This is a genomic window from Ramlibacter sp. MAHUQ-53, from assembly GCF_052600055.1.
The window spans coordinates 1-55,586 of record NZ_JBQWTS010000005.1 but is presented as its reverse complement, the minus strand read 5'-3'; the positions used below and the strand labels follow the sequence as shown (position 1 = coordinate 55,586).

The 55,586-nt window shown below is 72.2% G+C and carries 47 protein-coding genes (1 of these 47 running past the window's edge); 17 read left to right on the top strand and 30 right to left on the bottom strand.

Features of this window, described 5'->3' with window-relative positions:
• Positions 1–278 carry the 5' end (the start) of a tRNA (adenosine(37)-N6)-threonylcarbamoyltransferase complex dimerization subunit type 1 TsaB gene (tsaB, locus tag ACT80S_RS09105; RefSeq protein WP_377415313.1) on the bottom strand. 415 nt of this gene lie to the left of the window's left edge, so 278 of the gene's 693 nt are visible here — the first part of the coding sequence; the start codon lies at positions 276–278; its stop codon lies beyond the left edge, outside the window.
• A gap of 54 nt (positions 279–332) precedes the next feature.
• Between tsaB and dacB the strand changes: the two genes are divergently transcribed.
• Positions 333–1,757 (top strand): D-alanyl-D-alanine carboxypeptidase/D-alanyl-D-alanine endopeptidase, encoded by a 1,425-nt coding sequence (gene dacB / locus ACT80S_RS09100; RefSeq protein WP_377415312.1) that lies wholly within the window; start codon positions 333–335, stop codon positions 1,755–1,757.
• On the opposite strand, the gene ACT80S_RS09095 is transcribed toward dacB, so the two are convergent.
• Genes ACT80S_RS09095 through purE form a run of 4 tightly spaced genes read right to left on the bottom strand, consistent with a single transcriptional unit; the run spans position 1,741 to position 5,411 of the window.
• Positions 1,741–2,700: an SGNH/GDSL hydrolase family protein gene (locus tag ACT80S_RS09095; RefSeq protein WP_377415311.1), complete on the bottom strand. Its 960-nt coding sequence runs from the start codon at positions 2,698–2,700 to the stop codon at positions 1,741–1,743. The genes dacB and ACT80S_RS09095 overlap by 17 nt on opposite strands.
• Positions 2,701–2,744: 44 nt before the next feature.
• Complete coding sequence (locus ACT80S_RS09090) at positions 2,745–3,737, bottom strand: L-threonylcarbamoyladenylate synthase (RefSeq protein ID WP_377415310.1); 993 nt, start codon at positions 3,735–3,737, stop codon at positions 2,745–2,747.
• Between the two features lie 13 nt (positions 3,738–3,750).
• Positions 3,751–4,920, bottom strand: coding sequence for a 5-(carboxyamino)imidazole ribonucleotide synthase (locus ACT80S_RS09085; RefSeq protein WP_377415309.1), 1,170 nt, complete (start codon positions 4,918–4,920; stop codon positions 3,751–3,753).
• Positions 4,917–5,411: a 5-(carboxyamino)imidazole ribonucleotide mutase gene (gene purE, locus ACT80S_RS09080; protein ID WP_377415308.1), complete on the bottom strand. Its 495-nt coding sequence runs from the start codon at positions 5,409–5,411 to the stop codon at positions 4,917–4,919. The genes ACT80S_RS09085 and purE overlap by 4 nt, the downstream gene beginning before the upstream one ends.
• A 58-nt stretch (positions 5,412–5,469) precedes the next feature.
• Here purE and trxA point away from each other — a divergent pair, with 58 nt between their 5' ends.
• Positions 5,470–6,378, top strand: a complete 909-nt coding sequence (gene trxA / locus ACT80S_RS09075) for a thioredoxin (protein WP_377415307.1) — start codon at positions 5,470–5,472, stop codon at positions 6,376–6,378.
• A gap of 52 nt (positions 6,379–6,430) precedes the next feature.
• Here trxA and ACT80S_RS09070 read toward each other — a convergent pair whose 3' ends face one another.
• The 3 genes from ACT80S_RS09070 to fba form a co-directional block, all read right to left on the bottom strand.
• Positions 6,431–6,889, bottom strand: coding sequence for an SRPBCC family protein (locus ACT80S_RS09070; RefSeq protein WP_377415306.1), 459 nt, complete (start codon positions 6,887–6,889; stop codon positions 6,431–6,433).
• A gap of 84 nt (positions 6,890–6,973) precedes the next feature.
• The gene (locus ACT80S_RS09065; protein WP_377415305.1) at positions 6,974–7,882 is read right to left on the bottom strand and encodes a phosphoribosylaminoimidazolesuccinocarboxamide synthase; all 909 of its coding nucleotides are present in this window, start codon (positions 7,880–7,882) and stop codon (positions 6,974–6,976) included.
• Between the two features lie 72 nt (positions 7,883–7,954).
• Positions 7,955–9,019, bottom strand: a complete 1,065-nt coding sequence (fba, locus tag ACT80S_RS09060; protein ID WP_377415304.1) for a class II fructose-bisphosphate aldolase — start codon at positions 9,017–9,019, stop codon at positions 7,955–7,957.
• A gap of 125 nt (positions 9,020–9,144) precedes the next feature.
• On the opposite strand from fba, the gene ACT80S_RS09055 reads away from it, so the two are divergent.
• Positions 9,145–10,569, top strand: a complete 1,425-nt coding sequence (locus ACT80S_RS09055; protein WP_377415303.1) for an 8-oxoguanine deaminase — start codon at positions 9,145–9,147, stop codon at positions 10,567–10,569.
• A gap of 74 nt (positions 10,570–10,643) precedes the next feature.
• Here ACT80S_RS09055 and pyk read toward each other — a convergent pair whose 3' ends face one another.
• Positions 10,644–12,077, bottom strand: coding sequence for a pyruvate kinase (pyk, locus tag ACT80S_RS09050; protein ID WP_377415302.1), 1,434 nt, complete (start codon positions 12,075–12,077; stop codon positions 10,644–10,646).
• Positions 12,078–12,253: 176 nt separating this feature from the next.
• Here pyk and ACT80S_RS09045 point away from each other — a divergent pair, with 176 nt between their 5' ends.
• The gene (locus ACT80S_RS09045; RefSeq protein WP_377415301.1) at positions 12,254–13,339 is read left to right on the top strand and encodes a fatty acid desaturase; all 1,086 of its coding nucleotides are present in this window, start codon (positions 12,254–12,256) and stop codon (positions 13,337–13,339) included.
• Positions 13,340–13,400: 61 nt separating this feature from the next.
• On the opposite strand, the gene ACT80S_RS09040 is transcribed toward ACT80S_RS09045, so the two are convergent.
• From ACT80S_RS09040 to def, 5 genes are all read right to left on the bottom strand, one after another.
• Positions 13,401–14,594, bottom strand: coding sequence for a phosphoglycerate kinase (locus tag ACT80S_RS09040; RefSeq protein ID WP_377415300.1), 1,194 nt, complete (start codon positions 14,592–14,594; stop codon positions 13,401–13,403).
• A gap of 63 nt (positions 14,595–14,657) precedes the next feature.
• Entirely contained in the window at positions 14,658–14,993 is a 336-nt protein-coding gene (locus tag ACT80S_RS09035) for an AzlD domain-containing protein (RefSeq protein WP_377415299.1), read from the bottom strand.
• A complete protein-coding gene (locus tag ACT80S_RS09030; RefSeq protein WP_377415298.1) occupies positions 14,990–15,727 on the bottom strand; it encodes an AzlC family ABC transporter permease in 738 nt (245 codons plus the stop codon). The genes ACT80S_RS09035 and ACT80S_RS09030 overlap by 4 nt, the downstream gene beginning before the upstream one ends.
• A complete protein-coding gene (gene fmt, locus ACT80S_RS09025) occupies positions 15,727–16,683 on the bottom strand; it encodes a methionyl-tRNA formyltransferase (RefSeq protein WP_377415297.1) in 957 nt (318 codons plus the stop codon). Before fmt ends, ACT80S_RS09030 begins: the two co-directional genes overlap by 1 nt.
• A 5-nt stretch (positions 16,684–16,688) precedes the next feature.
• On the bottom strand, positions 16,689–17,201 hold the full coding sequence (gene def, locus ACT80S_RS09020; RefSeq protein WP_377415296.1) for a peptide deformylase: 513 nt from the start codon (positions 17,199–17,201) through the stop codon (positions 16,689–16,691).
• Between the two features lie 131 nt (positions 17,202–17,332).
• Between def and ACT80S_RS09015 the strand changes: the two genes are divergently transcribed.
• The 3 genes from ACT80S_RS09015 to ACT80S_RS09005 all read left to right on the top strand — a co-directional run bounded on the left by ACT80S_RS09015 (position 17,333) and on the right by ACT80S_RS09005 (position 20,232).
• Complete coding sequence (locus ACT80S_RS09015) at positions 17,333–18,535, top strand: LysM peptidoglycan-binding domain-containing protein (RefSeq protein ID WP_377415295.1); 1,203 nt, start codon at positions 17,333–17,335, stop codon at positions 18,533–18,535.
• 4 nt (positions 18,536–18,539) lie between these two features.
• The gene (gene dprA, locus ACT80S_RS09010; protein WP_377415294.1) at positions 18,540–19,655 is read left to right on the top strand and encodes a DNA-processing protein DprA; all 1,116 of its coding nucleotides are present in this window, start codon (positions 18,540–18,542) and stop codon (positions 19,653–19,655) included.
• A gap of 76 nt (positions 19,656–19,731) precedes the next feature.
• Positions 19,732–20,232 (top strand): DUF494 family protein, encoded by a 501-nt coding sequence (locus ACT80S_RS09005; RefSeq protein ID WP_377415293.1) that lies wholly within the window; start codon positions 19,732–19,734, stop codon positions 20,230–20,232.
• Between the two features lie 69 nt (positions 20,233–20,301).
• Here ACT80S_RS09005 and ACT80S_RS09000 read toward each other — a convergent pair whose 3' ends face one another.
• The 5 genes from ACT80S_RS09000 to ACT80S_RS08980 all read right to left on the bottom strand — a co-directional run bounded on the left by ACT80S_RS09000 (position 20,302) and on the right by ACT80S_RS08980 (position 29,602).
• Positions 20,302–22,665, bottom strand: a complete 2,364-nt coding sequence (locus tag ACT80S_RS09000) for a DUF1631 family protein (RefSeq protein ID WP_377415292.1) — start codon at positions 22,663–22,665, stop codon at positions 20,302–20,304.
• A 16-nt stretch (positions 22,666–22,681) separates the two neighbouring features.
• A complete protein-coding gene (gene secF, locus ACT80S_RS08995; RefSeq protein WP_377415291.1) occupies positions 22,682–23,635 on the bottom strand; it encodes a protein translocase subunit SecF in 954 nt (317 codons plus the stop codon).
• A gap of 4 nt (positions 23,636–23,639) precedes the next feature.
• On the bottom strand, positions 23,640–25,526 hold the full coding sequence (secD, locus tag ACT80S_RS08990; RefSeq protein ID WP_377415290.1) for a protein translocase subunit SecD: 1,887 nt from the start codon (positions 25,524–25,526) through the stop codon (positions 23,640–23,642).
• Positions 25,527–25,579: 53 nt separating this feature from the next.
• Positions 25,580–25,909, bottom strand: coding sequence for a preprotein translocase subunit YajC (gene yajC, locus ACT80S_RS08985; protein WP_377415289.1), 330 nt, complete (start codon positions 25,907–25,909; stop codon positions 25,580–25,582).
• A gap of 123 nt (positions 25,910–26,032) precedes the next feature.
• Positions 26,033–29,602 (bottom strand): indolepyruvate ferredoxin oxidoreductase family protein, encoded by a 3,570-nt coding sequence (locus tag ACT80S_RS08980; protein ID WP_377415288.1) that lies wholly within the window; start codon positions 29,600–29,602, stop codon positions 26,033–26,035.
• 114 nt (positions 29,603–29,716) lie between these two features.
• Here ACT80S_RS08980 and ACT80S_RS08975 point away from each other — a divergent pair, with 114 nt between their 5' ends.
• Positions 29,717–30,196: an Lrp/AsnC family transcriptional regulator gene (locus tag ACT80S_RS08975; protein WP_377415287.1), complete on the top strand. Its 480-nt coding sequence runs from the start codon at positions 29,717–29,719 to the stop codon at positions 30,194–30,196.
• 3 nt (positions 30,197–30,199) lie between these two features.
• Here the strand turns inward: ACT80S_RS08975 and ACT80S_RS08970 are convergent, their stop codons facing one another.
• A complete protein-coding gene (locus ACT80S_RS08970; RefSeq protein ID WP_377415286.1) occupies positions 30,200–32,167 on the bottom strand; it encodes a PhoX family protein in 1,968 nt (655 codons plus the stop codon).
• A 5-nt stretch (positions 32,168–32,172) separates the two neighbouring features.
• The gene (mltA, locus tag ACT80S_RS08965; RefSeq protein ID WP_377415285.1) at positions 32,173–33,336 is read right to left on the bottom strand and encodes a murein transglycosylase A; all 1,164 of its coding nucleotides are present in this window, start codon (positions 33,334–33,336) and stop codon (positions 32,173–32,175) included.
• On the opposite strand from mltA, the gene ACT80S_RS08960 reads away from it, so the two are divergent.
• Complete coding sequence (locus ACT80S_RS08960) at positions 33,335–33,457, top strand: hypothetical protein (RefSeq protein ID WP_377415284.1); 123 nt, start codon at positions 33,335–33,337, stop codon at positions 33,455–33,457. The genes mltA and ACT80S_RS08960 overlap by 2 nt on opposite strands.
• Positions 33,458–33,466: 9 nt before the next feature.
• Here ACT80S_RS08960 and ACT80S_RS08955 read toward each other — a convergent pair whose 3' ends face one another.
• The 4 genes from ACT80S_RS08955 to ACT80S_RS08940 are packed head-to-tail and all read right to left on the bottom strand — an operon-like array spanning position 33,467 to position 41,016.
• A complete protein-coding gene (locus ACT80S_RS08955; protein ID WP_377415283.1) occupies positions 33,467–34,096 on the bottom strand; it encodes a response regulator transcription factor in 630 nt (209 codons plus the stop codon).
• A gap of 3 nt (positions 34,097–34,099) precedes the next feature.
• Positions 34,100–36,139 carry a two-component system sensor histidine kinase NtrB gene (locus ACT80S_RS08950; RefSeq protein ID WP_377415282.1) on the bottom strand — a complete coding sequence of 680 codons (2,040 nt, stop codon included), beginning with the start codon at positions 36,137–36,139 and terminating at the stop codon, positions 34,100–34,102.
• A 4-nt stretch (positions 36,140–36,143) separates the two neighbouring features.
• Positions 36,144–36,968, bottom strand: coding sequence for a carbon-nitrogen hydrolase family protein (locus ACT80S_RS08945; protein ID WP_377415281.1), 825 nt, complete (start codon positions 36,966–36,968; stop codon positions 36,144–36,146).
• 10 nt (positions 36,969–36,978) lie between these two features.
• Entirely contained in the window at positions 36,979–41,016 is a 4,038-nt protein-coding gene (locus ACT80S_RS08940) for a YhdP family protein (protein WP_377415280.1), read from the bottom strand.
• Between the two features lie 24 nt (positions 41,017–41,040).
• Between ACT80S_RS08940 and glnE the strand changes: the two genes are divergently transcribed.
• From glnE to ACT80S_RS08920, 4 genes are all read left to right on the top strand, one after another.
• Positions 41,041–43,764, top strand: coding sequence for a bifunctional [glutamate--ammonia ligase]-adenylyl-L-tyrosine phosphorylase/[glutamate--ammonia-ligase] adenylyltransferase (gene glnE, locus ACT80S_RS08935; protein ID WP_377415279.1), 2,724 nt, complete (start codon positions 41,041–41,043; stop codon positions 43,762–43,764).
• A gap of 77 nt (positions 43,765–43,841) precedes the next feature.
• A complete protein-coding gene (locus ACT80S_RS08930) occupies positions 43,842–45,233 on the top strand; it encodes an efflux transporter outer membrane subunit (RefSeq protein ID WP_377415278.1) in 1,392 nt (463 codons plus the stop codon).
• 14 nt (positions 45,234–45,247) lie between these two features.
• Positions 45,248–46,411, top strand: coding sequence for an efflux RND transporter periplasmic adaptor subunit (locus ACT80S_RS08925; protein WP_377415277.1), 1,164 nt, complete (start codon positions 45,248–45,250; stop codon positions 46,409–46,411).
• A gap of 18 nt (positions 46,412–46,429) precedes the next feature.
• Positions 46,430–49,519 (top strand): efflux RND transporter permease subunit, encoded by a 3,090-nt coding sequence (locus tag ACT80S_RS08920; protein WP_377415275.1) that lies wholly within the window; start codon positions 46,430–46,432, stop codon positions 49,517–49,519.
• A gap of 21 nt (positions 49,520–49,540) precedes the next feature.
• Here the strand turns inward: ACT80S_RS08920 and rfaE2 are convergent, their stop codons facing one another.
• Positions 49,541–50,041, bottom strand: coding sequence for a D-glycero-beta-D-manno-heptose 1-phosphate adenylyltransferase (gene rfaE2, locus ACT80S_RS08915; RefSeq protein ID WP_377415273.1), 501 nt, complete (start codon positions 50,039–50,041; stop codon positions 49,541–49,543).
• A complete protein-coding gene (locus ACT80S_RS08910; RefSeq protein WP_377415271.1) occupies positions 50,041–50,889 on the bottom strand; it encodes a ferritin-like domain-containing protein in 849 nt (282 codons plus the stop codon). The genes rfaE2 and ACT80S_RS08910 overlap by 1 nt, the downstream gene beginning before the upstream one ends.
• 112 nt (positions 50,890–51,001) lie before the next feature.
• On the opposite strand from ACT80S_RS08910, the gene ACT80S_RS08905 reads away from it, so the two are divergent.
• A complete protein-coding gene (locus ACT80S_RS08905) occupies positions 51,002–51,592 on the top strand; it encodes a glutathione peroxidase (RefSeq protein WP_377415269.1) in 591 nt (196 codons plus the stop codon).
• 81 nt (positions 51,593–51,673) lie between these two features.
• Here ACT80S_RS08905 and ACT80S_RS08900 read toward each other — a convergent pair whose 3' ends face one another.
• Positions 51,674–52,288, bottom strand: coding sequence for a glutathione S-transferase N-terminal domain-containing protein (locus ACT80S_RS08900; protein ID WP_377415267.1), 615 nt, complete (start codon positions 52,286–52,288; stop codon positions 51,674–51,676).
• Between the two features lie 97 nt (positions 52,289–52,385).
• On the opposite strand from ACT80S_RS08900, the gene purB reads away from it, so the two are divergent.
• Complete coding sequence (gene purB, locus ACT80S_RS08895; RefSeq protein WP_377415265.1) at positions 52,386–53,765, top strand: adenylosuccinate lyase; 1,380 nt, start codon at positions 52,386–52,388, stop codon at positions 53,763–53,765.
• A 10-nt stretch (positions 53,766–53,775) separates the two neighbouring features.
• On the top strand, positions 53,776–54,336 hold the full coding sequence (locus ACT80S_RS08890) for a YaeQ family protein (protein ID WP_377415263.1): 561 nt from the start codon (positions 53,776–53,778) through the stop codon (positions 54,334–54,336).
• 19 nt (positions 54,337–54,355) lie between these two features.
• On the opposite strand, the gene ACT80S_RS08885 is transcribed toward ACT80S_RS08890, so the two are convergent.
• Entirely contained in the window at positions 54,356–54,814 is a 459-nt protein-coding gene (locus tag ACT80S_RS08885) for a DUF3717 domain-containing protein (protein WP_377415261.1), read from the bottom strand.
• Between the two features lie 70 nt (positions 54,815–54,884).
• Between ACT80S_RS08885 and ACT80S_RS08880 the strand changes: the two genes are divergently transcribed.
• Positions 54,885–55,238, top strand: a complete 354-nt coding sequence (locus tag ACT80S_RS08880; protein WP_377415259.1) for a phage holin family protein — start codon at positions 54,885–54,887, stop codon at positions 55,236–55,238.
• Here ACT80S_RS08880 and ACT80S_RS08875 read toward each other — a convergent pair.
• On the bottom strand, positions 55,206–55,586 hold a 381-nt coding region (locus ACT80S_RS08875; RefSeq protein ID WP_377415257.1), incomplete at its 5' end, for a tetratricopeptide repeat protein. The two genes, ACT80S_RS08880 and ACT80S_RS08875, sit on opposite strands and share 33 nt — an antisense overlap.

Sequence of the window (55,586 nt, the reverse complement as noted above, 5' to 3'; positions counted from 1 at the left end):
ACCGGCAACGCGGCCCCGAAGGCCAGGCCCTGGGCCACCGCGCAGGCGGTGCGCAGGCCGGTGAAGGAGCCGGGGCCGGCGCCGAAGGCGATGGCGTCCATCGCCGCCAGCGGCAGCCCCGCCTGCGCCAGCAGGCCACGGGCCACGGGGATCAGCGAGGCCGAGGCCTCGCGGCCGCCCTCGCCCTGGTGCGACAGGGTGCGCGGCCCGCCGCCGTCGCGCCATGACAGCGCCACGGACAGGTGCTCGGTGCTGGTGTCGAAGGCAAGCAGGTTCAAGGCAATGCGGAAATCGGGGGAAGCGGTGATTATCCGGCCACCGATAATGGCCGCATGGCCCTGCGCTCCCTCCTCGCCGCCGTGACCGCGCTGTGCGCCGCCCTGGCCGGCCCGCCCGCGCAGGCCCAGGGCCTGCCCACCGAGGTGGACGCCCACCTGGCCCGCGGCAAGCTGCCGCGCGAGGCGGTGGTGGTGGTCGTCGCCGACGCCGAGGGCCGCCTGCCCCCGCGCGTGTGGCACCGCGCCGATGCGCCGGTCAACCCCGCCTCCATCGCCAAGCTGGCCACCACCTATGCGGGCCTGGAGCTGCTCGGCCCGGCCTGGACCTGGACCACCCCCGTCTACCTCGACGGCCCGGTGCAGGACGGCACGCTCCAGGGCAACCTCTACCTGCAGGGGCGCGGCGACCCGCGCCTGGTGATGGAGCGCCTGTGGCAGCTGCTGCGGCGCGTGCAGGGCCTGGGCATCCGCCGCATCGCGGGCGACATCGTGCTCGATCGCAGCGCCTTCGAGCTGCCCCCGCAGGACCCGGCCGCCTTCGACGGCGAGCCCCTGCGGCCCTACAACGCCGGTCCCGACGCGCTGCTGGTGAATTACCGCGCCCTGCTGCTGCACTTCACCCCCAACGGCCAGGGCGCGGCGGTGCAGGTCGAGCCCGCCCAGGCCGGCGTGCAGCTGCCTGCCACCGTCCCCCTCGCCGGCGGCGAGTGCGGCGACTGGCGCGCCGCGCTGAAGGCGGATTTCCGCGACCCCGCTCGCATCCGCTTCGATGGCGCCTACCCCGCGGCCTGCGGCCCGCGCAGCTGGCCGGTGGGCGCCCCCGACCCGGCGGCCCATGCCGCGCGCGCCATCGCGGGCACGTGGCAGGAGCTGGGCGGCCAGCTCGCCGGCACGGTGCGCGAGGGCCGCGTGCCCGCCGGCCTGCGGCCGGTGCTGGAGACGCAGTCGCCCGCGCTGGCCGAAGTGGTACGCGACATCAACAAGTTCAGCAACAACGTGATGGCGCAGCAGCTGTTCCTGACGCTGAGCCTGCAGCAGCGGGGCCTGGGCACGCCCGCCGGCTCGCGCGAGGTGCTGCAGCAGTGGTGGCGGGAACGGGTGCGCACCGAGCCGCCGCAGTTCGACAACGGCTCGGGCCTGTCACGCCAGGAGCGCGCCACCGCGGCGCAACTGGCGCGCCTGCTGCAGGTGGCCTGGGCCTCGCCGCTGATGCCGGAGTTCGTGGCCTCGCTGCCGGTGGCGGGGCTGGATGGCACGGCGCGCCGCAGCGGCGCCCGCGCCGCCGGCCTGGCCCACCTCAAGACCGGCAGCCTGCGCGATGTGGCCGGCGTGGCCGGCTACGTGCATGCGCCGGGCGGGCGGCGCTGGGTGGTGGTGGCCATCGCCAACCACCCGAACGCCGGCGCGATGCGCCCGGCGATCGACGCGCTCGTGGACTGGGTGGCGCGCGACCCCGAGGCGCTTACCAGCGCGCGGTGACGCGCTGGTAGGCGTAGTCGCCGAAGGTGCGGTGGCCGAACGGCGTGGGGTAGACCAGGTCGGCGAACAGGTAGGTGTCCGGCGTGACGCCCGAGCCCAGGGTGCTGCTGGTGCACAGCGCGGAGTTCACCTGGCCGGTGCCGATGCCGATGCCGGCGCCCGCATCGACCGAGGCGCAGGCGGCGCCGGTCACGTTGGTCAGCGCGTAGGAGGTGGGGAAGCCGGTGAACTGGTTGAACTGCAGCGGCATGTCCACGTAGAGCACATGCTCGCCGAGGTCCGCCGCGGCCACCAGCAGGGCGTTGTTGAACGCCGTGCTCAGGGCCTCCAGCGTGGCCACCTGGCCGATCGCGATGGCCCAGGGCGAGCGGCCCAGGTTGTAGGGACCGGCGATGACGACGTGGCGCGCGCCGCCCTGGACCAGGCGGCGCACCTGCGCGGCGTAGTCACGCGCGGCCTGCTCGAGGTTGGCCCGGGCCTGGGCCACGGTCTGCTGGCCGGCGAAGGCCCGGGTGGCCTCGGCAATCATGTCGGCGGTGCCGGCGGACACCAGCAGCATGTCCTGCGTGGCGGGGCCGCCGGCGGCCAGGAAGCTGTCGACCTGGGCCTTCAGCGTGGGCGTGGCGGCGTTGCCGGCCGCATCCGGCGTGGCCAGGATGCGGGCGTTGCCGGTGGCGTAACTGGTGCCGCCGGCCGATCGGGTGGTGAGCACCAGGCCGAAGCGGCTGGCGACCTGCTGGGTCCAGACGTTCACCGAGCCGTCATTGATGGTGTAGCGCTTGCCGCCCACCTCGCCCAGGTCGGCGAGGCCGTCGCCGAAGGCCACCATGCGCGTGGGGCGGAACTGCGAGACGACGCCGGTGCCGCCGCCGCAGGCGGCCAGCAGGACGGGGGCGACGCAGGCCAGCGCGAGGACGGCGCGGCGCAGGCGGGGGAAGGCCATGAATCTCTCCAAGGGGGAATGCGTGGGTGGGGTCGGCCGCGAGTTTAAGCCGCGGCGCGGCGCAGCCGGTCCCGCACGCCGGCCCACTCGGGGGCCTCGGGCGGCTGCTCGATCCAGATCAGGCGCGCGCCCTGCGCGTCGAACTCGCGCAGCACGGCGAACAGCTCGCGCGCGGCCCGCGCCGCGTCGTCGGGCATGCGGCGCAGGGTGACGCCGCGCGAGGCGGCGGCCAGCGGTGTACGCGACCAGATGGCCAGGTGCGCGGCATCGGCGCCGAGCAGGTCCAGGCCGTCCTGAAGCGCCTTGGCGTCCATCAGCCGCACTTGGGCGTGCGGCGCGTAGTGCGACGCCAGGGTGCCCGAGGCGCGCGGCGCGGCCTGGGCGACCTCGTGCGGCAGCCACAGGCGCTCGCCGCAGGCGGCCTCGATCTGCGCGTGGGTCAGCGTGCCGGGACGCAGCAGCACCGGCTTGCCCCGGGTGCAGTCGACGATGGACGACTCGATGCCGACCTCGCAGGCGCCGCCATCGAGCACCAGCAGGTCGTCGCCGAACTCGCTGCGCACATGGGCGGCGGTGGTGGGGCTCACGCGGCCGAAGCGGTTGGCGCTGGGCGCGGCCAGGCCCGCCACCGGCGGCGCCAGCTGCGCGCAGGCGGCCAGCAGGGCGCGGGCCACGGGATGCGAGGGGCAGCGCAGGCCGATCGAGTCCTGGCCGCCGGCCGCCGCCTGGCCCATGCCCTCGCGGCGCGGGAGGATGACGGTGAGCGGGCCGGGCCAGAAGGCCTGCATCAGGCGGTGCGCCACGGGCGGGACCTCGCGGGCGAAGCGCCGCGCCATGTCCTCGCCGGTGACATGCACGATCAGCGGGTGGTCGCTCGGGCGGCCCTTGGCCGCGAAGATGCCGGCCACCGCGGCGTCGCTGCCGGCGTCGGCGCCGAGGCCGTAGACGGTCTCGGTCGGGAAGGCGACCAGCGCGCCTTCAGCCAGGCGGCGGGCCGCCTGGGCGATGGCATCAGGGGAGGAGCCGTCGAGGATCACGCGCGGCCGCCGCTCAGAACGGCTCGAGGCCGAGGAGGGCGCAGGCCTTGAGGGCCGACTCGCGCACCGCCACGGCGGTGGCGCCGGTGAAGGTGAGGTGGCCCATCTTGCGGCCGGCGCGGGCCTCGGTCTTGCCGTACAGGTGCAGGTGCGCGCCGGGCAGGGACAGCACGGCGGCCCACTCGGGCTCGCGGGCCGCGGTGTCGCCAGCGCGGAACCACAGGTCCCCCAGCAGGTTCAGCATGATCGCGGGGCTGTGCTGGCGCGGCTGCACCAGGGGCAGGCCGGCGAGCGTGCGTACCTGCAGCTCGAACTGAGAGCAGTCGCAGGCGTCCATGCTCCAGTGGCCGCTGTTGTGGGGGCGTGGGGCCATCTCGTTGACCACCAGCGAGCCGTCCTGCAGCACGAAGAACTCGACGCACAGCACGCCGACGTAGCCCAGGCCCTCGGCGATGGATTTCGTGGCGGCGATGGCCTGCTGCGCGCGCGCCGGCGGCAGGATGCCGTCGAACACCTCGGTCACGGCCAGGATGCCGCCGCGGTGCAGGTTGCGCTGGGGCGGCAGGTTCACCATGGCGCCATCGGCGCCGCGCGCCACCACCACCGAGCACTCGGCGGCCAGGGGCAGCATCTTCTCGAGCACGCAGGGCACGCGGCGCAGGCCCTCCCAGGCGGCGGCCAGCTCCTCGCGGGTGGACACGCGCACCTGGCCCTTGCCGTCGTAGCCGAGGCGGGCGGTCTTGAGGATGCCGGGCAGCAGGGCGTCGCCCACGGCAGCGAGCTGCTCGGGCGTCTCGATCACGGCATGCGGGGCCACCGGCACGCCGCACCTCGTGAAGTGGGCCTTCTCGGCGGCGCGGTCCTGGGCGATGGCCACCGCGTCGCCCGCGGGGGCGACGGGGCGGTGCGCCGCCAGCTGGCGCAGGGCCTGGGCCGGCACGTTCTCGAATTCGGTGGTGATGGCGTCGGCCACCCGGGCCAGCTCGGCCAGGCCCTTGTCGTCGAGGTAGTCGGCGTGCAGGTGGTGGTGGCTGACCCGGCCGGCCGGGCTCACCGCGTCGGGGTCGAGCACCGCGGTGAAGTACCCCATGCGCTGGGCGGCGTGGACGAACATGCGGCCCAGCTGGCCGCCGCCCATCACGCCGAGGGTGGCACCGGGCAGGAGGGTCGGGCGAGCGGTCATGCGCTGGGCGGCAGGGTGGTGTTGCGGGCGACGTCCGACTGCTTCTGGCGGTAGGCGTCGAGCCTGGCGCGCAGGGCCGGGTCGTCGGTGGCGAGCATCGCCACGGCGAACAGCGCGGCGTTGGCCGCGCCGGCCACGCCGATGGCGAAGGTGGCGACGGGGATGCCCTTGGGCATCTGCACGATGCTGTGGAGCGAATCCACGCCCTGCAGGTGCTTGCTGGCGACCGGCACGCCCAGCACCGGGACGGTGGTCTTGGCGGCGATCATGCCGGGCAGGTGGGCGGCGCCGCCGGCGCCGGCGATGATGGCCTTCAGGCCGCGGCCGGCCGCCGCCTCGGCGTAGGCAAACATGTCGTCGGGCATGCGGTGCGCCGAGACCACGCGGGCCTCATGCGCGACGCCGAATTCCTGGAGAATCGCGACTGCGTTCTGCATGGTGTCCCAGTCGCTGCCGGAACCCATGACGACGCCAACCTGTACCGTGCTCATGCCTGCCTTCAAGGGGAAAAGGCATGAATTTTAAGTTCCAACCCCCGAACAAGCCCGAATGATCGACGTCACCCTGGAAAACTTTGAGCAGGAGGTCATCGCCGCCTCCATGGAAGTGCCCGTGCTGGTGGACTTCTGGGCGCCCTGGTGCGGCCCCTGCAAGGTCATCGGGCCGCTGCTGGAAAAGCTGGAAGCCGACTACGGCGGCCGCTTCAAGCTGGTGAAGATCGACTCCGACCAGGAGCAGCAGCTCGCCGGCGCCTTCGGCATCCGCAGCATCCCGACCTGTATCCTCCTCATGGGCGGCCGCCCGGTCGACGGCTTCATGGGCGCGCTGCCCGAAGGCCAGGTGCGGGAGTTCCTGGACAAGCACCTGCCGCCCGGCGATGCCGTGGCCGACGAGGCCTTCGAGGAGGAGGCTGCGGCGCCCGCCGCCCCGGCCGGCAGCGAGGAGGCGATCGCCGCCCTGCGCCAGGCCGCCGAGGCCGCCCCGGACAACGACGACGCCCGCTTCGACTACGTGAAGGCCCTGCTCCTGGCCGGCCGCCTGGACGACGCCAAGGTCGCCTTCGCCCCGGTGATCGCCAAGGCCCCGGCCGTGCGCAAGCTCGACTCGCTGCAGCGCCAGATGGACGCCATGGACTTCGCCCTGTCGAAGGGCGCGCAGATGGAGGCCCTGGTCGACCTGGATTCGCGCATCGCGGCCAACCGCCGCGACTTCCCGGCCCGCTTCGACCGCGCCCGCCTGCTGATGGCGCACGGCAAGTGGACCGAGGCCATGGACGAACTGCTCGAGATCCTGATGCGGGACAAGTCCTGGAACGAGGAAGCCGCGCGCAAGGCCTACATCGCGGTACTGGACCTGATCGAGCCGCCCCGGCCCAAGGTGGCCGAGGGCCAGATCCCGCCGGACGACCCGACGGTGGCCACCTACCGGCGCCGCCTCTCCAGCGCGATCCTGAGCTGAGGGGACACGCCCCGGCCCGCCCCCGCCGGCCGGGCGGGCGGCCGAGGCGCGGCTACGCCGGGCCCGACTCCTCGACCAGCCGCCCCAGGAGGGCCAGCGAGTCCTGCCAGCCGAGGTAGCAGTCGTCGGCGGGGATGGCGGCCGGGATGCCCTCCTGCACGATGGACACCTCGGTCCCGCGCGCCACGGCGGTGAGCGTCACCGTGGTCTGCATCTCGCCGGGCAGCTGCGGGTCGTCGAAGCGCGCGGTGTAGCGCAGGCGCTCATGGGGCACCAGTTCGAGGTAGCTGCCGCCGAACGCATGGACATGACCCGAGGCGAAATGGGTGAACGACATCCGGTAGGAGCCGCCGGCCACCGCATCCTGCTGGTGCATGCGGGCGGTGAACCCGTCGGGCGGCAGCCATTTGACCAGCGCCTCGGCGTCGAGGAAGGCGCGGTAGACGCGCTCCGGGGGGCAGCGCAGGACGCGGTGGAAGCGGACGCTGGAGGTCGAGGTCGGTGAGGCCATGGCAAAGCTCCTGGGAGGGAAAAGCCTCGCCATTGTGCGCGGGCGCGGGCGCGCGGCGCACCCCCGCGCCGGGACCTGCCGGCGTTAACCCGTGAGCCGCTCCAGCGCCTCACGGTACTTGGCCGCCGTCTTCTCGATCACGTCCTGCGGCAGGCGCGGCGCCGGGGGCGTCTTGTCCCAGGGCTTGCCGTTCAGGCGGACCTGCTCCAGCCAGTCACGCACGAACTGCTTGTCGTAGCTGGGCGGGTTGGCGCCCTGCGCGGCGGCCTCTTCATAGCCCTCCACCGGCCAGTAGCGGGAGGAGTCGGGCGTGAGGACCTCGTCCATCAGCACCAGCTGGCCCTTTTCGTCGAGGCCGAACTCGAACTTGGTGTCCGCGATGATCAGGCCCTTCTTCAGGGCGATCTCGGCGGCCTCCTTGTAAAGCTGGATGCTGATGTCGCGGATGCGGGCGGCCAGGTCGGGGCCGATCATTTCCACGGTGCGCTCGAAGGTGATGTTCTCGTCGTGCTCGCCCACGGCGGCCTTGGCCGCGGGGGTGTAGATCGGCTCGGGCAGGCGGGCCGCGTTGGTCAGGCCGGCGGGCAGCTTCACGCCGCACACCGACTGCGACTCCTGGTACTCCTTCCAGCCGCTGCCGGCGAGGTAGCCGCGCACCACGGCCTCGACCGGGATCGGCTTCAGGCGCTTGACCAGCATGGAGCGGCCGATCACCTGGTTGCATTCGGCGGAAGTGACCACGCTCTCGGGCAGCTCGCCGGTGAGGTGGTTCGGGCAGACATGGGCCAGCTTGCCGAACCAGAACAGCGCCATGTGCGTCAGCAGCTCGCCCTTGCCGGGAATGGGCTCGCCCATGATCACGTCGAAGGCGGAGAGGCGGTCGGTGGCCACCATCAGGATGCGGTCGTCGCCGACGGCGTAGTTGTCACGCACCTTGCCGCGGGCCAGCAGCGGCAGGGAGGTCAGCGAGGAGGTATGCAGGGCGGAAGTCATGGCAGGGCCTTCTGGAAACGCAAACGGCCCGCGGTCAGCGGGCCGTTGATTATCGCAAGGGAGCGACCGGGATCAGTTCACCACCTGGGCCAGCTCGCCCTGGGCGTACTTGGCGGCCACGACCTGCAGGCTGTGGGCCTTGATCTTGCCGGCCTGGCCTTCGCAGCCGAATTCCAGGTAGCGGGCCTTGCACACCTGCTTGGCGGCCTCGCGGGCGGGCTTGAGCCACTCGCGGGCGTCGAACTTCTCGGGGTTCTCGTGCAGGAACTTGCGCACCGCGCCGGTCATGGCCAGGCGGATGTCGGTGTCGATGTTGATCTTGCGCACGCCGTACTTGATGGCTTCCTGGATTTCCTCGACGGGCACGCCGTAGGTTTCCTTCATGGCGCCGCCGTACTGGCGGATGATCGCCAGCAGCTCCTGCGGGACGCTGGAGGAGCCGTGCATCACCAGGTGGGTGTTGGGGATGCGGCGGTTGATTTCCTTGATGCGGTCGATCGCCAGGATGTCGCCGGTGGGCTTGCGGCTGAACTTGTAGGCGCCGTGGCTGGTGCCGATGGCGATGGCCAGGGCGTCGAGCTGGGTGCGCTTGACGAAGTCGGCGGCCTGCTCCGGGTCGGTGAGCAGCTGCTCGCGGGTCATCACGGCGTCGGTGCCATGGCCGTCTTCCTTGTCGCCCTGCATGGTCTCGAGCGAGCCCAGGCAGCCCAGCTCGCCTTCGACGGTGATGCCCAGGGGGTGGGCCATGTCCACCACCTTGCGGGTGACTTCCACGTTGTAGTCGTAGGAGGCGATGGTCTTGCCGTCGGCCTCGAGGCTGCCGTCCATCATGACCGAGGAGAAGCCCAGGTCGATGGCGCCCTTGCAGACGTCGGGGTTCTGGCCGTGGTCCTGGTGCATCACCAGCGGGATGGTGGGATAGGCCTCGATGGCGGCCTGGATCAGGTGCTTGATGAAGGCCTCGCCGGCGTACTTGCGGGCGCCGGCGCTGGCCTGCAGGATCACCGGCGCGCCGGTTTCCTTGGCGGCTTCCATCACGGCCTGGACCTGTTCGAGGTTGTTGACGTTGAAGGCCGGGATCCCGTAGCCGTTTTCGGCGGCGTGGTCCAGCAGTTCGCGCATGGAAACGAGAGGCATGGTGCAGTCCAGTGGAGAGTTTCGAAGGCGGCTTTCCGGGCCATGTAACCGCCCGGTAACTCACCCGATTTTAGCCGCCGACCCACCCGGCCGGGGTTCGTAACACCTGCGGACACAATCCGGGCATGACCGCCGAACGCACGCTCCTGATCAAGAATGCCCGTCATGTCTTCACCGCCGACGAGGCCGGCACCGAACTGAAGGACGCCTCCATCCGCGTGCGCGGCCACCGGATCGAGGCCATCGGCCCGGCCGCCGAGGTCGGCGACGGGGCCGACGAGGTGATCGACGCCCGCGCCCACCTGGTGGTGCCGGGCCTGGTCAACACCCACCACCACATGTACCAGAGCCTGACCCGCGCCATCCCCGCGGTGCAGGACGCCGAGCTGTTCTCCTGGCTGCAGGGTCTCTACCCGATCTGGGCCGGCCTGACGCCGGAGATGGTCGAGGTCTCGACCCAGGTCGCCATGGCCGAACTGCTGCTCTCGGGCTGCACCACCAGCAGCGACCACCTGTACATCTACCCCAATGGCGTGCGGCTGGACGACAGCATCCGCGCCGCGCAGGCCATCGGCATGCGCTTCACCGCCACCCGCGGCAGCATGAGCGTAGGCCGCAGCCAGGGCGGCCTGCCGCCGGACCGGGTGGTGGAGGACGAGGCCGCGATCCTGAAGGACAGCCAGCGCCTGATCGAGCAGTACCACGACGCCTCGCACGGCGCGATGGTGCAGGTGGCCCTGGCGCCGTGCTCGCCCTTCTCCGTGAGCCGCGACCTGATGCGCGAGACGGCGGCCCTGGCCCGCGCCCACGGCGTGCGCCTGCACACCCACCTGGCCGAGAACGACCACGACATCGCCTACAGCGCCGAGAAGTTCGGCTGCACGCCGGCGCAGTACGCCCAGGACCTGGGCTGGCTGGGCGACGACGTCTGGCATGCCCACTGCGTGAAGCTGGACGACGAGGGCATCTCGCTGTTCGCCGCCACCCGCACCGGCGTCGCCCACTGCCCCTGCAGCAACATGCGCCTGGCCAGCGGCATCGCGCCGGTGCGCCGCATGCTGGACGCCGGCGTGCCGGTGGGCCTGGGGGTGGATGGCAGCGCCAGCAACGACGCCGCGCACCTGGTCAACGAGGCGCGCCAGGCCATGCTGCTGGCGCGCGTCGGCCGGGCGCTGCAGCCGCCGGTGCAGCGCGAGGGCCGCACCTTCTTCGGCTGCGACCTCGGCCCCGCCGAGATGACGGCCCGCGATGCCCTGCGACTGGCCACGCGCGGCGGCGCGCAGGTGCTGGGGCGCACGGACATCGGCCGGCTCGCGCCGGGCCTGTGCGCCGACTTCGCCCTGTTCCGCCTGGACACGCTGGCCATGGCCGGCGGCGCAGTGCACGACCCGGTGGCCGCGCTGCTGCTCTGCGCCAGCCCGCAGGCCGACCACGTGGTGGTCCATGGCCGGCGGGTGGTGAAGGACGGGCGCCTGGCCACCGTGGACCTGGCGCCGCTGCTGGAGCGGCACAACCGGCTGGCCGTGGAACTGGCGCAGGCCGCGCGCTGAAGGCGGGCGGGCGGCCTCGCCCTCCGCGGTTTCCACGCCCGCCCCTCCCCGCGGGGAGCGGCCGGGGGGGGCGGTCAGGTGGCCCGCAGCACCTTCAGCATGTTGGTGCCGCCGGGGTTGCCCATGCGGTCACCGCAGGTGATCACGTAGATGTCGCCGCCGGTGACGATGCCGCGCTGCTTCAGGTGCCCCTCGGCCTCGGCCAGCGCGGTGTCGCGCTCGGCGCTCTGGTCCACCAGCAGCGGGCGCACGTTGCGATACAGCGCCATCTTGCGCTGCGTCGCCAGCTTGGGCGTGAGCGCGTAGATCGGGACGTGGATGCGGTGGCGCGACATCCACAGCGCGGTGGAGCCGGTGTCCGTGAGCGCCACGATGGCCTTGCAGCCCAGGTGGTGCGCGGTGAACAGCGCGCCCATGGCGATGGACTGGTCGATGCGGTGGAAATCCATGCCGCGGAAATCGGCATCGAGCTGCACGTCCTCGGCGCGCTCGGCCTCGGCGCAGATGTTGGCCATCTCGACGACCGTCTCCAGCGGGTACTTGCCGGCGGCGGTCTCGGCGCTGAGCATCACCGCGTCGGTGCCATCGAGCACGGCGTTCGCCACGTCGCTCACCTCGGCGCGGGTGGGCACCGGGTTGGTGATCATGGACTCCATCATCTGCGTGGCGGTGATCACCACCTTGTCATGCTCGCGGGCCAGCCGGATCATGCGTTTTTGCAGCGCCGGCACGGCGGCATTGCCCACCTCCACGGCGAGGTCGCCGCGGGCGACCATGATGCCGTCGCTGGCCTTGAGGATGGACTCCAGGTTCGGGATCGCCTCGGCCCGCTCGATCTTGGCGATCAGCCCCGGCTTGTGGCGGAATTCGGCGGCGGCCACGTTGCACAGCTGGCGCGCCATCTCCATGTCGGTGGCGTTCTTGGGGAAGCTCACCGCCACGTAGTCGGCTTGGAAGCTCATGGCGGTACGGATGTCCTCCATGTCCTTGGCCGTGAGCGCCGGCGCGGTGAGGCCGCCGCCCATCTTGTTGATGCCCTTGTTGTTGGACAGCTCGCCGCCGAGCTTGACGGTGGTGTGGACCTTGTCGCCGTCCACATGGTCGACGATCAGCACGATCAGGCCGTCGTTCAGCAGGAGGGTGTCGCCGGGCTTCACGTCGCGCGGCAGCTCCTTGTAGTCCAGGCCCACGCCGGCGAGGTCGCCGGGCTCGGTGCGCGAGGCGTCGAGCACGAATTTCATGCCCGGCTCGAGCAGGACCTTGCCCTCGGCGAACTTGCCCACGCGGATCTTGGGGCCCTGCAGGTCGGCCATGATGGCCACCTCGCGGCCGGCGCGGCGGGAGGCCTCGCGCACGAGGCGGGCCCGGTCGATGTGGTCCTGCGCCTTGCCGTGGCTGAAATTCAGGCGCACGACATTCACGCCGGCGCGGATCATCTGTTCGAGGAGTTGGGGGTCGCTGGAGGCGGGGCCGAGGGTGGCGACGATCTTGGTGGCTCTACGGGCCATGGTGGTTGTTTCCGGGGTTGAGGATTGTCTCTGCGCGGGCATTCTCACACGCGCGCCGTGGCGCCGGTTACAGCGCGGTTACCAGCGCGCTCCGGCGCCCCGGTTGATCCAGGTCATCGAATCTGTAAGTGGACGTGTTTACCATCCACGGGTTTACCCGTGTTTGCCAAGATTCCATGACTCCCCATCCGCAGCCGCTGCCTCCCGAAGCCCCCCTGCCGCATCGCAAGATCATCCGCGAGTGGCTCATCCCCCTGTCGCAACGCACCACGCTGCGCGCCTTCGTCCTGCTCGCGCTGGACTATGCGCTGTTCGCGGCGCTGCTGGCGGGCGTGATCGCCGTCGAGGCCTGGTGGGCCAAGGCCCTGCTGGGGCTGGCCGCCGGCTTCGTGATCGGCCGCCTGTTCATCATCGGCCATGACGCCTGCCACCAGAGCCTGACGCCGCACCGCCGCCTGAACAAGTGGCTGGGCCGCATCGCCTTCCTGCCCTCGCTCACGCCCTACAGCCTGTGGGATGCGGGGCACAACGTGGTGCACCACGGCTTCACCAACCTCAAGGGCGTGGACTTCGTCTGGGCCCCGGCCACCGCCGCCGAGTTCGCGGCCATGACGCCGGTGCAGCGCGCCCTGGACCGCGCCTACCGCAGCGGCTGGGCCCCGGGCCTGTACTACTTCATCGAGATCTGGTGGAAGAAGATGTTCTTCCCCTCGCGCAAGCAGATGCCTTCGCGCCGCCCGGTGTTCCTGTGGGACAACCTGCTGGTCTCCGTCGCCGGCCTGGTGTGGCTCGGCGGCCTGGTGGCCGCGGCTGCCGCGACCGGCCAGTCGATCGCGCTGCTGCTGGTCACCGGCTTCGTGCTGCCCTTCCTGTTCTGGTGCTCGATGATCGGCTTCGTCGTCTACGTCCACCACACGCACGTGAAGGTCTCCTGGCACGACGACCGCGCCGCCTGGCAGAAGGCCCAGCCCTTCGTGTCGACCACGGTGCACCTGACCTTCCCCTTCCGGATCGGCGCGCTGATGCACCACATCATGGAGCACACCGCCCACCACGTGGACATGAGCATCCCGCTGTACCGCCTGAAGCAGGCGCAGGACAAGCTCGAGGAACTGCTGCCGGGCCGCATCGTGGTCCAGCGCTTCTCCTGGCGCTGGTACTTCCAGACGGCGCGCGCCTGCAAGCTGTACGACTTCACCCGTCGCTGCTGGACCGACTACGCCGGGCGGGCGACGAGCCAGCCGGCGGCCTTGCCGGCCTGACCCGACGGAACGACAACGACAAAGGGGCCCGCGGGCCCCTTTGTCTTTGGTGCGGGGGCGATCAGCCCGCCGCGCGCTTCTCGAGGATCTCGAACGCCGGCAGGGTCTTGCCCTCCAGCACCTCGAGGAAGGCGCCGCCGCCGGTGGAGATGTAGCCCACGTCCTTCTCGATGCCGTACTTGGCGATGGCCGCCAGGGTGTCGCCGCCGCCGGCGATGCTGAAGGCGCTGGACTCGGCGATGGCGCGGGCGATGGTCTCGGTGCCCTTGGCGAAGGCGTCGAACTCGAACACGCCCACCGGGCCGTTCCAGACGATGGTGCCGCAGGCCTTGAGCTGCGCGGCCAGCCTGGCGGCGGTCTGCGGGCCGATGTCCAGGATCAGGTCGTCGTCGGCCACCTCGGTGGCCGCCTTGACGGTGGCCGGGGCGTCGGCGGCGAAGGCCTTGGCCACCACCACGTCGGTGGGGATCGGCACCTCGGCGCCGCGGGCCTTCATGGCCTCGATCACGGCCTTGGCCTCGGCGACCAGGTCGGCCTCGGCCAGCGACTTGCCGATCTTCAGGCCGGCGGCCAGCATGAAGGTGTTGGCGATGCCGCCGCCCACGATCAGCTGGTCCACGTTGGCGGACAGCGACTTCAGGATGGTCAGCTTGGTCGAGACCTTGGAGCCGGCCACGATGGCGGCCAGCGGGCGCTTCGGGTTGGCCAGGGCCTTGGAGATGGCGTCGATCTCGGCGGCCAGCAGCGGGCCGGCGCAGGCCACCTTGGCGAATTGGGCGATGCCGTAGGTGGAGGCCTCGGCGCGGTGCGCGGTGCCGAAGGCGTCGTGCACGAAGATGTCGCACAGGGCGGCCATCTTCTGGGCCAGCTCGGGGTTGTTCTTCTTCTCGCCCTTGTTCAGGCGGCAGTTTTCCAGCAGCACCACGGAGCCGGGCGCGACCTGCACGCCCTCGACCCAGTCGGACACCAGCGGCACCTCGCGGCCCAGGAGTTCGGCCATGCGCTTGGCGACGGGCGCCAGCGAGTCCTCGGGCTTGAACTCGCCCTCGGTGGGGCGGCCCAGGTGGGAGGTGACCATCACCGCCGCGCCGGCGTCCAGGGCCAGCTGGATGCAGGGGATGGAGGCGCGGATGCGGGTGTCCTCGGTGATGTTCCCGGCGTCGTCCTGGGGCACGTTCAGGTCGGCGCGGATGAAGACGCGTTGGCCGCGGGCCTTGCCCTGGGCGCACAGATCGGAGAAGCGGAGGATGTTCATGGTCGGTCCCTTGGAGAACCCGCCATTTTAGGAAACCCGGCTGACGCCCCGGGTCCGGAACCGTTACCAGCCCAGGCCGAGGTGCAGCGGCAGGTACACCGCCATGCCGGCGATGATGGTCAGGAGCGTGTCGCGGCGCCAGAAGAACACCGCCACCCCCACCGCGGCCCCGAAGATGCGGGCGTCCTGCCAGGTGGGCACCAGGTGGCCCTGGGCCATCACGACCTCGGGCAGCACCACGGCCGAGAGGGCGGCGATGGGCGCGTACTGCAGGCCGCGCTCGGCCCACTCGGGCAGCGACCAGTCGCGGCTGGAGATGAAGAAGAAGCCGCGCGCCACCACGGTCACCACGGCCAGGCCGAGGATGACCGCCATGGTCCAGAGGTCGGTCTGCCTCATGGGGCCTCCTGCTGCCGGACACGCTCCCGGCTTTCGAGCGTGAGGCAGACCAGCACCGCCACGCCGATCGCGGCGACGATGTTCAACTTGAGCGGCAACGCATAGGTGGCCACCGCGGTGATGCCGGCGACCGCCATCGCGATGACGCGCAGCCGGCTGGTCGCCAGCGACAGCTGGATGCCGATCAGGCACAGGATGCCGGCAAAGCCCAGGCCCCAGTGCGTGGGCACGAAGTTGGCCAGGGCGATGCCGGCCAGGCTGGGGAGCATCCAGGCGACCCAGTTCATGCCGGCATTGCCGGCCATGAAGGCCTCCTGGGCCAGGCGCTCCTGCGGGTCGTCGGCCGGGGGATGCGGGTAGCGCTTGGTGTGCAGCACATAGGTCATGTCCGTGGTCAGGTAGCCGGTGACCAGGCGCCGCAGCAGCGGCATGTGCATCATGTACGGGCGCAGGTGCAGGCTGAAGACCACGAAGCGCAGGTTCACGCAGAAGCCGGTGGCCAGGACCACCCAGGCCGGCGCGCCGGCCACCAGCAGCGGCAGGGAGGCCAGCTGCGAGCTGCCCGCGAAGACGAACAGCGCCATGGACAGCGCCTCCACCAGCGACAGGCCCGACTTGACCATGGCCACGCCGGTCATGAGCCCCCAGGCCGCGATGCCCGGCGCCTGCGGCGACATGCTGCGCAGGCCGGCCCGGAACTCCGGGTGCTCGCGCAGCGCCCGCTCCCAGAACATCAGGCGGCCTCGCCGAAACGCTGGCCCGCGGCCAGCGGGAAGCCGCGCAGGAAGTCGGCGACGCCCAGTCGCTTGCCGCCGGCGCGCTGCAGCTGGGTGAGGCGCAGCGCGCCCTCGCCGCAGGCCACGGTGATGCCGTCGGCCTCCACGGCCAGAACCGTGCCGGGCCGGCCCGCGCCCGCCGCGAGGGCGGCTCCCCAGATCTTGACGGCCTCGCCGCCCAGGTGGGTGGCGGCGCCGGGGAAGGGGTCGAAGGCGCGCACGCGGCGCTCGATCAACTCCGCCGGCAGCGACCAGTCGACCTGGGCCTCGGCCTTCTCGATCTTGTGCGCGTAGGTCACGCCCTCGGCGGGCTGGGGCACCGGGCGCAGGCCGCCGCGGGCGACCCGCTCCAGGGCCTCGACGATCATGCGCGCGCCCAGGTCGGCCACCTTGTCATGCAGGCTGCCGGTGGTGTCGCCGGCCGCGATCGGCAGGCGCTCGACGAGCAGCATGTCGCCGGTGTCCAGGCCGGCGTCCATCTGCATGATGGTCACGCCGGTCTCGGCGTCGCCGGCCTCGATGGCGCGGTGGATCGGCGCGGCGCCGCGCCACCGGGGCAGCAGCGAGGCATGGATGTTCAGGCAGCCGGCCCGCGGCAGGTCCAGCGTCCACTGCGGCAGGATCAGGCCGTAGGCGGCGACCACCATGACGTCGGGACGGGCCGCCTCCAGCGCGCCGCGGGCAGCGGCGGCGTCCTCGGGATACTTGCCGTCCAGGCGAAGGCTGAGGGGCTGCGAGACCGGGATGCCGTGGTCCACCGCGAACTGCTTGACCGGCGAGGCCTGCAGCTTCATGCCGCGCCCGGCCGGGCGGTCAGGCTGGGTGAGGACCAGGGGAATCTCGAAACCCGCAGCGTGCAGTCGCTCCAGCGCCAGGCGGGCGAACTCCGGGGTGCCGGCGAAGACGACGCGCACGGTGGTCAGAGCCGCACCGCCTCGCGGCGGGACTTGACCAGCTTGGTCTTGATGCGGTTGCGCTTGAGGGGCGAGAGGTACTCGACGAAGACCTTGCCCAAGAGGTGGTCCAGCTCGTGCTGGATGCACACCGCGGTCAGGCCCTCGGCCTCGATCACGCGCTCCTGGCCGTTCTCGTCGAGGGCGCGCACCTTCACGGCGATCGAGCGCTCGACGCCGTCGTAGATGCCGGGCACCGACAGGCAGCCCTCCTCGCCGACGCGCTTCTCGTCGCTGGCCCAGATGATCTCGGGGTTGATCAGCGCCATGGGCTGGTCGCGGTCCTCGGAGGTGTCGACGACGACGACGCGCTCATGCACGTCCACCTGGGTGGCCGCCAGGCCAATGCCGTTGGCGTCATACATGGTCTCGCGCATGTCGGCCACCAGCTGGCGGATGCGGTCGTCGACGGCCGCCACCGGCTTGGCGACGGTGTGCAGGCGGGGATCGGGATAGACGAGGATGGGGAGCAGGGCCATGGGATCGGGGCAGAACTGTCGCCATTTTCCCCCACTTTGAGAGCCATTGCCGCCCAAGGTGAGAACCAAACGTTGCCGTTGCCGGGGCTTGGGCGCAGAATCGGCCAAAGACCAAGAAGGGGAACACACCAATGAAGGCAACGATGCGCCCCGGCGCGATCGCGATCGCCCTGGTGGCTGCCTGCATGGCCCAGGCCGCGGCAGCCCAGAACTACCCGATCACAGGGGCCCAGCGGGCCACCGCGCAGCAGGTGGCGCAGGCGGGTGTCCCACTGTCCGAGCTGTCACCCAACGCCCCGGACCGCTACACCGTCCAGCGCGGCGACACGCTGTGGGACATCTCCGGGCTGTACCTGGTGCGGCCCTGGCGCTGGCCTGAGCTGTGGGGCATGAACCTGCAGACGATCCGCAACCCCCACCTGATCTACCCCGGCCAGGTGCTGGTCCTGGAAAAGCGCGACGGCCGCGCCTTCCTGCGGGCCGAGGGCGCCCCCGACGGCTCGCCGGTGCCCACCGTGCGCCTGTCGCCCCGGGTGCGCAGCCAGCCCCTGGGAGACACCGCGCTGCCCACGCTGAAGCCGCACCTGATCGAACCCTTCCTGGCCGAGCCCCTGGTCGTCGATGAGGAGACGCTGGCGCGCGCCCCGCGCCTGGTCGCCGCCACCGAGGGCCGCGTGCTGATCACCCGCGGCGACCGCGCCTACGCCCGCGGCCCCTCGGGCCAGCCCCTGGCCGAGCCCGCCACCGGGCCCCTGCCCGCCTTCCGCGTGTTCCGCAGCACCCGCGCCCTGGTCGACCCGGTCACCGGCGCGGTGCTGGGCCAGGAGGCCCAGTACCTCGGGCGCGCCGTGCTGGCGCGCGGCGAGGGCAGCCAGACCACCCGCACCGAGGGCCGCGACGCGCAGACCCTGCCGGTGCCCGCCACCCTGGACATCGTGGCCGCCCGCGAGGAAATGCGCACCGGCGACCGGCTGCTGCCCGAGCCGCCGACCCAGCTGGTGAACTACACCCCGCGCGCGCCGGAGAAACCCATCGAGGGCGGGGCCATCGTCTCCATGTACGGCAGCAGCGTGGGCATGGCCGGCCAGAACCAGGTCGTCGCCATCAACAAGGGCGCGGCCGACGGCATGGTCAGCGGCCATGTGCTGGCCATCCTCAAGCGCGGCGGCCAGGTGACCGACCGCACCGAGGGCCGCAAGGAGACCCTGCAGCTGCCGGACGAGCGCAACGGCCTGCTGATGGTGTTCCGCACCTTCGAGAAAGTCTCGTACGCCCTGATCCTGCAGACCAGCGACGGTGTGCGGGTGGGCGACCGCCTGGCCAACCCACGCTGAGCGCGTGGACGCCGGCGAGCTTTCCGGGTGGCTCCGGCTGGCGCTGGCGCCCCGCCTCGGTGGCACCGCCGCGCGCCGGCTGCTGGCCGCTTTCGGGCTGCCGCAGCAGGTGCTCGACGCCCCGGACGCCGAGCTCTCGCACCTGCTCTCGCCCGCGCAGCTCACCGCCCTGCGCGAACCCAGTGAGGCCCTCGACGCCCAGGCCACCGCCTGCGCCGCCTGGCTCGCGGCGGACCCGGCGCGCCGCCGCGTCCTGAGCCTGGCCGACGCCACCTACCCGCCCGCCCTGCTGCACACCGCGGACCCGCCCCTGCTGCTGTGGGTGGCCGGCGAGCAGCCCGACGCGCCCTGGCCCGAGGCCATCGCCGTGGTCGGCAGCCGCAACCCCACGCCGCAGGGCCAGGACCACGCCCGCCAGTTCGCGCGCAGCTTCGCGCAGGCGGGCTGGTGCGTGGTCTCGGGCCTGGCGCTGGGCATCGACGCGGCGGCCCACGAGGGCGCGCTCGAGGGCGCGGGCAGCGACCTGCCCTGCGCCACGATCGCGGTGGTGGGCACGGGCCTGGACCGCGTCTACCCCCGCGCCCACCTGGACCTCGCCCGCCGCATCGCGGCGCGCGGGCGCCTGGTGGGCGAGTACCCCCTGGGCACGCCGCCGCTGCCCGCCAACTTCCCGCGGCGCAACCGGCTCATCGCCGCCCTCTCGGGCGGCACGCTGGTGGTGGAAGCGGCCCTGCGTTCCGGCTCACTGGTGACGGCGCGCTGCGCCAGCGAGCAGGGCCGCGAGGTATTCGCCATCCCGGGCTCGATCCATTCACCGCTGTCGCGGGGCTGCCATGCCCTGATCCGGCAGGGCGCCACGCTGGTGGAGAACGCGCAGGACGTGCTCGGGGAGCTGGCGCCGCAACGCTGCGCGCCGGACCCGGTGGCCGCCGACCCGCACGAGCCGCCGGAGGACGGACTGCTCGAGGCCCTGGGCTTCGACCCGGCCTCGCTCGACGCGCTCACCGCGCGCACCGGGCTGCCCACCCCGCAACTGCAGGCGCGCCTGCTCGAACTCGAACTCCAGGGGGCGGTGGTGCGGCTCGCAGGCGGGCTGTTCCAGCGCGCGGCTGCAGCCTGAAAAGCCTTTTGCGCGAAGGCAACACCTGCGGCATTTCGCTCATGGCATCGGGCGCGGCGGGCCTTATAGTGGGGTCATGTTCGAAGTGCTGGTATTCGTCTACGAAAACTACTGGCGCGGCGACGCCTGTCCCGAGCTGGAGCAGCTCGGGCGCAAGCTCAGCGCCCATGGCTTCCAGGCCGAGGAGATCCATGACGCGCTGGTCTGGCTCGACGGCCTGAACTTCGCGGCCCAGGCCACCCGGCAGATGCTGCCCGAGGGCGCACGGCTCGCCTCGGACGACTGCTCCCCCGATCGCCAGTCCGCCCACAGCCTGCGTGTCTACTCGATCGCCGAGCAGGACCGCCTCGGCGCCGAGTGCCTGGGCTTCATCACCTTCCTCGAGTCCGCCGGCGTGCTGCCGGCCGCCATGCGCGAGATCGTCGTCGACCGCGCCATGGCCGCGGCCAGCCACCCGGTCTCGCTCGACGAGCTCAAGATCATCGTGCTGATGGTGTACTGGAGCTTCGGCACCGAGCCCGACGCCCTGGTGCTCGACGAGCTGTGCGACGACACCGCGGCGCGCCTGGCGCACTGAGCGGGCACACCATCGGCACGCCGGCGCGGCGCTCGGCACGCCGCCCCCAGCCCCCCTCGGGAGAGGCCCTCAGGCGGCCAGCAGCCGCTCCGGGTTGGCGTCCAGCTTGGCCAGCGCATCGCGCGTGGCGCGCACGGTGAGCGCCTCGTCCTCGTGCGGCACCAGCAGGCCGGCCTGCAGGTAGGCCGCCAGCCGCCCCACCTGCAGCAGCACGCAGCGGCCGCCCGGCGCAGTGAACAGGTGCAGCTGCCCGCCCTCGGAGCGCCAGGCGTACTGCACCGGCTCGACCTCGCCGTTGTGGTCCAGCCGGAACCAGGCGCCCGGCTGCAACTCACGCGCCCAGGCCATCATGGCGGCGCCGGGGCGCACGCCACCATCGGTGACGATCTCCACGCCCCGCGCTTCCTCGCCGAGCAGCTCGCCCAGGCTCTCCGCATCCAGGGGCAGGTCGGCCTCGAAGCCGGCGGCCAGGCTCTCGAGGTTGGTCAGGCAGTCCGCGATGGCCTCGATGCGCGCGGTGGGAATGGGCGCGGTGCGGGACTGGAAGGCATCGGCCAGGGTGTCGCTCAAGGTCTTGAGCTGGGCATCCTGCTCCGCGGCCGGCAGACCCAGCAGGGTCATGCCCTGGCGCAGGCGCTGCAGGAGTTGCGGCAGGCCCTGGATCACCTGGGCGCGCTCCGCCCGGTTGGGCTTGGCGCCCGCGGCCCAGACCAGCTCGGCAGCGGATTTCTTGAGAGCGATGGTGTCGGGATGCTGGGCCCCGTGGCGCACGGCGGCGACCGCCATCACCTCGGCCCAGACCTTGAAGAGGAATTCACGGATGCCCGCCGGCACCGGCATGTCGTCGAGCATGCGGCGCAGCTCGATCGTGTAGCGCACCGCCATGGTCTCCTTCTGCTCGACCTGCTGGGCCACGGTGACCACGCGGCGCGTGGCGGGGGCCTGGTCGGTGAGGTAGCGCGAGAGGAATTTCTGGAACTCCTCGTGCGCCATCAGGAAGACCTTGCGGCCGGTCTCGGGGTACTGCTCGACCAGCTGGACGATGCGGCGGATCTCGGCCTCCATCTCGCTGCCGTCGATGGTGGCGCCGTCGAAGCCGAGCACGCAGGCGCCCATGCGGTCGATCAGCAGGCGCGCGGGGTGCTGCAGGCTCTCGAAGAAATCGGGTTCGGCCAGAGCCACGCGCAGCACCGGCATCTGCAGGCGCGCGAACCAAACCCGCACCGCGGGCGGGATGCGCTCCTCGGCCAGGATGCTCTGGAACATCAGCGCGACGACCTCGATCAGCGCCTTCTCGGTGGACGAGCCGGCCTGGCGCTTGAGTTCGCCGCTCTGCTCGCGCAGCGCCTGGGCGATGCGGGCGACGGCACGGTCGTCGAAGGCATCCGGATCGGCGAGCAGGGTGCTGCCCACCGGGCCGAGGGCCACCGACAGGGCCGGCGAGGGCACGACGGGCTGACCGGGGTCGAAGTCGGCGACACGCTCGCCGATCAGCCGGCGCATGCGTCCGAGCAGGCCCTGGGCCCGGCTGCGCACGCGGGCCAGGGGCGACTCCACGCCGGCTGCGAGACGGCTGTCGGGCGGTACCTGGCCCCAGGCCGACGCGGCCCCCGGCCCGGCCTCGCCGGTGCCCGTGGGCGTGCCGCGGCCGCTCCCGCCGCCGAAGCCGAGCCCCCCGCCCGTGCTCAGGCCCATGCCGCTGGCACCACCGCCGCCGCCGGAAGCGCCCGAGCCGCCCGGCAAGCCACCGGGCCCGGTGCCCGGCGCCCCGGGCGGGCGCGCAGCGGCGTCGGGACTGCGGCGGACACGGCGGCCCGCCCCGATGTCCGGGAGCACACCCGCGTCGATGAGCGATTGGTTGGCCCGCTGCCAGGCCCGGGACACGACCGGCCCGAGCTGCTGCTGGAAGAAGTCGCCCGCCAGCAGCCAGGTGCGGCGCGGCAGGCCCGAGGCCATCCAGGACTCGACCAGGTGCTGGGCCAGGCCTTCGGGGCGGATGACGTCGCTGGCCGGCAGCTCGACGCCCTCGACCTGCTGCATGCGGCGCAGCAGGTCATTGAAATCCCAGCCACCCGCCTCCTGCAGGGACATGGCCAGGCGCGAAGCGATGATCTTGCGCTCGACCTCGTCGTGGTCGAGCAGGGAGAGGTCGCCCCCCGCGGCGGGCGGCGCGGCGCCCGCCAAGCCGGCCGCACCCCGGCGCCAGGCCAGCCGCGTCGCGGCCGCCCAGCTCGCGCGCAGCCGCTCGTACTCGAGCATCGCGTCGCGCCGCTCGTGCGCTTCCCGGGTGCTGGTGCTGCGGTCCACCTGCTCGAGCAGGCGGGTGGCCAGGGCCAGCGAGAGCGGCTCCAGGCAGGCCTCGAGCTCGGCCACGAACTGCTCCCGCACCCTGCGCGCCAGGGTGCCGGGTGCGTTGGGCGTGGTGAGCGTCAAGCGAGGCCCTCCGGACTCAGACGGTGGCGCCGGCGTTGGGGTCGTTCGGGTCGCCGTCCTTGCGGGGGGGCGCCTTGACCAGGTCCTCGCGCTTGACGCCCAGCCACATGGCGATGGCGGCGGCGACGAACACCGAGGAGTAGATGCCGAACAGGATGCCGATGGTCAGGGCCAGGGCGAAGTAGTAGAGGGTGGCGCCGCCGAACAGCAGCATCGACAGCACCATGATCTGCGTGCTGCCGTGGGTGATGATGGTGCGGCTGATGGTGGAGGTGATCGCGTTGTCGATGATCTCCACCGTGTCCATCTTGCGGAAGCGGCGGAAGTTCTCGCGGATGCGGTCGAAGATCACCACCGACTCGTTGACCGAGTAGCCCAGGATGGCCAGCACCGCCGCCAGCACGGCCAGCGAGAACTCCCACTGGAAGTAGGCGAAGAAGCCCAGGATGATGACCACGTCGTGCAGGTTGGCGATGATGGCCGCGACCGCGAACTTCCACTCGAAACGGATCGCCAGGTAGATCACGATGCCGGCGATCACCACGGCCAGGGCCTTGAGGCCGTCGGCCGCAAGCTCCTCGCCCACGGAGGGGCCGACGAACTCGGTGCGCTTGAGGTTGACGGCCGGGTCCTGGGCCTTGAGGGCCGCCAGCACCTTCTCGCTCTGTTGCGCGGAACTCACACCTTTCTGGGCCGGCAGCCGGATCATGACGTCGCGGGCGGTGCCGAAGTTCTGCACCTGGACATCGGTGAAGCCCAGGCCGGCGACGACCTGGCGGATGCGCTCGACCTCGGCCGGCTTGTCGTAGGTGACCTGCATCACCGTGCCGCCGGTGAACTCCACCGAGAGGTGAAGGCCGCGCGTGGCCAGGAAGAAGACGGCCAGCGCGAAGGTGACGAACGAGATGATGTTGAACACCACCGCGTGCCGCATGAAGGGGATGTCGCGGCGGATCTTGAAGAATTCCATTTTCTTACAGGCTCTCGGGCTTGTTTATAGCGCTGCCGGCTTCAGGACGCCAGACGGTGCCGATCGAGACGGACTTGAGTTTCTTGCGCCGGCCGTACCAGAGGTTGACCAGGCCGCGCGAGAAGAAGACCGCCGAGAACATGGAGGTCAGGATGCCGATGCAGTGCACCACCGCGAAGCCGCGCACCGGGCCGGAGCCGAAGGCCAGCAGGGCGACGCCGGCGATCAGCGTGGTGATGTTGGAGTCCAGGATGGTGGCCCAGGCGCGGTCGTAGCCGGCGTGGATCGCCGCCTGCGGCGAGGCGCCGTTGCGCAGCTCCTCGCGCACCCGCTCGTTGATCAGGACGTTCGAGTCGATGGCCATGCCCAGCGCCAGCGCCATGGCGGCCATGCCGGGCAGGGTCAGGGTGGCCTGCAGCATCGACAGGATGGCCACCAGCAGCAGCAGGTTCACCGCCAGCGCGATGCTGGAGAACACGCCGAACAGCATGTAGTAGACCGTCATGAAGGCGCAGATCACGACGAAGCCCCAGGCCACGCTGTGGAAGCCCTTGGCGATGTTCTCGGCGCCCAGGGTGGGGCCGATGGTCAGCTCCTCGATGATCTCCATGGGCGCGGCCAGCGAACCGGCGCGCAGCAGCAGGGCCAGGTCGTTGGCCTCGGCAACGGTCATGGAGCCGGAGATCTGGAAGCGGTTGCCCAGCTCGCCCTGGATCACCGGGGCGGTCAGCACCTCGCCCTTGCCCTTCTCGAAGAGCAGGATGGCCATGCGCTTCTTCAGGTTCTCGCGGCTGGTGTCGCGCATGATGCGGCCGCCCTTGGCGTCGACGGTGAGGTCGACCTTGGGCTGCTGGCTCTGCGAGTCGAAGCCGGGCTGGGCGTCGGTCAGGCTGTCGCCGGTCAGGATGACCTGCTTCTTGACGATGACCGCACGGCCGTCACGCTCCAGGTAGCGCTCGGAGCCGAAGGGCACCGGGCCGGTGCCGAGCTCGGCGGCGCGGGCCTCGGAGGAGTCGTCGACCAGGCGCATCTCCAGGGTGGCGGTGCGGCCCAGGATGTCCTTGGCCTTGGCCGTGTCCTGCACGCCGGGCAGCTGGACCACGATGCGGTCCAGGCCCTGCTGCTGGATCACCGGCTCGGCCACGCCGAGCTCGTTGATCCGGTTGTGCAGGGTCATGATGTTCTGCTTGAGCGCCTGCTCCTGCACCTTGCGGGCGGCCTCGGGCTTGAGCGAGGCCGCCAGGCGGTACTCGGTGCCGTCCGGGCCGGCGGTGACGGCCAGGTCGGGGAACTGGTCGGCCACCAGCTTGAGGGCCTGCTGCAGGGTGGCGGCCTCACGGAAGCGCACCTCGATGGCCTGGCCATTGCGGTTGATGCCGGCGTGGCGGATGTTGGCCTCGCGCAGCTGGGTGCGCAGGTCACCCGCAAAGGCCTCGGCCTTCTTGGTCAGCGCCGCGGGCATGTCCACCTGCAGCATGAAGTGCACGCCGCCGCGCAGGTCCAGGCCCAGGTACATGGGCGCGGCATGCAGCGCCGACAGCCAGCGCGGCGAGGCCGAGATCAGGTTGAGGGCGACGACGTAGGCCGGGTCGGCCGGGTCGGGGTTGAGGGCGCGCTGCAGCGCGTCCTTCACCTTGAGCTGGGCGTCGGTGCTGTCCACGCGCACCCGCACGGAACTGGCGTCGAGGGTGAGGGCCTGCGGCGCCAGGCCGGCGGCGGCCAGGGCCTGCTCCACCCGGGCCTGGGTGGTGGCGTCCACCTTCACGGTGGCCTTGCCGGCCGAGACCTGCACAGCGGGCGCCTCGCCGAAGAAATTGGGCAGGGTGTAGAGGGCGCCCACCAGCAACGCGACCAGGAGGATCGCGTACTTCCAGACCGGGTAACGGTTCATGACGACGGTTCGTGCGGGAAGAACGGGGAGAAGGGACGGGACAGCGGCCGTGATTACTTCAGGGTGCCCTTGGGCAGCACCTGCACGATGGCGCTGCGCTGGACCTGCACCTCGACGCCGCTGGCCACTTCCAGGCCGACATAGGTGTCGCCGATCTTGCTGATGCGGCCCACCAGGCCGCCGGCGGTGGTGATCTCGTCACCCTTGGCCAGGGCCTCGAGCATGGCCTTGTGCTCCTTCTGGCGCTTCATCTGGGGGCGGATCATGATGAAGTACAGGACCACGAACATGAGCAGCAGCGGCAGCATGCTCATGAAGGAGGAGGACATGTCGCCACCGGCGGCGGCGGGGGCGGTCTGGGCAAAGGCGGAGGAAATGAACACGGAGGCTCCTCGGAATCGTTGGGTCTTGACGTGGAAAACCGCCCGCGCCGGCGCCATCGCGCCGCCGCGAGGCGGAATCGAGGAATTGTAGGCGCTGGGCCGCGGGCGCGTGGCGTGCGGGCCTCAGGCGGCCAGGCGGCCCTCGGCCGGCCGGCCGCGCCAGCGCGCCATCAGGGCCTCCCACTGCGGGCGGGCCGCGGCGAGGTGGCGCTCCTTCACATGGCCGAAGCCGCGGATCTGCTCCGGCACCCGGGCGATCTCCACGGCCAGCGCATGGTTGCCGGCCGAGAGGCCGGCCAGCAGTTCCTCGACGCAGGCGCGGTACTCGGCGATCAGCGCGCGCTCGGTGCGGCGCTCCCCGGTGCGGCCGAAGACATCCAGCGCCGTCCCGCGCAGGAAGCGCAGGCGCGCCAGCAGGCGGAAGGCCAGGCCCATGGCCGGGCCGTACTTGCGCTTGACCAGCTCGCCACGCTCGTTGCGGCGGGCCAGCAGCGGCGGGGCCAGGTGGTAGTGGACCTTGAAGTCGCCCTCGAACTGGCTGGCGATCTTCTCGGCGAAGCCGGCCTGCGTGTGCAGGCGGGCGACCTCGTACTCGTCCTTGTACGCCATCAGCTTGAACAGGTAGCGCGCCACGGCCTCGGCCAGGGCGGTCTTGCCCAGGCCGGCCTCGGCGGCGCGGACCTTCTCGACGAAGTCACGGTACTGCTGCGCGTAGGCGGCGTCCTGGTAGGCCGTGAGGAACTCGACGCGCCGGGCGACCAGGCTGTCCAGCGTCTCGCGCTTGTGCAGCTCGACCACCTGGGCGGGCGAGACCAGGCGCTCCACCGCGGCCGGGTCGTGGGCGGCCCGGCGGCCCCAGTTGAAGGCGGTCTTGTTGGCGTCGACGGCCACGCCATTGAGCTCGATGGCGCGCATCAGCGCCTCGAGGCCCACCGGCACCCAGCCCTTCTGCCATGCATAGCCGAGGAGCATGGGATTGGCATAGAGGCTGTCGCCCATCAGGCGGGTGGCGGCGCGCTCGACATTGAAGGCGCCGACCGCGCCGGCGCCGACGGCCCGCGCGATCTCCCCGGCGCAGGCATCCTCGGGGTTGACCCAGTTGGCGTCGCGCACGAAGGCGGCAGTGGGCGTGCTGTGGGCGTTGAGGGCGACGCGGGTGCGGCCCTCGCGCATGCGCAGCACCGTCTCCTTGCCGGCGGCGACGATGGGGTCGCAGCCGATGACCAGATCCGCCCCGGCCATGCTCACGCGGGTGGTGCGGATCGCGGCGTCGGACTCGCCGATCAGCACGTGGCTCCAGGTGGCGCCGCCCTTCTGGGCCAGGCCCGCCGCGTCCTGCGTGACGATGCCCTTGCCTTCCAGGTGCGCGCCCATGCCCAGGAGCTGGCCGATGGTGATGACCCCGGTGCCGCCGACGCCGGCCACCACGATGCCGAAGGCCTGGCCGGGCACCAGCGCGGGCACGGCCGGGTCGGGCAGCTCGCCGAGGTCGGCCGGCGAGGGCCGGCGGTCGCGGGCCTGCTTCTTCAGCTGGCCGCCCTCGACGGTGACGAAGCTGGGGCAGAAGCCCTTGAGGCAGCTCATGTCCTTGTTGCAGCTGCTCTGGTTGATGGTGCGCTTGCGGCCGAAGGGCGTCTCCAGCGGCTCCACCGACAGGCAGTTGGACTGCACGCCGCAGTCGCCGCAGCCCTCGCAGACCAGGTCGTTGATCACCACGCGCACGGCCGGGTCGACCATCGTGCCGCGCTTGCGGCGGCGGCGCTTTTCGGTGGCGCAGGTCTGGTCGTAGACGATGACGCTGGTGCCGGGGATCTCGCGGAACTCGCGCTGCAGGCGGTCGAGCTCGTCGCGGTGGAACACCTCCACGCCATCGGGCAGCCGGGCCAGGGTGTACTTCTCGGGCTGGTCGGAGACGATCACCAGGCGGCTCACGCCCTCGGCGGTGAGGCTGCCCACGATCTGCAGCACCGAGTGGCCCTCGGGCCGCTCGCCGACCTGCTGGCCGCCGGTCATGGCCACCGCGTCGTTGTACAGGAGCTTGTAGGTGATGTTCACGCCCGCGGCGATGGCCTGGCGGATGGCCAGCAGGCCGCTGTGGAAGTAGGTGCCGTCGCCGAGGTTGGCGAACACGTGCTTCTCGTGGGTGAAGGGCTGCTGCCCGACCCAGGGCACGCCCTCGCCCCCCATCTGGGTGAAGCCCAGGGTGTTGCGGTCCATCCAGGTGGCCATGTAATGGCAGCCGATGCCGGCCATGGCGCGCGAGCCCTCGGGGACCTTCGTCGACGTGTTGTGCGGGCAGCCCGAGCAGAACCACGGCACGCGGTCGGCCTTGACCTCGAGCACCTGCATCGCGCGCTCCTTGGCCTCGAGCAGCGCCAGCTGGGCGTCGAGGCGGGCGGCGGTGTCGCTGTCCACGCCGATCTTCTTGAGGCGGCGCGCGATGGCGCGGGCGATGATGGCCGGCGACAGGTCGGCATTGGCGCGCAGCAGGGTATGGGCCGAGGGGTTGGGCATGGACCACTCGCCGCCGGTGAAGTCGCCCTCGGGCTCGTCGAACTTGCCCAGCACGTTGGGGCGCACGTCGGGCCGCCAGTTGTACAGCTCCTCCTTGATCTGGTACTCGATGACCTGGCGCTTCTCCTCGACGACGAGGATCTCGCGCAGCCCGGTGGCGAACTCGCGCGTGCCCTGCGCCTCCAGCGGCCAGACCACGCCCACCTTGTGCAGGCGCAGGCCGATGCGCTGGCAGGTGGCGTCGTCGAGGCCGAGGTCGGCCAGGGCCTGGCGGGTGTCGTTGTAGGCCTTGCCGCTGGCGATGATGCCGAAGCGGTCGTTGGGGCCCTCGATGACGTTGTGGTTCAGGCGGTTGGCGCGGATGTAGGCCAGCGCGGCGTACCACTTGAAGTCGAACAGGCGCTGCTCCTGGTCCAGCGGCGCGTCGGGCCAGCGGATGTGGACGCCGCCCGGGGGCATGGCGAAGTCCTCGGGCAGGATGATCTGCACGCGCTCGGCGTCGATCTGCGCCGCGGCGCTGGACTCCACGATCTCCTGGATGGTCTTCATCCCCGACCAGACGCCGGCATAGCGGCTCAGGGCGAAGGCATGGATGCCCAGGTCCAGGATCTCCTGCACCGAGGCCGGGAAGAACACCGGCAGGCCGCAGGCCTTGAAGATGTGGTCGCTCTGGTGGGCGGCGGTGGAGCTCTTGGCGACATGGTCGTCGCCGGCCACCGCGATCACGCCGCCCCAGGGCGTGGTGCCGGCCATGTTGGCGTGCTTGAAGACGTCGGAGCAGCGGTCCACGCCCGGGCCCTTGCCGTACCAGATGCCGAAGACGCCGTCGAAGCGGTTGGCGCCCGCGGGCGCAAAGCCCAGTTGCTGCGTGCCCCACAGCGCGGTGGCGGCGAGCTCCTCGTTCACGCCCGGCTGGAAGACGATGTTCTGCGACTGCAGGAACTTCTTGGCCTTCCACAGCGCCTGGTCGTAGCTGCCCAGGGGGGAGCCGCGGTAGCCGCTGATGAAGCCGGCGGTGTTCTTGCCTGCCAGGGCGTCGCGCTGGCGCTGGAGCATGGGCAACTTGACCAGGGCCTGCACGCCGCTCATGAAGGCGCGGCCGTAGTCCAGCGAGTACTTGTCGTCCAGGGTGACCGTCTCGAGCGCTTTGCGGATGTGCTCAGGCAGGGGCGCGTTCATGGTTTCTTGTCTCCGTAGTGGAGGGCAGTGTATGCCGCAACACTCGATAAGTCTTTGCTTTTGATGCTCAAACCTCTGTAGGATAGGAAAGGATATTGCTCAAAACACGGAAAAATGGAAACGCTCGACAAATTCGACCTGCGCATCCTGCAAGAGCTGCAGGCCGATGCGCGGCTGACCAACGCCGAACTGGCGCAGCGGGTGGGGCTGTCGGCGGCGCCGTGCTGGCGACGGGTGCGGGCACTGGAGGAAGCGGGTTACATCAAGGGCTACCACGCCGAGATCGACCGGCACCGCATCGGCCTGGGGGTGCTGGCCTTCGTGCGGGTGGACGCCGAGCGCACCACCGGCGAAGGCACCCGCCAGATGGAGGCGGCGATCCGCAAGATTCCCGAAATCGTGTCCTGCCACTACATCAGCGGCACCGGCACCTTCGAGCTGCAGGTGGTGGCGCGCGACCTCGACAGCTTCTCCCGCTTCCTGCGCGAGGTCCTGATCAATCTGCCCAACGTGAAGGACCTCCACACCAGCTTCTCGCTGGGGGAGGTCAAGGCCAGCAGCGCGTGGCCGCTGGACCACCTGCGGCCGGCCTGAGGCTCAGGCCGCAGCTGGCGCAGCCCGGGCCGGCCCCAGCGTGAGGTACCCCACCCCGCCGGCGTAGCCGCCCAGGTGCATTTCGCGCACCAGCGGCTCGAGCACCGGCCGGACCTTGTCATGCAGGGGCGACTCCCAGTCCCCCGGGTGCTGGAAGTTGGTGGCGACGTAGGTCCAGCCGTGGATGTCGTCCACCGCGTGCAGGCCGGTGGACTCCGCGCCCACCGGGCAGGACAGCAGGCGCACCAGCTCGCCGGTGTCCACCTGGTAGGCCCACAGGAAGTTGTTCACGTGCGTGCTGCTGTCCTCGCCGATGAACAGGGTTCGCAGGCGCTGCGAGAACTTGAGGTTGTCCGGGCAGGCGATGCGGTCCGGGTCGGCGAAGTTGCCCAGGGCGTCCTGGACGCGGCGGCCCGGGTTGGGGCGTTGCGCGTCGCCGCCGAGGTCGCGCGCCACCAGGGCCGGCACGGCAGCCATGTCCACCGGCACCCAGTCGCTGGCGATGGCCGCGCCCGCGGCGTCGCGCTGGCCGGGGCGCAGGTTCAGCCGGTAGACCGCGCCCGAGAAGGGCCCCTGCACCGCGATGCCGCCGGAGCCATTGCGCATCGGCGCCTCGATGCGCGAGATGGCCACGTAGGCCACGCGGTCGCGGGCGTCGAGCGTGGTGCCCTCCCACTTGGTGAAGCCCAGGCTGCCGCCGACGAGCGCGGCGTAGCGGTGGGTCTCCAGGAAGGCCGCGGCCGTTTCCATGCCGGGCTTCAGGCGCACCCAGTTGAAGCCGCCCGCGTACGGGATGCGGGTGAACGAGGCGTCGCCCGGGTCGGTGCGGCGGATGTCCATGATGTCGGCGGCGCGGATCCCGCCCTCCACCAGCGCCTCGATCTCGCAGCTGCTCGCATGGCCCAGGCGGATCCAGGTGAGCGTGGCCGCGCCGGGGCCGGCGTTGGAGGTGGCGTTCCAGCGGGCCACGTACAGCGTGCCGCTGGACAGGTCGCGCGGGCGGTCGGCGACGAACATGAAGGCGCCGGCGTTGCTGAAATCGTCCCCCATCATGAGGGTGCGCTCGTCGGGCATCACCTGCACCAGCTCCTTGGAGATGCGGCCGGTGGCGTAGTGCTTGCGGATGCTGCCGGTGCCGTCGGCGTTCACCGTGACCTCGGGCAGGTGGCCGTAGCGGTACGGGTTGGCGCGCGCCCGGTCGCCGTAGAGGCTGGCGCTGAAGCCCCGCAGCAGCGGGTCGTCGGCGCGGGCGGCGTCGGGCTCGTACTCCTCGCTCGAGAGGTGGGTGTTCCAGGGCGAGAGGCTGGCGCCGCAGGTGGTCCACAGGCCGTGCACGCCCGCGGTGTCCACCGGGTGGTAGCGCACCAGCGCGAGCCGGCCGGTGGCCGGGTCCTGGTCCAGCGTGAGCACCGCCATCGGCGAAGGCAGGATGCCGTAGGCGCTGCGGCCGGCCTGGTCGCGGCTGGTGTACTCGAACTGCACCACCGCGAAGACGGTGTTGCCCTGCACGCCCGGCGCGCGCACGCCGGGCAGGGTGAGCAGGCTCATGCCGTCCGGGCAGTCGGAGAAGAACTGGCGCTCGCGGCCCGGGACCGAGCGGTCCATGATCGGCTGCTGGCGGATGTCGTAGCAGCCGCCGGCGACGACCTGGCCGCCGCGGCCGTCGGGCACGCGCTGGCCGGTGGCGAACAGGCGCTCATAGCCCAGGGGCCACTCGCGCACGCTGCCGTCGGCGAAGCGCGCCTGCAGGCGCGAGCCCACCGTGGTGGACGCCATGGCGGCGGGTTCGGCCAGCGTGGGCGCGGGCATGCCGGTGAAACGCAGGCCGGTCAGGGCGGCAGCGGGAACGGCGGCTGCCGGGGAGACGGCGGAGGCCGGGGGCACCGCGCAGCCGGCCAGCGAGGCCAGCGGCAACAGCGGCAGGGCGGGCAGGCCGGCGGCGGCCTTGAGGAGATCGCGACGGGTCGTCATGGACATCAGGGTTGCCGGGGCCACAGGACCCACAGGCGAAGCGGTTGCTTGAGGCGGCCGGCCAGCTCGCCGGCCTCGGCGCCCCAGCCGGCGAAGTAGTCGGCGCGCACCGCGCCGACGATGGCGCTGCCGGTGTCCTGCGCCAGCACCAGGCGGGCCAGCGAGGTCTGCGGGCCGGTGGACTGCAGCCACACCGGCGTGCCGTAGGGAATGCTCTCGCGGTCCACCGCGATCGAGCGGCCCGGCGTGAGCGGCACGCCCTGCGCACCGCGCGGGCCGAAGGCGGCGGCCAGGTCGTCCAGCGGCTCCTCGCGGAAGAACACCATGCGGGGGTTGGCCCAGAGCATCTCCTGCACCCGCTGCGGGTTGTCACGCACCCAGGCCTTGATGCCGGGCCAGGAGGCGTCCTTCACCAGCCGCTGCTGCAGCAGCCAGCTGCCGACGCTGCGATAGGGCTGGTCGTTGGTGCCGGCATAGGCCAGGCGCACCAGGCGCTGGCGGCCGTCCGGCTCGGTCAGGCGCAGGCGGCCGGAGCCCTGGATCTGCAGCACCAGCGCGTCGACCGGGTCGGCCAGCCAGGCGATCTCGCGCCCGCGCAGGGCGGCGCGCGCCTCGGGCAGCGTGTCCATCTCCTGGCGGGTGAACCAGGGCCGGCGCTGGGCCAGGTCGGCCGGCAGGCGGTACAGGGGCACGCGGTGGGTGGCGGTGGGCTGGCGCGAGGCGTCCAGCAGCGGCTCGTAGTAGGCGGTGAGCAGGCCCGGCTCGCCCGCCTGCAGCGGCTCGACGCGGAACGGCTGCAGGTGCCGCCGCATCCACGCGCGCTGCTCCTCGCCGGAGGCGATGGCCAGCTGGCGCACCTGGGGGCACAGCGCGGTGAAGGACGCGGCGGGGCGCTCGCAGCTCTTGATCCAGGCGTTCCAGGCCTCGTGCAGGGCGTCGCCCTCGAAGCCGGGCAGCTCCTGCCAGCGCACCGGGACCCAGCGGCTCTTGCCGCTGGCGCGCGGCGGCGGCAGCGGGGCCTCGTCCGCGGCGGCTGGGGCGGCGGCCGGCGCGGCGTCGGGCCGGGCCGGGGCCGCGGGCTCGGGCAGCGGCGTGCTGGCGCAGCCGGCCAGCAGGGCCAGGACCGTTCCTACAATGGCGCGCGCCACCCAACCGAAACTCGCATTCATGCTGCTGATTCTGCTCGAAGCCCTGCTGGCCCTCGCGGTGCTGGTCCTGATCGTGTGGTGGACGATGTTCTCGGGCCGCCCCAAGGGCGAGCCGCCGAAGGACGACGACCCCCCGGCCTGACCGGCCGCCTCAGGCCTGATCGCGCAGGACGTTGGCGAGTTCCACCGCCGACTTCACGTCCATCTTGTCGAACACCCGCGCGCGGTGGACTTCCACCGTGCGCACGCTGATCTCGAGCTGGTCGGCGATCAGCTTGTTCGGCAGGCCCTTGGCCACCAGCTCCATGACGTCGCGCTCGCGCTGCGTGAGTTCGGACAGCCGCGCCTGCAGCTGCAGTGTGGCCCGGCGCTGCGCCAGCACCTGGGCGGAGCGGGCCAGCGCCTGCTCGATGCGGTCCACCAAGGCGTTGTCGGAAAAGGGCTTCTCGCAGAAGTCGAAGGCGCCGCGCTTGACCATGTGGACGGCGGTGGGCACGTCGGCATGGCCGGTGAGGAAGATGACGGGCACCAGGTCCACCAGGCCGCGCGCAGCCAGCCCGTCGAACAGCGCCAGGCCGCTGGTGCCGGGCATGCGCACGTCCAGCAGCAGGCAGGACGGCTGCTGCGGCGCGAAGCCGCGCTCGAGCATCGCAGCGAAATCGTCGGCGCTGGCGTAGGCCTCGCTGGTGAGGCGGCGCGAGCGCAGGAGCCAGGCCAGCGCCTCGCGCACGCCGGCGTCGTCATCGACGATGTAGACGATTGCGTCCTGGGTGGGTTGCATGGGTCAGTCGGGGGCGGTGTCGCCGGCCGCGGCGGCCGGCAGCGTGAAGCGGAAGATCGTACCCTGCGGCGGGTTGGGCTCGAAGACCAGGTGGCCGCCGTGCTGCTCGACGACCGTGCGGCACAGGGACAGGCCCAGGCCCATGCCTTCCGCCTTGGTGGTGAAGAACGGCGTGAACAGCTGCTCCTGCACCTCCTGCGGGATGCCGGGGCCGACGTCGGCCACCGAGAACTCCAGCCAGACCTTGCCCGAGCTCTCCCCCGAGCCGGCGCGGCGCGCCTGCAGCGTGAGCGAGGGGCGCGCCGAGCCCGCCTCGTCCATCGCCTGCATGGCGTTGCGCGCCAGATTGAGCAGCACCTGTTCGACCATCGTGCGGTCGCAGTGCGCCGGGGGCAGGCCGGCGGGGATGCGCGTGACCACGGTGATCCCCAGTTTGCGCGCCTGCAGCGTGACCAGGGGCATGACCGCGTCCACCAGGGCCTGCGGCGCCACCGGCTCGCGGGCCTGGTCGCGCCGGCGCACGAAGTCGTGCACGCTCTTGATCACCTTGCCGGCGCGCTCGGCCTGCTGCGCGATGCGTTGCAGCGCCCCGTCCAGGCCCTCGAGGTCGCCGTCCTGCAGCAGGTTGCGCGAGCCGGTGGCGTAACTGGAGATCGCCGCCAGCGGCTGGTTCAGCTCGTGGGAGAGCAGCGAGGCCATCTCGCCCACGGTGGCCAGGCGGGCGGTGGCCTGCAGCCGCTCCTGGCTGGCGCGCGAGAGCTCCTCGACGCGGCGCTGCTCGCTGATGTCGAGGAAGGCCGACATCCACCCGGTCTGCACGCCCTGCGCGTTGATCAGGGGCGCCTCGATGATCAGGACCGGGAAACGCGAGCCGTCCTTGCGCATGAAGACCGACTCGAAGCCCTCGCGCGGCGGCGTGTGCTGGCCGGCCAGGCGCACTTCCTGGCGCTTGCGGTACTCGTTGGCCAGTTCCGGCGGCCAGTACGGCGCGGACAGCGACTGCCCGAGCAGTTCCTCCTGCGTGAAGCCCACCATCTCGCAGAACGCGGGGTTGACGTAGGTGATGCGCCCCTGGAGGTCGCGCGCGCGCAGGCCGGTGACCAGCGAATCCTCCATCGCCTTGCGGAAGGCGAGCGCGTCGGCCAGGTCGCGTTCGACCTGCATGCGCAGGCGCATGTCCTTCCCGAGCACGGCCAGCACCGCCACCAGGGCGATCGACATCGCCGTGACCAGGGCGGTGAGCACGTTGGGGAACAGGTCCGGCGCGGCGCGCCAGCTCTCCATGCGCAGCACCAGGGTGTTGCCCGGCAGGTCCAGCAGCTGCTGCGCGGTGAAGGTGCGGCGCCCGCGCTTGGCCAGTCCGTGCAGGGCCAGCCGGGTGCCGTCGGCCTCGGTGAACGAGACCTCCTGGTTGCGTGTGAGCTGCGGGCCGACCAGGCTGGCGAGGATCTCGCCGAGCGAGTAGGTGGCGACCACGTAGCCGGTGTACTCGCCGCCACTGGCCTCGGGCAGGCACAGGTCCATCACCTCGATGCCCATGCCATCGGGTTGCGGCAGGTAGTAGCTGGTGGAGTAGGCCGGCTGGTTCAGGCGGCGGGCCTGGGCGCAGGCCAGCGCCACGTCGGCCTGCGCCTGCCCGCGCCCGAAGCGCCCGAAGGCCGGCAGCCGGTAGGGCGACTCCACCACGGACACCGCCTGCAGGTCCATGCCCCGCCACTCGATGCGCAGGATCTCCCGGTGGGACCGCAGCAGCGCCTCGGCCTCGGCCTGCCAGGTGGGCAGGTGGCGCCGGCTGGCGTTGAGCGCCTGCAGGTTCTGCGCGCTGCGCGCCAGGCCGGCGCGGATGTCGGCGGCCGCCGCCAGCGTGTCGCGCTCGAGGTCGCCCTGCACCTGGCTGGCCTCGTAGCGCCCGGCCAGCCACACCAGGGTGGCGAGCATGCCGGCCACCAGCGGCACGAGGGCGGCCCACAGCCAGCGGCGCGAGGCCAGCGGCGGCGCGGGCGGGGGCACCGGCAGGGGCGTGGTGGCGGCGGTGTCGGCCATGGACTCAGAGGACCCGGTGGGTCAGCGCCGGCAGCTGCGCGCGGCACTGCGCCAGGCGCTGCGGGTCGAGCGCGGTGAGGAGCACGCCCGGGCCCTCGGCCGTGCGGCAGGCCTGGACCTGGCCCCAGGGGTCGATCACCATCGAATGGCCCCAGGTGCGCCGCCCGTTCTCGTGGAAGCCGCCCTGCGCCGGCGCCAGCACGTAGGCCAGGTTCTCGATGGCGCGGGCGCGCAGCAGCGTCTCCCAGTGCGCCTGGCCGGTGGTGTGGGTGAAGGCGCTGGGCACCAGCAGCACCTCGGCGCCGGCATCGGCCAGGCAGCGGTACAGCTCGGGGAAGCGCAGGTCGTAGCAGACCGACAGGCCGATGCGCCAGGCGCGGCCATCGCGCGCCTGCAGCTCGAAGGTGACGGGCCGCGCGCCGGCCTCGATGACGCGCGACTCGTCATAGCGCTCGCGCCCGTTGTCGAAGCAGAACAGGTGGATCTTGTCGTAGCGGGCCACGCACTCGCCCTGTGGCGAGAACACCAGGGTGGCGTTGCGCACGTGCGCGTCGCTGTCGGCGCGCAGGGGCAGCGTGCCGCCCACCACCCACAGGCCCAGCTCGCGCGCGCTGCGCGCCAGGAAGTCCTGGATCGGGCCCTGGCCGAAGGCCTCGCGGTGGTCCAGCTTGTCGGCGTCGCGCCGGCCCATGAGGCAGAAGTACTCGGGCAGCACCGCGAGTTCGGCGCCCTCGGCGGCGGCGCGGCCCAGCAGCGCGCGGGCGGCGTCGAGGTTGGCCTGCACCGAGGGGGCGGAGACCATCTGGATCGTGGCGGCTTGCAGGGTCATGGCGGTCGTCTCAGTTGCTCGGGCTGGCGCTGGGGCTGGACGCCGCCCGTTCGATGCGCGTGACGCGCGGCTCGGTCCAGGTGCCGTCCACCTGGAACTCCTGGGTGTTGGCGCGGATCAGGGGCTCGCGCAGCACCAGCTGCGCGAGGAAGGAGCCCAGGCCCACCGCGGGGTTGATGACGCTGGCCACCAGCGAGGCGGTGCCGGCGTTGATCTCGGGCACGACCACCACCTTCAGCTCCTGCGTCTCGCGGGCGAGGTCGGCGCGGCCCTCCATCAGGACGGCGGCGTTCACGCCCTTCATCTGCAGGTTGTTGGTGGAGGCGATGCCCTGGTCGATGCGGATGTCGCCGCGCACGAAGTCGAAGGCGAAGCCCTCGCTGAAGACGTCGCGGAAGTCCAGCGTGAGGCGGCGCGGCAGGGCCTGCAGGCTCAGGACGCCGAGCAGCTTGGCCAGGCCCGGGTCGGCCTTGAGGAACTGGCCCGACTCCACGTTGACCGCGAAGCTGCCGCTCATGCTGGGGTAGTCCAGCGAGAGCGGCGAGCCGGCCCAGGCCACCTGGCCCTCGAAGCGGCCGCGGCCGCGGCGCACCAGGTCCTTCATGCCCAGGCGGCCGAGCAGTCCGCCGGCGTCGGCCACCTCGAGGCGGAAGTTCATCACCGTGCGGCGCCGCTCGGGGCCGCGCGCGCGGGGCGCCGGGGCGGTGACGGCCGCCCAGTTGCCGGTGGCGGTGAAGCCGGCCTCGGGCATGGTCATGGCCAGCCGGTTCAGGCGCCACTCGGCCACCGAGCCGGCGCCGGCGGCGCGGTTGACGGCGTCGATCTCCAGGCGGCCCAGCTTCTTGCCCCGCAGCTCGAAGTCCTCGACGACCACGTCCAGGGCGGGGATGGAGGCGGGCTGTTCGTCCAGCAGCGACTCCACCGCGCCGGCCGCCGAGGCGCCGAGGGACAGGCGGGCGAGCCGCGCCATCACGCGCCCGGCGGTGGCGCCGACCGGCTCGCGGTACTCGAGGTAGCCACTGAGCTGGGTGGCGTCGACGTTGGCTCGCCAGGTCTGGCCCTCGCGGGCGCCGCCGGCGACCAGGTTGTTCAGGGTGCGGCCGGCCACGACGAGCTCGCGCGCGCGCAGCGCCAGGGTGGTGGGCAGGTAGGACTGCGCGGCGGCCGTGGCAGCCGCCGCGCCGGCATTCGCCCCGCCGCCCGGGCCCGGGCCGCGCGCGGGCGCCGCGGCCTGGGCCGGGCCGCCCAGCACCTGCTCCCAGGCGTCGACGTTGGCGCTGCCGAGGTTGATGTTGGCGCCGACGCCCTGGTCCGGCAGCGCCGCGACCTCGCCCGGCGCCAGGCCCACGCCCAGCGCGCCGCGCACCGCCACGGGCTCGGGCCCGGACGTGTCGCGCACGTAGGTGGCCACGAGCTGGCGCCCCAGCTCCAGCGAGAGCTGGTCCTGCGGCCGGTTCGCCGCGTTGACGATCTCGAAGCGCAGCGGCAGGGCCGCCTCGGGTGCCTTGGCCAGCGGCGCCGGCAGGGCCAGGCCGAGGCCCTGCAGCGAGCTGGTGACCAGGATGTCGACGCCCGCCGGGCGCAGGCCCAGGGTCACCGCGTAGGCGGCGGCGCCGGTGGCGTTGCGCGCGATGCGGGCCACCGGCCCCAGCTCGCGGGCCTGGCGCAGGCCGTCGGCGGTGGCCGTGCCCTGGGCGCGGATCACCGAGGCCGCCTCGCCCGGCGCGGCGCGGGCGCGCGTGCCGCCCTCCACGCGCACGTCGCCGCCCAGGGCGCGGGCCTGCACGCCAGCCAGGCTGAAGCCCCGCTCGTTGAAGGTCACGTTGCCGCGGGCCCGCGTGAGCTGCGGGACGCCGGGCGCGACCAGCAGGTCGTTGCCGGCGAGGGTCACGGTGCCCTGCACCGTGCTGCGGTCGATGGTGGCCACCGGCAGCGACAGGCGCAGGCGCAGTTCGGCGGGGCCGCTGGCGGCGGCGCGCGCCATCGGGTGGCCGATGTCGGCCGAGACCGGGGTGGCGCTGAACACCTGCAACTGCTCGGCGAGCGGGCCGCGCACCTGGCCGGTGATGCCGACCACGGTGGCATCGAGGCGCGGGATGGTGGCGTCGGCGCGCACCTGCAGGCCGGGCGCGCCGGCGAAACCGCCCTGCGCGCCCTTGATGAACATCGCGTTGCGCTCGAACACCAGCTCGCCGGACAGCCCCGTCAGCGGCGCCCAGGGCTGCGGGGCGCGCGGGTTGGCCCGGGGCACATAGGCATAGGTCACGTCGCGCACGCGGGCACTGATGCGGAAGTCGCCGCGGCGCGGGTCGGTGAAGGGGAAGTCGCGCAGGTCGCCGCGCACCCGCACCTTGCCGGCTTCGGCGCGGCCGGCCTGCACCGCCTCGCGCACGTAGTCGCGGGTCTCCTTGGGCACCCCCAGCGGCAGGTAGCGCCACACGCGCGTGCCGTCGGCCCTCGGCAGGGCCAGGGTAAGGTCCAGCACGCCGGGGTAGCGGGCCGCCCCGTCGCCGGTGCGCCAGCTGGCCTGGCCCTCGGCCTGCACGTCGGCGTTGGCCAGGCGCAGCTGGGTGGCGCTCACGCTCAGTCGCCCGCCCGATTGCTGCCACTGCAGGTCGGCGGAGAGCTGGTCCAGCGGCACCTGCGGCTGCTCCAGCACGCCCGGCAGGTCCACCAGGCCGTTGGCCACCTGCAGGCGGCCCTTGCCGCCGGCCTCGGTGAAGTCGAAGTCGAGCGTGGCGCCGGCGATGCCCGGGCGGCCAGTGGCGGCGTGGGCCGGCAGGGCGAAGCCGGCGAGGCGGCCCTTGGCCTGGTACCTCTGCAACTGCTCCGGCGGGCCCTGCCAGCTCGCCTGGAGCTGGTCGACCAGGCCCCGCGGGCCATGGGCCGTGAGCAGGGCGTGGGTGCCGGCGTCCAGCGGCAGGTGGCTGGCGATGCGGCCCAGCGCGCCCAGGTCCAGCTTGTCGGCGCGCACCTGGCCCTGCTCCGGCTCGCGGCCCTGCGCGGCGCGCCAGGACACGGCGACGTTGCCGCCGGGCCAGCGCTGGCCGTCGGCCGTCTCGAACTGCAGCCCCTGGGTCTCGAACTCGAAGCCCTCCTTCAGCCACTTGCCGGACAGCCGCCCGCCCAGGGAGGCCAGGGCCAGCGGCGGGCGGCCGGCGCCGAGAACGGCGTCGACCTGCTGGAGCGACACGTCGGCGGCGCCGCCCATGGGCCGGCCAGCCTCCACGTCGACCCAGGCACGCAGCATGCCGCGGCCGCCGCGCAGGTCGATGCCCAGGTCGGCCTGGCGGCGCAGCTGCGACAGGTCCACGCCTGGGAAGTCGGCGAACAGCTGGCCGCTCCACGACTGCCAGCGGCCGGGGTGCGTCGACAGCAGAGGCTGGCGCATCTGGGCGCGCAGGCTGAAGCGCTGGCCCCAGTCGGCCGGGGGCGTCGCATCCAGGCGCAGCGCGTGGCTGCGCGGGCCGTTGCGCACCACGAACTGCACGTCGGACAGCGCCAGCGTCGGGGCCTGGCGCTTCTCGTCGGTCCAGCGCACCGTGCCCCCCAGGACCACCGCCTCCTTCTGGCGGAAGAACCAGTCGACGACGCGGTCGTCGCCGCCGCCCTGCGAGACATCGAGGCCGGCGACCCACAGGCGGCCATCGGCTGACCGGCGCACATCGACCTCGGGGCCCTCGACATACAGCTGCTCGAAACCCAGGTTCCACAGCGAGCGCGGGGACACCGCCACCACCACGCGGGCCAGGCGCAGGGCCTCGCGCTTCTGCGCATCGAGCAGCACCACGTCGCGCAGCTCGATCGAGGGCATGAGGCTGTCGCTGTGCGCGGTGACCGAGCCCACGCGCACCGGAATGCCCAGGGCGCGCGAGGCCTGGATTTCGAGCTGGGGACGCAGCTCGCCGATTCTGGGTACGATCCAGCCATGCAAGCCGCCCCAGGCCAGCACCAGCAGCAGCCAGAAGGCCAGCAAGGCCCACCACGCGCCGCTGGCGACGGCGCAGAGCGCCCGGAACAGGCGTGAGGGCGGCAACGGATCGTTCATGAATACCGGAAAGTCTCAGGAATTATGACCGCCGCAGGCATGCCGCCCTCGGCGCATTCGCGCTTCGTGCAACGGCTGCGGCGGCGCTACGCCGGCGAGCTCGCGCTGCTCCCGCCAGGCCCGCCCACGCATGCCACGATGGCCGCGGCCTGGGAGGCGCTGCGCCCCCGTTGCGAGGACACCGGCACCGCGCTGCGCATCCTGCGCCAGCTGGTGATGGAGCGGCTGGTCTGCCTGGACTGCGAGCAGGGCGCCCCCCTGGCCGACATCACCCGCGGCGTGACCGAGCTGGCCGAATTCGCCCTGGACCACGCCTGCCGCGAGGCCTTCACCCAGCTCGATGCGCAGCATGGCGCGCCGCGCCGCGCCGATGGCGCCCGGGCGCAGCTTTGGATCATCGGCATGGGCAAGCTGGGGGCGCGCGAGCTCAATGTCTCCAGCGACATCGACCTGATCTACGTCTACGACCAGGACGGCGAGACCGACGGCGCCGCGGTCGGCCAGCGGCGCATCTCCAACCACGAGTACTTCGCCAAGGCGGTCAAGCTGATTTACGCGCTGGTGGGCGACACCACCGAGCACGGCTTCGTGTTCCGGGTCGACCTGGCGCTGCGCCCCAACGGCAACTCCGGCCCCCCCGCGGTGTCGCAGGACGCGCTGGAGGACTACCTGCAGGTGCAGGGCCGGGAGTGGGAGCGCTTCGCCTGGCTCAAGAGCCGGGTCGTCGCCCCGCGCTCGGTGGTGGCGGACCGCAGCGCCCAGGCCCTACGCAGCACCGTGCTGCCCTTCGTGTTCCGCCGCTACCTGGACTACAGCGTCTTCGAGTCGCTGCGGGTGCTGCACCGGCAGATCCGCGACCACGCGGCCAAGCGCAGCGCCGGCCGGCCCGAGCGGGCCAACGACGTCAAGCTCTCGCGCGGCGGCATCCGTGAGATCGAGTTCACCGTGCAGCTGCTGCAGGTGGTGCGCGGCGGCCAGTTCCCCGAGCTGCGCACGCGGCCCACGCTGGCGGCGCTCCAGCGCGTGGCGGCGGCGGGCCTGATGCCCCAGGCCACCGCCGACGCCCTGGCCGAGGCCTACGTGTTCCTGCGCCGGGTGGAGCACCGCATCCAGTACCTGGACGACCAGCAGACCCACGTGCTGCCCCTGGGGTGCGGCCCCGACGGCGACAACGGCGACCTCGCCTGGATCGCCCGGACCATGGGTTTTTCCGAGTGCCATGACTTCCTGCACGCGCTGGACGCGCACCGCGAGCTGGTGGCGCAGGAATTCGACACGCTCCTGGGCAACGAGCCGGCCTGCAAGGGCTGCAACGGGCCGCGCGGCTCGCGCGCCGAAGCCCCGCCCGACCTCGACAGCCTGCTCGACACCCTGCCGCCGCAGCTGCGCGAGCGGGTGGCCGGCTGGTCGACGCACCCCAAGGTGCTGGCGCTGCGCGACGACGCGCGCGCCCGCCTGGTGCGGCTGCTGGCGCGTACCGCCGCCTGGCTGGAGGAAGGCCGCGTGAGCGAGGAGGCCGCCCTGCGCATGGCCGACTGGATCGAGCCGCTGTTGCGCCGCGAAAGCTACCTCGCGCTGCTGGTGGAGCGCCCGCAGGTGCACGAGCGCCTGCTGCGGGTGCTGGGCGCGGCGCGCTGGCCGGCGCGCTACCTGCTCAAGCACCCCGGCGTGATCGATGAACTCGCCGGCGACGCCCTGCTGTCCGAGCGCTTCGACGCCGCCGAATTCGAGCGCGAACTGGAGGCCCGCAGCGCCTCCCTGCGGCGCACCGGCGAGGACGACGACGAGGCCCTGCTGGACCTGCTGCGCCGCGCCCACCATGCCGAGGTGTTCCGCACCCTGGCGCGCGACACCGAGGGCCGCCTCACCGTCGAACAGGTGGCCGACGACCTCAGCGCCCTGGCCGACGCCGTGCTGCGGGTCACCGCGCGCTGGTGCTGGCAGCGGCTTCGCAGCCGCCACGACGAGGCGCCGCATTTCGCCGTCATCGGCTACGGCAAGCTGGGCGGCAAGGAGCTGGGTTACGGCAGCGACCTGGACATCGTCTTCGTCTACGAGGACGAGGACGAGCGCGCGCCCGAGATCTACGCCGCGTTCGTGCGCAAGCTGATCACCTGGATGACGACCAAGACCGGCGAGGGCGACCTGTTCGAGATCGACACCGCGCTGCGTCCCAACGGCAACTCGGGCCTGCTGGTCACCACCTTCGAGGCCTACGCCAACTACCAGCAGAACCGGGGCAGCAACACCGCCTGGACCTGGGAGCACCAGGCCATGACGCGCGCGCGCTTCGTGCTCGGCGAGCCGGCGCTGGCCGCCCGCTTCGACGCGGTGCGCGAGGCGGTGCTCACCGCGCCGCGCGACCTCGGGGCGCTGCGCGCCGAGATCGTGGCCATGCGCCAGCGCGTGGCCCAGGCGCACCCGGTGCGCGGCGAGGTGTTCGACGTCAAGCACAGCCCCGGCGGCATGATCGACGCCGAGTTCGCGGTGCAGTACCTGGTGCTGTCGCAGTCCGCGGCGCACCGCGAGCTCATTCCCAACGTGGGCAACATCGCGCTGCTGCAGCGCGCCGAGGCGGCCGGCCTGCTGCCGGCGGGCGTGGGCACGGCGGCGGCCGATGCCTACCGCGCGCTGCGCCGGGCCCAGCACGAGGCGCGGCTGAACGAGCGGCCCACGCAGGTGGCGGGCGGCCTCATGGCGCGGGAGCAGCAAGCCGTGCAGGCGCTCTGGCAGGCGGTGTTCGGCTGAACCGCTCCCGCCGGGCGGACCCGCCGCCCCGCCACGCACCGTGCGTGGCACCCGACTCAGGAAGGACACGAGAAGGCATGGAGAAGCTTCGACGGGCAGCGCTGTGCGCGCTGCCGATCTTGCTGGCCGGTTGCGCCGTGGGCCGCCCGCCGGCGACGGTCGACGCGCCGGCGCCCGCAGCCTGGCAGGCCCCCTTGCCCCACGGTGGCCGCCTGGAGGACCTGGCTGCCTGGTGGACGCGCTGGAACGACCCGCTGCTGTCGCAATGGATCGAGGCCGCCCAGGCGGTCAGCCCCACGCTGGCCAGCGCCCGCTCGCGCCTGCTGCAGGCGCAGGCGGCGCGGGTGGCCGCCGGCGCCGCGCTGGCGCCGCGCCTGGACGGCACGGCATCGATGGGTCGGGGCAACACACAGCCGCCGATCCCGCTGGCCACCACGGCGCGGGCGGGCCTGCAGGCCGCCTGGGAGATCGACCTGTTCGGCGCCTCGCGCGGGGCGGCCGACGCCGCCACGGCCCGCGCCGAGGCGGCGCGCGCCGGCTGGCACGAGGCCCGGGTGAGCGTGGCCGCCGAGACCGCCACCGCCTACCTGGGCCTGCGGGCCTGCGAGCGCCTCCTGGCCGTCGCACGCGACGATGCCGCCTCCCGGGCCGAGACGGCCCGCCTGACCCAGCTCACGGCCGACGCCGGCTTCGCCGCACCCGCCAGCGCGGACCTGGCCCGCGCCAGCGCCGCCGAGGGCGCGGTGCGCCTGCGCCAGCAGCAGGCCCAGTGCGAGGTGGAGCGGCAGGCGCTGGCGGCGCTCACCGGCATCGCGCCGCCCGCGCTGCAGGCCAGGCTCGCCCAAGCGCCCGCGCAAGGCCTGGCCGAACTGGCGCCGCGCAGCCTGTTCGCCGTCCCGGCACTGCCGGCCCAGGTCCTCGCCCAGCGGCCGGACGTGTACCAGGCCTCCCTGGCCGTTGCCGCCGCCAGTGCCGACGCCGGCGCGGCGCATGCCGATCGCTTTCCCCGGATCACGCTCGCCGGCTCCATCGCCGCCGGGCAGGCCCGCATCGGCGGCGTGACGAGCGAGGCACCGACCTGGTCCATCGGCCCGCTGGCCCTGACGCTGCCGCTGTTCGACGGCGGCCGACGCGCCGCCAGCCTCGAGGCCGCCCAGGCCCGTTACGACGAGGCGGTGGCCCTGTACCGGGCCCGGGTGCGGCAGGCCGTGAGCGAAGTGGAGCAGGCCCTGCTGGTCCTGGACAGCGCCCGCGGGCGTACCGGCGACGCGATGGTCGCGGCGCAGGGTTTCCGGGCCTCCTTCGCTGCGACCGAGGCGCGCCACCGCGGCGGCCTGGCCAGCCTGGTGGAGCTCGAGGACGCGCGCCGCAGCCTGCTGGCCGCCGAGACCGGCGTGGTCGGCGTGCAGCGCGAGTTGAACAACGCCTGGATCCAGCTGTACCGCGCCGCAGGCGGCGGGTGGCAATGACGAGAAGACAACCCATGACACTGAACCGCCCCCTCGCCGTGGCCGTGCTGGCCGCCACCCTGGCCAGCCTCGGCGCGACGGCCGTCGTCGCGCAGGACGACCGCAAACCCGCCGCCCCGGGCAAGCCGGCCCTCAGCGTGGCCCTGGCCACGCCGCAGCGCGCGTCGCTCGCCCAGGCCCTGGCGGCCAACGGCAACCTCGCGGCCTGGCAGGAGGCCAGCATCGGCGCGCAGGTGAATGGCCAGCGCCTGTCCGAGGTGCGGGTGAACGTGGGCGACCGCGTGAAGAAGGGCCAAGTGCTGGCCAGCTTCGCCACCGACATGCTCGGCGCCGAGGCGGCGCAGTCGCTGGCGGCCGTGGCCGAGGCCGAGGCCGCCGCCGCGGAGGCCTCGGCGAATGCCGAACGCGCCCGCACGCTGCAGGCCAGTGGCGCGCTGTCGGCCGCCCAGATCCACCAGTACCTCACCGCCGAGAAGACGGCGCAGGCGCGGCTGCAGGCGGCACGGGCCGCAGACCAGGCCCAGCAGGTGCGACTGTCACAGGCGCAGGTGCTGGCGCCGGACGACGGCATCATCTCCTCGCGCACGGCCACCGTCGGCGCGGTGGTGGGCGCGGGCACCGAGCTGTTCCGCCTGATCCGCCAGGCCCGCCTGGAGTGGCGCGCCGAGGTGACCAGCAGCGAGCTGGGCCGCCTGCGGGCGGGCACGCCGGTGCGGGTGACCGCCGCCAGCGGCGCCACGCTGCGGGGGCAGGTGCGCACCCTCGGCCCCACCGTCGATGCGCAGACCCGCAATGCGCTGGTCTATGTCGACGTGAAGGCCGACCCGGGCAGCGCCCCGGCGCTGCCGGGCATGTTCGCGCGCGGCGAGTTCCAGCTCGGCGCGGCGCCGGCGCTGACCCTGCCGCAATCGGCGGTGGTGGTGCGCGAGGGCTTCAGCTACGTGATGCGCGTGAACCCCGACCAGCGAGTGAGCCAGCTCAAGGTGCAGACGGGCCGGGTGGTGGGCGAGCGCATCGAGATCCGCAGCGGCCTGCCCGAAGACGCGCAGGTGGTCGCCTCGGGCGGCAGCTTCCTCAATGACGGCGACCTGGTGCGCGTGGTGCCGGCGGCGCCCGCGGCCGCATCCGCCGCACCGGCATCGACCCCGGCGGGCGCGGCCTCCCGGGCCTCCCGGTAACCGGTCGGAGACGCCACCATGAACGTTTCCGCCTGGTCGATCCGCAACCCGATCCCGGCCTGCATGCTGTTCGTGCTCCTGACCTTCGCCGGCCTGCTGGGCTTCTCGGCGATGAAGGTGCAGAATTTTCCCGACCTCGACCTGCCCACCGTCAGCGTCACCGCCAGCCTGCCGGGCGCCTCGCCCTCGCAGATGGAGACCGACGTGGCGCGCAAGATCGAGAACGGCATCGCCACCATCCAGGGCCTCAAGCACATCACCACCAAGGTCCAGGACGGCGTGGCCACCATCACCGCCGAGTTCCGCCTGGAAAAGCCGGTGCAGGAAGCGGTGGACGACGTGCGCTCGGCGGTCTCGGGTCTCCGCGCCGACCTGCCCGCCGACCTGCGCGACCCGGCCATCACCAAGCTCAACCTCGCCGGCCAGCCCGTGCTGGCCTACACCCTGCGCAGCGCGCGGATGGACGACGAGGCGCTGTCCTGGTTCGTCGACCACGAGGTCTCGCGCAAACTGCTGGCCGTGCGAGGGGTGGGCGCCGTCAACCGCGTGGGCGGCGTCCACCGGGAGGTGCGGGTGGCCCTGCAGCCCGAGCGCCTGCAGGCCCTGGGCGCGACGGCGGCCGAGGTCTCGCGCGCGCTGCGCCAGGTGCAGCTGGAAAGCGCGGGCGGCCGTGCCGACCTGGGCGGCAGCGAGCAGCCGGTACGCACCCTGGCCACCGTGCGTACCGCCGCCGAGATCGGGCTGATCCAGGTGTCGATCTCCGGCGGCCGCAGCGTGCGTCTGCAGGACTTGGCCAACGTGACCGACACCGTGGCCGAGCCGCGCGCCGCGGCGCTCCTCGACGGGATGCCGGTGGTCGGCTTCGAGGTTTCCCGCAGCAAGGGCGAGAGCGAAGTCGCGGTGGGCGCGGGCGTGCGACGTGCGCTCGACGAGCTGCGCGCGGCCCACCCCGACATCGAGCTGACCCAGGCCTTCGATTTCGTCAGCCCGGTGCAGGAGGAATACGAGGGTTCGCTGCACCTGCTGTACGAAGGCGCCATCCTCGCGGTGGTGGTGGTGTGGCTGTTCCTGCGGGACTGGCGCGCCACGTTCGTGTCGGCGGTGGCCCTGCCGATGTCGGTGATCCCGGCGTTCCTGGGCATGTGGCTGCTGGGGTTCTCGATCAACGTGGTGACGCTGCTGGCGCTGTCGCTCGTGGTGGGCATCCTGGTGGACGACGCGATCGTCGAGGTCGAGAACATCGTGCGCCACCTGCGCATGGGGAAGACCCCGCTGCAGGCGGCGATGGAGGCGGCCGACGAGATCGGCCTGGCGGTGATCGCCACCACCTTCACCCTGGTGGCGGTGTTCCTGCCCACGGCCTTCATGAGCGGCATCGCCGGCAAGTTCTTCAAGCAGTTCGGTTGGACCGCGGCCCTGGCGGTGTTCGCCTCGCTGGTGGTGGCGCGGGTGCTCACGCCGATGATGGCCGCCTACCTGCTGCGGCCCGTGGTCACGGCCCACCGTGAGCCGGGCTGGCTGCGCCGCTACCTGGTGGCGGCGCAGTGGTGCCTGCGCCATCGCGTGGTGACCATGGTGCTGGCCACGCTGTTCTTCTTCGGCTCCATCGCGCTGATCCCGCTGCTGCCCACCGGCTTCATCCCGCCGGACGACAACTCCCAGACGCAGGTGTACCTGGAGCTGCCGCCAGGGGCCACGCTGTCGCAGACGCTGAAGGCCGCCGAGCACGCTCGCCAGCTGATTGCCGGCGTGGCGCACGTGCAGCGCGTGTACACCACCATCGGCGGCGGGAGCGCGGGCACCGATCCGTTCGCCGCGTCAGGCGCGCCGGAGGCACGCAAGGCCACCCTCACCATCCTGCTGGCCGAGCGCACCACCCGGCCGCGCAAGCAGGGAATCGAGAACGAGATCCGGCGGGTGCTGGAGCAGGTGCCCGGCGTGCGCAGCAAGGTAGGCCTGGGCGGCTCGGGCGAGAAGTACATCCTCGTGCTCACGGGCGAAGACCCGCAGGCCCTGTCGGCCGCCGCCATGGCCGTCGAGCGCGACCTGCGCACCATCCCCGGCCTCGGGCAGATCGCGTCCACGGCCAGCTTGATCCGGCCCGAGGTCGCCGTGCGGCCCGACTTCGCGCGGGCCGCCGACCTCGGGGTGACCAGCGCCGCCATCGGCGAGACGCTGCGCGTGGCCACCACCGGCGACTACGACGCGCAGCTGCCCAAGCTCAATCTTTCCCAGCGGCAGGTCCCCATCGTCGTCAAGCTCGACGAGGCCGCGCGGCGCGACCTCTCGGTGCTCGAGCGGCTGGCCGTGCCCGGCGCGCGCGGCCCGGTGATGCTGGGGCAGGTGGCGACCCTGGAGCTCACCGGCGGCCCGGCGGTGATCGACCGCTACGACCGCTCGCGCAACATCAACTTCGAGGTGGAGCTGTCCGGGCAGCCGCTGGGCGACGTCGCCGCCGCCGTCCAGCAATTGCCCGCCATCCGCAGCCTGCCGCCGGGCGTGAAGGTGGTCGAGGTGGGCGATGCCGAAGTGATGGGCGAACTGTTCGCCAGTTTCGGCCTGGCCATGCTCACGGGCGTCCTGTGCATCTACATCGTGCTGGTGCTGCTGTTCAAGGACTTCCTGCACCCGGTGACCATCCTCGCGGCGCTGCCGCTGTCCCTGGGCGGGGCCTTCGTGGGCCTGCTGCTGGCGCAGAAGTCCTTCTCCATGCCCTCGCTGATCGGCCTGATCATGCTCATGGGCATTGCCACCAAGAACTCCATCCTGCTGGTGGAGTACGCGATCGTGGCGCGGCGCGACCACGGCATGAGCCGCCTCGACGCGCTGCTGGACGCCTGCCACAAGCGGGCGCGGCCCATCGTCATGACCACCCTCGCGATGGGAGCGGGCATGCTGCCGATCGCGCTCGGCTGGGGCACCGCCGACCCGAGCTTCCGCTCGCCCATGGCCATCGCGGTGATCGGCGGGCTGATCACCAGCACGGTCCTGAGCCTGCTGGTGATCCCGGTGGTGTTCACCTATGTGGACGACCTGGAGAAGCTCGTGCGGCGCGCCCTGGCGCGCCTGCGCCGCGGCCCGCGCCCGGGCGATGCGCCCGGGGCCTGAGTCCCGCGGGGGGCGGCTCCCTCAGGCGCCGCGGATCCTGCGGACCAGGGCGGTGGTGGAGTAGCCGTCCACGAAGGGGATGGCGACGGCGCGGCCGCCCCAGCCTTCGACCAGCCGGGTCTCGGCCAGGGTGGCCATGTCGTAGTCGCCGCCCTTGACGTAGACCGAGGGACGCAGCTCGCCCAGGAGCTCCACCGGCGTGTCTTCGTCGAACCAGGTGACCAGGTCCACGCTGCCCAGGGCGGCCATCATGATGGCCCGGTCCTGCTCGTTGTTCAGGGGCCGGTCAGGGCCCTTGCCGAGGCGGCGGGCGGAGGCGTCGGTGTTGAGGGCCACCACGAGGCTGCCGCCAAGGTCACGGGCCTGGGCCAGGTAGGTCACGTGGCCGCGGTGCAGCACGTCGAACACGCCATTGGTGAACACCACCGGCTGCGGCAGCTGCGCGATGCGGCGCGCGGCCTCCTCGCGCGAGGCGATCTTGCCGAGGAAGGCCGGCGGCGGGAACGACGTTGCGCACGCCATCAGGCCGCCGCGGGCTGGGCCGCCGGGGCCGAGATTTCCTTGCGGAAGCGATTGAGCTCCTGCACCGACTTGAAGCTGCGCTCCATCAGCAGGCTCATGTTGTGGAGGATGCGGTCCACCACCTTGGTCTCCCAGGTCAGGTCGAACTTGATCTGGGTGTCCAGCCAGTGCTCGAGCCACTCGGGGTCGGGCAGGCGGCTCTGGATGGTGTCGCGCGGGAACAGGGCCTTGTTCACGTGCAGGTTGGTCGGGTGCAGGGCCTGCGCGGTGCGGCGGGCGCTGGCCATGAGCACGCCCACCTTGGCGAAGGCGGCCTTGGCCTCGTTGCCGAAGTTGGCGATGGCGCGCTTCATGTAGCGCAGGTAGGCGCCGCCGTGGCGGGCCTCGTCCTGGCTCAGGGTGGTGTAGATCGCCTTGATCACCGGCTCGGTGTGCCACTCCGCCGCGCGGCGGTACCAGTGGTTGAGGCGGATCTCGCCGCAGAAATGCAGCATCAGCGTCTCCAGCGCGGGCGCCGGCTCGAACTCGAAGCGGATCTCGTGCAGCTCCTGCTCGGTGGGCACGAGGTCGGGGCGGAAGCGGCGCAGGTACTCCATCAGCACCAGCGAGTGCTTCTGCTCCTCGAAGAACCAGATCGACATGAACGCGGAGAAGTCGCTGTCGTTGCGGTTGTCACGCAGGAACATCTCGGTGGCCGGCAGCGCCGCCCACTCGGTGATGGCGTTCATCTTGATCGTCTGCGCCTGCTCGTCGGAGAGCAGGGAGGCGTCGAAACTGTCCCAGGGGATGTCCTTGTCCATGTCCCAGCGGACAGATTCGAGTTGCTTGAAAAGTTCGGGATAAAGCATGGAGGCCGTTTCAGGATTGCCCATATTTTAGGCGGTGGCCCCTTTCCGGACAGGCCCGGCGGGCTTTGCGCGCGGCGCACAATGGCGTCCCGCACCGTCCACCGGAGCCCCCATGAAGACCTGGCTGATCGCGATCACCCTGGCCGGCGCAGCGTCCGGCGCCCTGGCGCAGGCACCCGCACCCGGCCCCGCCGCCAGCGCGGGCTGCCCCGCGCTCTTGCAGCACACCTTCCCGCGCCTGCAGGACGAGAAGCCCCAGTCGCTGTGCCAGTACAGCGGCAAGGTGCTGCTGGTCGTGAACACCGCCAGCTACTGCGGCTTCACGCCCCAGTACAAGGGCCTGGAGGAGTTGCACGCCCGGCTGCGTGACCGGGGCCTGGTGGTCCTGGGCTTCCCCTCCAACGACTTCGCCCAGGAAAAGAGCAGCAACAAGGAAATCGCGGATTTCTGCGAGAACACCTTCGGGGTGAAATTCCCCATGTTCGGCAAGTCGGCGGTGCGCGGGTCGGACGCCAACCCGTTCTTCCGGCAGCTGGCCCAGGCCACCGGGCAGGCGCCGACCTGGAACTTCCACAAGTACCTGGTGGGGCGCGACGGCAAGGTGATCGCTCACTACGGCAGCCGGGTCACGCCCACGGACCGGGCGCTGGTGGCCGCGATCGAGCAGCAGCTGGCGTCGGCGGCGCCCGCCGGCGGCCGCTGAGGCGGCGCGGCCGCATCCAGGCCGCCTCGGGCCCGCTCCGGGCGCCCCGGGGAAGCCGCCGAGGGGGCGCGCGCCGCGGCCTCAGGCGGGCAGGGTGTCGGCGAAGCTGGCCCGCTGCAGCAGCTTGTCGTGCAGCTTCGCCAGGTTCGGGTGGGGCGTGCGCCAGTCGATCGCGGGGAAGCGGAAGTCCAGGTAGCCCAGCGCGCAGCCCACCGCGATGTCGGCCAGCGACAGGTGGATGCCGGTGCAGAAGGCCTTGTCCCCCAGGCCCAGGCTCATGGCCTTGAGGCTGGCGTGGACTTTCCCGAGCTGGCGGTCGATCCAGGCCTGGCTGCGCTCGCCGTCCCGGCGGCCGGACCAGTGCTGCTCCAGGCGGGCCAGCACCAGCGCGTCGAGCACGCCGTCGGCCAGGGCCTCCCAGGTCTTGACCTCGGCGCGCTCGCGGCCCACGGCCGGAATCAGCTTGCCCACGGGGGACAGGGTGTCCAGGTACTCCACGATCACGCGCGAGTCGAACAGCGCCTCGCCGCCCTCCATGACCAGGCATGGCACCTTGCCCAGGGGGTTGGACTCGCCGATGGTGGTGTCGGCCGACCAGACGTCCTCCAGCAGGAGTTGGTAGTCCAGCTTCTTCTCGGCCATCACGATGCGCACCTTGCGCACGTAGGGGCTGGTGGTGGCTCCGATGAGTTTCATGGACTGGCGCTTTCCGGGCATTCGCGTTCTGGACGGGGGCCCGATTCTAGGGGTTGGGGCCCGGCCCCGCCGGCAGGGGGAACCTACAATTCGGGGCATGACGCTATCCACCATCGCCGCGCTGTCGCCCCTCGACGGCCGCTACGCGAACCGCCTCGCTCCCCTGCGCCCCCTGATGAGTGAAATGGGCTTCATGCACAAGCGCGTGCAGGTCGAAGTCTGCTGGTTCATCGCGCTGTCCGACGCCGGTTTCCCCGAATTCAAGCCCCTGTCGCCCGGTGCCCGCACCTACCTGCTGGGGCTGGTGAAGAACTTCTCCGAGGCCGACGCCCAGGCCATCAAGGAGATCGAGAAGACGACCAACCACGACGTCAAGGCCGTGGAGTACTGGATCAAGTCGAAGTTCGAGGCCCGCCCCGAGCTGCGCGCCGCCGCCGAGTTCGTGCACTTCGCCTGCACCAGCGAGGACATCAACAACACCAGCCACGCGCTGCAGCTCAAGGCGGCGCGCGAGCAGGTGATCCTGCCCGCCATCGACGGCCTGATCGCCAAGCTGCGCGAGATGGCCCAGGCCTACGCCGAGGTGCCGATGCTCAGTCGCACCCACGGCCAGACCGCCAGCCCCACCACCGTGGGCAAGGAAGTGGCCAACGTGCTGGTGCGCCTGTCCGCCGCGCGCGAGCGGATCGCCGGCGTGAAGCTGCTGGCGAAGATGAATGGCGCCGTCGGCAACTACAACGCCCACCTCGCCGCCTGCCCCGGTTTCGACTGGGAGGCCTTCAGCCGCAAGGTCGTCGAGACGCCCGAGCCGCTGGGCCTGGGCGTGACCTTCCAGCCGTACTCGATCCAGATCGAGCCGCACGACTACATGGCCGAACTGTTCGACGCCGTGGCCCGCACCAACACCATCCTGGTGGACTGGGCGCGCGACGTCTGGGGCTACATCAGCCTGGGCTACTTCAAGCAGAAGCTGCGCGAGGGCGAGATCGGCTCGTCGACCATGCCGCACAAGGTCAACCCGATCGACTTCGAGAACGCCGAGGGCAACCTGGGCCTGGCCAACGCGCTGCTGCGCCACCTCTCGGAGAAGCTGCCGGTCTCGCGCTGGCAGCGTGACCTCACCGATTCCACCGTGCTGCGCAACATGGGCGTGGCCCTGGGCTATTCGGCCCTGGCCTACCACTCGCTGGGCGTGGGCCTGGGCAAGCTGGAACTCAACGCCGAGGCGCTGGCCGAGGACCTGGACAACGCCTGGGAAGTGCTCGCCGAGCCGATCCAGACCGTGATGCGCCGCTATGGCGTGCAGGGCGCCTACGAGAAGCTCAAGGCCGTCACCCGCGGCAAGACCGTGCGTCCCGAGGACCTGCACGGCCTGATCCGCTCGCTGGAGATCCCCGAGGCCGAGAAGCAGCGCCTGCTGGAGATGACGCCGGGCAGCTACGTCGGCATGGCCGCCACGCTGGCGCGCCGCGCCTGAAGCGCCCTCGATGGCGCTGAAGTCCACCATCTTCAAGGCCAGCGTGCAGCTGGCCGACATCGACCACGGCTACTACGCCGACCACGCGCTCACGCTGGCCCGCCACCCGAGCGAGACCGACGAGCGCATGATGGTCCGCCTGGCCGCCCTGGCCCTGAACGCCCACGCGCTGCAGGACGACTGCGGCGGCGACGGCACGCTGGCCTTCGGCGCGGGCCTGTCCGACCCGGACGAGCCGGATGTCTGGCTGCGCGATTTCACCGGCCGGCCGCGCCTGTGGATCGAGGTCGGGCAGCCCGAGGACAAGCCGCTGTCCAAGGCCTGCGGCAAGGCCGACCGGGTGCGCGTGTACTGCTTCCACCATGCCGCCGAGGTGTGGTGGCGGGGCATCGAGGGCAAGCTCTCGCGCCTGTCGAACCTGGAGGTCTACCGCATCCCCAGCGAGGCGAGCCAGCAGCTCGCCCTGCTCGCGGCCCGCAGCATGCAGCTGCAGGCGACGGTCCAGGAGGGCGTGCTGACCCTGGGCGACGGCCAGCGCAGCGTGGACCTGGAGCCGGTGCGCTGGAAGTGAGGCGCGAGGCCTCGCGGCCTCAGCCCGCCGCGGCGGCGGATGCCGGCGCGGCCTGCGCCGGGGTGGCGGCGCCCTCGGCCGCCCGCTCGCGGTAGCGGTTGAACCGCCAGGCATCCCCCTCGATCGTGATGCGCCGCCACACGGCGCGCTTCTCGACCGGGGTCATCGCGGGCCAGTACTGCACCTCGTCGAAGCTGCGGCCGCAGCCCTTGCAGGTCTCGTCGCCCTGGCTCGTGGAGCAGATCGCGATGCAGGGGGTGTCGGGCGTGGTGTCGTACCAGGCCTGCCAGGCCTCCAGGGCCGCCGCGGGGAAGCCCTGCTCCGCGCACTCGTCCTCGCCGTGGAACACCATCAGCGCATAGACCTTGGCCAGCGCGCGCAGCGGCGCGGCGAGGGTGATGCCGTCGGGCGAGGGAGACTTCTCGCGCCACCAGTTGATGGCGGCCTCGATGTCGGTGATGTGGATGCTGCAGGCCATGGAAATCGCGGGGGACGCGGATGATAGCGCGGGCCGCGGCCCGCGCCGCACCCGGTGCTATTCTCGCCCCATGAAGCTCCTCGCCAAGTGGCTGCTCAGTGCCACGACCCTGCTGTTCCTGGCCAGCATCTACTCCGGCGTCACCGTCTCGAGCTTCCCCGGCGCGCTGCTCGCGGCCTTCGTCATCGGGCTGCTGAACATGGTGGTGCGCCCCATCCTGGTGGTGCTCACGCTGCCCGTGACCATGCTCTCGCTGGGCCTGTTCCTGTTCATCATCAACGCGCTCCTGTTCTGGGCGGCGGCGCGCATCCTCGAGGGCTTCGAGGTCAGCGGCTTCGGCGCCGCCCTGCTCGGGTCGCTGGTGTACTCGGTGGTCGGCGTGCTGGTCGACCTAGCGCTCGAGCGCCTGTTCCCGAACCATTGATTCGATCTGGCGGGCCCGGGTGTCGATGATCGACGCCTCGAAGTGGTCCGCCCCCGGCTGGCGCGCCAGCGCCTGCGCCGCGCGCAGGCGGTCCAGCGCCGCGCCGTGGTCCAGCATGGCCACCTGGGCCTCGGCCTCGGCGCGCAGGGCGCGCAGCGCCTGGCCCTGGGCCTGCGAGGCCTGCGCCAGCAGCTGCCAGGCCGAGGCATCCTGCGGATGCAGCGACACCCAGGTCTGCAGGCGCGACGACGCCTCGGCGGGCTGGCCCGCCAGCACCGCGGCGCGCGCCGCCAGCAGGGTCTCGGGCCGCGCGCCCGACGGGCCGCCGGCGGCGGCGGCGGCGGCAGG

What these genes read in the sequence shown, in the direction of transcription:
- dacB (WP_377415312.1), top strand. Translation starts at nt 333, where the DNA reads ATGGCCCTGCGCTCCCTCCTCGCCGCCGTGACCGCGCTGTGCGCCGCC.
- ACT80S_RS09095 (WP_377415311.1), bottom strand. Translation starts at nt 2,700, where the DNA reads ATGGCCTTCCCCCGCCTGCGCCGCGCCGTCCTCGCGCTGGCCTGCGTC.
- ACT80S_RS09085 (WP_377415309.1), bottom strand. Translation starts at nt 4,920, where the DNA reads ATGACCGCTCGCCCGACCCTCCTGCCCGGTGCCACCCTCGGCGTGATG.
- purE (WP_377415308.1), bottom strand. Translation starts at nt 5,411, where the DNA reads ATGAGCACGGTACAGGTTGGCGTCGTCATGGGTTCCGGCAGCGACTGG.
- trxA (WP_377415307.1), top strand. Translation starts at nt 5,470, where the DNA reads ATGATCGACGTCACCCTGGAAAACTTTGAGCAGGAGGTCATCGCCGCC.
- ACT80S_RS09070 (WP_377415306.1), bottom strand. Translation starts at nt 6,889, where the DNA reads ATGGCCTCACCGACCTCGACCTCCAGCGTCCGCTTCCACCGCGTCCTG.
- ACT80S_RS09065 (WP_377415305.1), bottom strand. Translation starts at nt 7,882, where the DNA reads ATGACTTCCGCCCTGCATACCTCCTCGCTGACCTCCCTGCCGCTGCTG.
- fba (WP_377415304.1), bottom strand. Translation starts at nt 9,019, where the DNA reads ATGCCTCTCGTTTCCATGCGCGAACTGCTGGACCACGCCGCCGAAAAC.
- ACT80S_RS09055 (WP_377415303.1), top strand. Translation starts at nt 9,145, where the DNA reads ATGACCGCCGAACGCACGCTCCTGATCAAGAATGCCCGTCATGTCTTC.
- pyk (WP_377415302.1), bottom strand. Translation starts at nt 12,077, where the DNA reads ATGGCCCGTAGAGCCACCAAGATCGTCGCCACCCTCGGCCCCGCCTCC.
- ACT80S_RS09045 (WP_377415301.1), top strand. Translation starts at nt 12,254, where the DNA reads ATGACTCCCCATCCGCAGCCGCTGCCTCCCGAAGCCCCCCTGCCGCAT.
- ACT80S_RS09040 (WP_377415300.1), bottom strand. Translation starts at nt 14,594, where the DNA reads ATGAACATCCTCCGCTTCTCCGATCTGTGCGCCCAGGGCAAGGCCCGC.
- ACT80S_RS09035 (WP_377415299.1), bottom strand. Translation starts at nt 14,993, where the DNA reads ATGAGGCAGACCGACCTCTGGACCATGGCGGTCATCCTCGGCCTGGCC.
- ACT80S_RS09030 (WP_377415298.1), bottom strand. Translation starts at nt 15,727, where the DNA reads ATGTTCTGGGAGCGGGCGCTGCGCGAGCACCCGGAGTTCCGGGCCGGC.
- def (WP_377415296.1), bottom strand. Translation starts at nt 17,201, where the DNA reads ATGGCCCTGCTCCCCATCCTCGTCTATCCCGATCCCCGCCTGCACACC.
- ACT80S_RS09015 (WP_377415295.1), top strand. Translation starts at nt 17,333, where the DNA reads ATGAAGGCAACGATGCGCCCCGGCGCGATCGCGATCGCCCTGGTGGCT.
- ACT80S_RS09005 (WP_377415293.1), top strand. Translation starts at nt 19,732, where the DNA reads ATGTTCGAAGTGCTGGTATTCGTCTACGAAAACTACTGGCGCGGCGAC.
- secF (WP_377415291.1), bottom strand. Translation starts at nt 23,635, where the DNA reads ATGGAATTCTTCAAGATCCGCCGCGACATCCCCTTCATGCGGCACGCG.
- secD (WP_377415290.1), bottom strand. Translation starts at nt 25,526, where the DNA reads ATGAACCGTTACCCGGTCTGGAAGTACGCGATCCTCCTGGTCGCGTTG.
- ACT80S_RS08980 (WP_377415288.1), bottom strand. Translation starts at nt 29,602, where the DNA reads ATGAACGCGCCCCTGCCTGAGCACATCCGCAAAGCGCTCGAGACGGTC.
- ACT80S_RS08975 (WP_377415287.1), top strand. Translation starts at nt 29,717, where the DNA reads ATGGAAACGCTCGACAAATTCGACCTGCGCATCCTGCAAGAGCTGCAG.
- ACT80S_RS08970 (WP_377415286.1), bottom strand. Translation starts at nt 32,167, where the DNA reads ATGACGACCCGTCGCGATCTCCTCAAGGCCGCCGCCGGCCTGCCCGCC.
- ACT80S_RS08960 (WP_377415284.1), top strand. Translation starts at nt 33,335, where the DNA reads ATGCTGCTGATTCTGCTCGAAGCCCTGCTGGCCCTCGCGGTGCTGGTC.
- mltA (WP_377415285.1), bottom strand. Translation starts at nt 33,336, where the DNA reads ATGAATGCGAGTTTCGGTTGGGTGGCGCGCGCCATTGTAGGAACGGTC.
- ACT80S_RS08955 (WP_377415283.1), bottom strand. Translation starts at nt 34,096, where the DNA reads ATGCAACCCACCCAGGACGCAATCGTCTACATCGTCGATGACGACGCC.
- ACT80S_RS08950 (WP_377415282.1), bottom strand. Translation starts at nt 36,139, where the DNA reads ATGGCCGACACCGCCGCCACCACGCCCCTGCCGGTGCCCCCGCCCGCG.
- ACT80S_RS08945 (WP_377415281.1), bottom strand. Translation starts at nt 36,968, where the DNA reads ATGACCCTGCAAGCCGCCACGATCCAGATGGTCTCCGCCCCCTCGGTG.
- ACT80S_RS08940 (WP_377415280.1), bottom strand. Translation starts at nt 41,016, where the DNA reads ATGAACGATCCGTTGCCGCCCTCACGCCTGTTCCGGGCGCTCTGCGCC.
- glnE (WP_377415279.1), top strand. Translation starts at nt 41,041, where the DNA reads ATGACCGCCGCAGGCATGCCGCCCTCGGCGCATTCGCGCTTCGTGCAA.
- ACT80S_RS08930 (WP_377415278.1), top strand. Translation starts at nt 43,842, where the DNA reads ATGGAGAAGCTTCGACGGGCAGCGCTGTGCGCGCTGCCGATCTTGCTG.
- ACT80S_RS08925 (WP_377415277.1), top strand. Translation starts at nt 45,248, where the DNA reads ATGACACTGAACCGCCCCCTCGCCGTGGCCGTGCTGGCCGCCACCCTG.
- ACT80S_RS08920 (WP_377415275.1), top strand. Translation starts at nt 46,430, where the DNA reads ATGAACGTTTCCGCCTGGTCGATCCGCAACCCGATCCCGGCCTGCATG.
- rfaE2 (WP_377415273.1), bottom strand. Translation starts at nt 50,041, where the DNA reads ATGGCGTGCGCAACGTCGTTCCCGCCGCCGGCCTTCCTCGGCAAGATC.
- ACT80S_RS08910 (WP_377415271.1), bottom strand. Translation starts at nt 50,889, where the DNA reads ATGCTTTATCCCGAACTTTTCAAGCAACTCGAATCTGTCCGCTGGGAC.
- ACT80S_RS08905 (WP_377415269.1), top strand. Translation starts at nt 51,002, where the DNA reads ATGAAGACCTGGCTGATCGCGATCACCCTGGCCGGCGCAGCGTCCGGC.
- ACT80S_RS08900 (WP_377415267.1), bottom strand. Translation starts at nt 52,288, where the DNA reads ATGAAACTCATCGGAGCCACCACCAGCCCCTACGTGCGCAAGGTGCGC.
- purB (WP_377415265.1), top strand. Translation starts at nt 52,386, where the DNA reads ATGACGCTATCCACCATCGCCGCGCTGTCGCCCCTCGACGGCCGCTAC.
- ACT80S_RS08890 (WP_377415263.1), top strand. Translation starts at nt 53,776, where the DNA reads ATGGCGCTGAAGTCCACCATCTTCAAGGCCAGCGTGCAGCTGGCCGAC.
- ACT80S_RS08885 (WP_377415261.1), bottom strand. Translation starts at nt 54,814, where the DNA reads ATGGCCTGCAGCATCCACATCACCGACATCGAGGCCGCCATCAACTGG.
- ACT80S_RS08880 (WP_377415259.1), top strand. Translation starts at nt 54,885, where the DNA reads ATGAAGCTCCTCGCCAAGTGGCTGCTCAGTGCCACGACCCTGCTGTTC.